We start from the raw sequence: 57671 nt of genomic DNA, 5'->3' as shown, positions 1-57671 counted from the left end.
CTTCATCGTTCCGCCACGCTGGTGCTTCCTCAAAGTCGAGACCGACGAAGGCGTGACCGGCTGGGGCGAGCCCGTGGTCGAAGGCCGCGCCCACACTGTCGCTGCAGCCGTTGAAGAATTATCCGACTACCTGATCGGCAAAGACCCACGCAACATCGAAGACATCTGGACCGTGCTGTACCGCGGTGGCTTCTACCGTGGCGGCGCGATCCACATGAGTGCCCTGGCCGGTATCGACCAGGCGTTGTGGGACATCAAGGGCAAGGCGCTGGGCGTGTCGGTCAGTGATCTGCTGGGTGGACAGGTGCGGGACAAGATCCGCGTGTATTCGTGGATCGGCGGCGACCGCCCGGCAGACACCGCGCGCGCTGCGAAAGAAGCGGTCAGCCGTGGTTTCACCGCAGTGAAAATGAATGGCACCGAAGAGCTGCAGTTCCTCGATACCTTCGACAAAGTCGACCTGGCCCTGGCCAACGTCGCCGCCGTGCGGGATGCGGTGGGGCCGAACGTCGGCATCGGCGTCGATTTCCATGGCCGGGTACACAAGCCCATGGCCAAGGTGCTGATGAAGGAACTCGATCCGTACAAACTGATGTTCATCGAAGAACCGGTGCTCAGCGAAAACTACGAAGCGCTGAAGGAACTGGCACCGCTGACCAGCACGCCGATTGCCCTGGGTGAGCGGTTGTTCTCGCGCTGGGATTTCAAGCGCGTACTCAGCGAAGGCTACGTCGACATCATCCAGCCGGATGCTTCCCACGCGGGCGGCATCACCGAAACCCGCAAGATCGCCAACATGGCCGAAGCCTACGACGTGGCGCTGGCGCTGCATTGCCCGCTGGGGCCGATCGCGCTGGCTGCCTGCCTGCAACTGGACGCGGTTTGCTACAACGCGTTCATCCAGGAACAGAGCCTGGGCATCCATTACAACGAGAGCAACGACCTGCTCGACTACGTGAAGGATCCGCGGGTGTTCGATTACGACAAGGGCTTCGTGAAAATCCCGAACGGCCCAGGCCTGGGGATCGAGATCAACGAGGAATACGTGATCGAACGCGCCGCAGTCGGCCACCGCTGGCGCAATCCGATCTGGCGCCATGCCGACGGCAGTTTTGCCGAGTGGTGAGTTCTCCCTGACCCACCCCGCCCCTGTAGGAGCACGGCTTGCCTGCGATGGCGTCAGTACTGACGCCGCTGACCATCAGCCAGAACGTGTTGGCCCAATCGCGGGCAAGCCTTGCTCCTACAGGGTTACGTTGCGCCCACTGACCTCAATAAACATAAGAAGAGGCACTCCCCATGCAACCGCAAACCCTCACCGGGCAGGCGTCGTTGGCGGCGCCCAGCCGCAAGCGGTTTTTCATCATGGTCCTGCTGTTCATCACCGTGGTGATCAACTACCTGGACCGCAGCAACCTGTCGATCGCAGCGCCAGCGCTGACCAGCGACCTGGGCATTGATCCAATCCACGTCGGCCTGATCTTCTCGGCCTTCGGCTGGACCTACGCCGCCATGCAGATTCCCGGGGGCTGGCTGGTGGACCGGGTGCCGCCGCGCATTCTCTATACCGCCGCACTCCTGTTATGGTCGATTGCCACGGTGATGCTCGGCTTCGCGGGCAGTTTCATCGCCCTGTTCGTGTTGCGCATGGCGGTCGGCGCCCTGGAAGCACCGGCGTATCCGATCAACAGCCGCGTGGTCACCACCTGGTTCCCGGAGCGTGAGCGCGCCACGGCCATCGGTTTCTACACCTCCGGGCAGTTTGTCGGCCTGGCATTCCTGACACCGGTGCTGGCCTGGCTCCAGCACGAATTCGGCTGGCACATGGTGTTTGTCGCCACTGGCGCAGTGGGCATTCTCTGGGCGGTAATCTGGTACGCGGTGTATCGCGAGCCACGGGATTTCAGAGGTGCCAACGAAGCCGAAATCGACTTGATCCGCGAAGGCGGCGGGTTGGTGGATATCCAGGCCGAACAAGCCAAGGTCAAAGCCAAGTTCAGCTGGACCGACCTGGGGATTGTCCTGACCAAGCGCAAGCTCTGGGGCATCTACCTCGGCCAGTTCTGCCTCAACTCGACACTGTGGTTTTTCCTGACGTGGTTCCCCACCTATCTGGTGAAATACCGCGGCATGGACTTCATCAAATCCGGCTTGCTGGCATCGCTGCCGTTCCTCGCGGCGTTCGTCGGTGTGCTGTGTTCCGGGTTCTTCTCGGACTTCCTGATCCGTCGAGGCTACACCGTAGGTTTCGCCCGCAAGTTGCCGATCATCAGTGGTCTGCTGATTTCCACTTCGATCATTGGCGCCAACTTCGTCGAATCGACGCCGCTGGTGATTGCCTTCCTCGCGCTGGCGTTTTTCGGCAACGGCCTGGCTTCGATCACCTGGTCGCTGGTGTCGACCCTGGCTCCGGCGCGCTTGCTCGGGCTGACCGGCGGGGTGTTCAACTTCATCGGCAACCTGTCGGCCATCGCCACGCCGATCGTGATCGGCTTCCTTGCCAGCGGTGATTCCTTTGCCCCGGCCATCACCTATATCTCGGTTCTGGCGTTGATCGGAGCACTTTCCTACATCTTGCTGGTGGGCAAGGTCGAGCGTATCAAGTTGTAGTCGTGACCTGCGGGCGACCATAATGCCGCCCGTTCACTCGCTCAACGGTAAAGGCTGGATATGCAGGAAGACGCCCCAAAAATCGCCAAGGACGCCGCACCCACCGGCACCCAGACACTGCTTCGCGGTCTGGGTGTGGTCCAGGCCGTGGCCAGTGGCGCCCGCGATCTCAAGGAAATCGCCCGTTTGATCGGCACCACGCGCAGCACCACCCATCGCCTGGCCAGTTGCCTGGTGGACGAGCGATATCTGCGGGTGGTGCCGCAAGTCGGTTATCTGTTGGGGCCCAAGCTGATCGAGCTGGGGTTTCAGGCGCGCGAAGAATTGCCGCTGGTGACCCTGGCCGGGCCGTATCTGGATGAGTTGTCGGCGCTGACCGGCGACACCATTCACCTGGCCATCCGCGAAGGCGACGAGGTGCTGTACCTGCATAAGAATCCGGGGCGCAACGGCCCGGAAATGCGTTCGCGGGTCGGCCATCGCATGCCGTTGGCGCGCACCGGGATCGGCAAGGCGCTGATGCTCGATGACTCGCCGCAAGAATGGCAGCGCTTGTACGAAGTCAGCCTGCCGGTGGGTGGGAAAAATCAATTCTGGCCGCAGCACCCGGAGCAGTCCTGGGAGCAATTCCAGCAGCGCATGATCGAGTACGTGGCCGGTGGTTACGCCTTCGATCTGGAAGACAACGAACCGTCGATCCGCTGCGTGGCGGCGCCGATCCGCGATGCCAGCAAACGCATTGTTGCCGGTATCAGTATCGCCAGCACCGTGCCGTACATGCCGCTGGAAAAAATGGCCGAGCTGATTCCCCTGATCAAAGGGGTCACGGCCCGGCTCTCGGCAGAACTCGGCGCTAAGGTTTAGAGCTTCAGCGTTGCCATGTCGATGACAAAGCGGTACTTCACGTCACCAGCAATCATGCGCGCATAGGCTTCGTTGATCTGGCGGATGTCGAGCATCTCGATGTCGCAGGTGATGTTGTGCTCGGCGCAGAAATCCAGCACTTCCTGGGTTTCGGCGATGCCGCCGATCAGCGAGCCGGCCAACACGCGACGGCTCATCACCAGTTTGCCGGCATGCACCGGCGGATCCACCGGCTCGATCAAGCCCACCAGAATGTGCACGCCGTCGAAGCGCAGCGTATCAAGGTAGGGATTGAGATCGTGCTGCACCGGAATGGTGTCCAGCAGGAAGTCGAAATGTCCCGCTGCGGCCTTCATCTGTTCGGCATCGGTGGAAACGATGACGTGGTCCGCCCCCTGGCGACGGGCTTCTTCAGCCTTGCTCGCCGAACGGGTGAACAACGTCACTTCGGCCCCCATCGCTTTGGCGAACTTGATGCCCATGTGGCCGAGTCCGCCCATGCCAAGAATCCCCACCTTGTCGCCGGCCTTGACGCCGTAGTGCTTGAGCGGCGAATAGGTGGTGATACCGGCACACAGGATCGGTGCGGCGCTGGCCAGGTCGAATTTTTCCGGGATGCGCACGACGAAGTGCTCACTGACCACGATGCTGTCGGAATAGCCGCCCATGGTGTTGCTGCCATCGACCCGGTCCGGGGTGGCGTAGGTCATGGTCGGGCCTTCGAGGCAGTATTGCTCGAGGTTGGCGTGGCAGGCATCGCAACTGCGGCAGGAGTCGACCATGCAGCCGACGCCGACCAGATCGCCGACCTTATGTTGAGTAACGTTCGCACCTATGGCGGTAACTTTTCCGACAATCTCGTGGCCAGGCATCAGCGGGTAAACGGCAATGCCCCATTCGTTGCGTGCCTGATGGATGTCGGAATGGCACACGCCGCAGTAGAGAATCTCGATTGCGACGTCGTCGGGCCGTGGGCTGCGACGTTGGAATTTCATCGGGGCGAGGGGAGTGGTGGCCGACTGGGCGGCGTATCCGATGGCGGTGTACATGGTGAGCCTCGCAAAAGCGTTAACAGGTGAGGCGGCGCATTCTGGGCGCCGGACCCCGTCGCGGCCATGGCGATTCCTCCGGGTGTCATGCCTATTCCTCCGGCATCCGGCTTTGATCGAGCGCATTGGCTTTCAGACCTGCGATGATGCTTTCATCCCTTTTTCCGTGACTTTTTTTGTGAAGAGTTCAATGTTGTTGACCCGTCATCTAGATGCCAATGCCACGCTGGTTTCGCTGATCGAGCCGCTATCGACGCGCGACGGATTCGTTCCGACCGCGTTGCCGGGTGTGCAGGTTCTGCGCGCCAGTTGCGATGTGGCCCGTGGGCCGCAGATCTACGAGCCGAGCCTGGTGATCATCGCCCAGGGCAGCAAACTGGCGTATCTGGGGCCGCGCACCCTTGAATACGGGGCAGGGCACTATCTGATTCAGGCGCTACCGGTGCCGTTCGAGTGTGAAACCTTTGCCGCGCCGGATGGGCCGATGCTCGGGGTGTCGGTAGCGATTGACCGGGTAATGCTGGGCGAATTGGTGCTGGCGATGGGCTTGGCACCGGGGCGGCAAATTCCGGCGCAAACGCCGGAGTCCATGACCTCGGCAGTGCTCGATGACGCCATGCGCGGTTGTGTCGAGCGCTTGTTGCGCTGCCTGCACGATCCGCTGGAATGCCTGATCATGGGGCAAGCGCGTTTGCGTGAATTGTTGTTCGTCGCCTTGCGCGGTCCGCAAGCCGATGTGTTGCGCGCACTGGTGGAGCAGCAGGGGCAATTCGCGCGGATCGCGGCATCCCTCAGTCATCTGCACGCGCATTACACCGAGTCGCTGAACGTCGAGACCCTGGCCAGTTGCGCGAACATGAGTGCGTCGACCTTTCATGAGCATTTCAAGCGCAGCACGTTGTTGTCGCCGGTGCAGTATCTGAAGCGATTGCGTTTGCTCAGGGCGCAGCAGTTGTTGCTGGGCGAGGGGCTGGGCGTGGCGCAGGTGGCGCATCGGGTGGGTTATCAGAGCACTTCGCAGTTCAGTCGGGAGTACAAGCGCTACTTCGAGCGCAGCCCCGGAGACGAGCGCGCAGCCTGAAGCCGCGTAGATCCCCTGTAGGAGCTGAGCTTGCTCGCGATAGCGGTGGGTCAGGCGAGAGCAATATTGGATGACCCGCCGCTATCGCGAGCAAGCTCGGCTCCTACAGGTGGGCGGTGTTGTTGCAGGAATTGCAGGCAACAAAAAGGCCCCCGTTTCGGGAGCCTTGATGTTCAGCGGTTGGGCTTACATGTTCGGGTAAGTCGGGCCGCCGGCACCTTCCGGTGCCACCCAGGTGATGTTCTGTGCAGGGTCCTTGATGTCGCAGGTCTTGCAGTGAACACAGTTCTGGGCGTTGATCTGGAAGCGCTTCTCGCCGTCTTCCTTGGTCACCACTTCATACACACCAGCCGGGCAGTAACGCTGGGCAGGTTCGTCGTACAGCGGCAGGTTCTTGCTGATCGGGATGCTCGCGTCGGCCAGTTTCAGGTGGCACGGCTGCTCTTCTTCGTGGTTGGTACCGGAGATGAACACCGAGCTCAGTTTGTCGAAGCTGATCTTGCCGTCCGGTTTCGGATAGTCGATCTTCTTGCAGTCGGCCGCCAGTTTCAGGCACGCGTAATCCGGCTTGGTGTCGTGCAGGGTGAACGGCAGTTTGCCGCCGAAGATGTTCTGGTCCAGCCAGTTGAAACCGCCGCCGACGATAGCGCCGAACTTGTGGATCGCCGGGCCGAAGTTGCGGCTGGCGAACAATTCTTCGTGGAGCCAGCTGTTCTTGAACGCGTCGACGTAGGTGGTCAGCTCTTCGGTGCCATCCTTGTCGGCGAACAGTGCGTCAGCCACCGATTCGGCGGCAAGCATGCCGGACTTCATCGCGGTGTGGCTGCCTTTGATCTTGGCGAAGTTCAGGGTGCCAAGGTCGCAGCCGATCAGCGCGCCGCCCTTGAATACCATCTTCGGCAGCGAGTTCAGGCCGCCCTTGCAGATGGCGCGGGCGCCGTAGCTGATGCGCTTGCCGCCTTCCAGGTACTGTTTGAGCACCGGGTGATGCTTGAGGCGCTGGAACTCGTCGAACGGAGACAGGTAGGTGTTGCTGTAGGACAGGTCGACGATCAGGCCGACGACCACCTGGTTGTTTTCCAAGTGGTAGAGGAACGAGCCACCGGTGTTCTCGGTGCCCATGATGTCCATCGGCCAGCCGGCGGTGTGGACCACCAGGCCTGGCTGATGCTTGGCCGGATCGACTTCCCAGATTTCCTTCAGGCCGATGCCGTAGTGCTGCACGTCGGAATCATTGTCGAGGTTGAAGCGCTTGATCAGCTGCTTGCCGATGTGGCCACGGCAACCTTCGGCGAACAGCGTGTATTTGCCACGCAGTTCCATGCCTGGGGTGTACAGGCCTTCTTTTGGGTTGCCTTCGCGGTCAACGCCCAGATCGCCGGTGATGATCCCGCGGACCACGCCGTTTTCGTCGAACAGTGCTTCCTGGGCAGCGAAGCCCGGGTAGATTTCCACGCCCAGGTTCTCGGCCTGCTGGGCGAGCCAGCGGCACAGGTTGCCCAGGGAAATGATGTAGTTGCCTTCGTTGTGCATGGTCTTGGGCACAAAGAAGTCAGGAACTTTTTGCCCGCTTTCGGCGTTTTTCAGCACGAAAATGTCATCGCGGGTGACCGGCGTGTTCAGCGGCGCGCCAAGTTCTTTCCAGTCCGGGAACAGTTCGTTCAGGGCGCGGGGTTCGAATACCGCACCGGACAAGATGTGAGCACCGACTTCGGAGCCTTTTTCGACCACGCAGACGCTGATTTCCTTACCGGCTTCGGCGGCCTTCTGCTTCAATCGGCAGGCAGCGGAAAGACCAGCGGGGCCGGCACCGACGATGACCACGTCGAATTCCATGTATTCGCGTTCCACAGGTTATCTCCTACTCAAGGCTCAACAGTTTTTTTTCTAATATGGAGGTTGGGTGTCGCATCCATGAATCCCTGCGCAACGCCGGGAGAGGACAATCGATTAACCACCTTTCTCTTTGGTGGCGCATTATATCTACACCACTCTCAGCGTCCAATACAAACGTTTGTTTGAAATGGCTCCAAGCCAGAGAAATCAAAGTCACGCGGGTTATGAACGGCCATTTTGCCGTATTGACCGGAATAGGTGTTCCGGTCAAGATACGGGCGGTTTTGCGCTCGCCGTAGGCTGACTGTTGGTTTCAAGAGCACCTCTAAAGACAGGGCGATGGCAGTAGAAGGTGATGCGCCGCGCGGGTTTGGCGCGCAGTTTACACGTCGCGATATTGAATGACCCGTTAGTCACTCCTGACGGACGGTCATCAGCATCATGAGCGATGGTCACTTGACACCTTTGCCGGCGTTTTTGGAGGTGCCCTTGCGCCCGATGAGCATTATCCGCCAGGTTCGCCTAGGCGATTTTCTTTTCACCGGAGAGTAACGAGGAATCCATGAAGGTTCTTGTAGCTGTCAAACGCGTTGTGGATTACAACGTCAAGGTCCGCGTCAAGGCGGACAATTCCGGCGTCGATCTTGCCAACGTCAAGATGTCGATGAACCCGTTCTGCGAGATCGCCGTGGAAGAAGCCGTACGCCTGAAAGAAAAAGGTGTTGCGACTGAAATCGTCGTCGTCTCCGTCGGCCCGTCCACCGCTCAAGAGCAACTGCGCACCGCGCTGGCTCTGGGTGCCGATCGCGCCATCCTCGTCGAGTCTGCCGAAGACCTGACCTCCCTGGCCGTTGCAAAACTGTTGAAAGCCGTTGTCGACAAGGAACAGCCTCAGCTGGTGATCCTTGGCAAACAAGCCATCGACAGCGACAACAACCAGACCGGCCAGATGCTGGCTGCACTGAGCGGCTACGGTCAGGGCACCTTCGCGTCCAAAGTCGAGATCAGCGGCGACAGCGTTGCTGTGACCCGCGAAGTCGACGGCGGCGCGCAGACAGTTTCCCTGAAGCTGCCGGCCATCGTCACCACCGACCTGCGTTTGAACGAGCCGCGCTACGCGTCTCTGCCAAACATCATGAAAGCCAAGAAGAAGCCTCTCGAAGTGCTGACTCCGGACGCTTTGGGCGTTTCCACCGCCTCCACCAACACAACCTTGAAAGTCGAAGCGCCTGCTGCACGCAGCGCGGGTATCAAGGTCAAGTCGGTGGCTGAACTGGTTGAAAAACTCAAGAACGAAGCGAAGGTAATCTAAATGACTATCTTGGTTATTGCTGAACACGACAACAAAGTAGTGGCCCCGGCCACACTGAACACCGTTGCTGCCGCTGCCAAGATTGGCGGCGACATCCACGTTCTGGTTGCAGGCCAAGGCGTTGGTGCCGTGGCTGAAGCCGCTGCGAAAATCGCTGGCGTGGCTAAAGTGCTGGTGGCCGACAACGCTGCCTACGCTCACCAGTTGCCGGAAAACGTTGCTCCTCTGGTTGCCGAGCTGGGCGCTGGTTACAGCCACATCCTGGCTGCTGCCACTTCCAACGGTAAAAACATCCTGCCGCGCGTTGCCGCTGCACTGGACGTTGACCAGATCTCCGAGATCATCTCGGTAGAAAGCGCTGACACCTTCAAGCGTCCGATCTATGCCGGTAACGCCATCGCTACCGTTCAGTCGAACGCTGCGGTCAAAGTGATCACCGTGCGTGCCACCGGTTTCGACCCGGTTGCCGCTGAAGGTGGTTCCGCTGCCGTTGAATCCGTTTCTGCTGCTCACGACGCTGCGATCTCCAGCTTCGTCGGCGAAGAGCTGGCCAAGTCCGATCGTCCGGAACTGACCGCTGCCAAAATCGTCGTTTCCGGCGGCCGCGGCATGCAGAACGGCGACAACTTCAAACACCTGTACGCCTTGGCCGACAAGCTGGGCGCTGCCGTCGGTGCTTCCCGCGCCGCGGTCGACGCAGGTTTCGTACCCAACGACATGCAGGTCGGTCAGACCGGCAAGATCGTTGCTCCACAGCTGTACATCGCCGTCGGTATCTCCGGCGCGATCCAGCACCTGGCCGGCATGAAAGACTCCAAAGTGATCGTTGCGATCAACAAGGACGAAGAAGCGCCGATCTTCCAGGTGGCCGATTACGGCCTGGTGGCGGACCTGTTCGAAGCCATCCCTGAGTTTGAGAAGCTGGTCTAATCCGGCTGCTTCACTTATAAAGAGCCCGACCCTTTGGTCGGGCTTTTTTTTTGTGCTTTTTCCCCTGTAGGAGCGAGCATGCTCGCGATGGTCTCAAATGCACCGCGTGCATCCAGGTTCCCCGCGTCATCGTTGACGTCCATCGCGAGCATGCTCGCTCCTACAGGGATATAAACCGTTTAAATGTGAGAGTATTGCCATGGATCTGCGCCGCGTGTGTGGCTGGTCGTTGCTGTTGGGGCTGACGGTGCCCGGACTGTCCATCGCCGCCGGCAAGTGCGAACGCCTGGTGGTGACCGGCAGCCCCGATGCGCCACCGTACCTGTGGCAAGACCCGCAAAATCCCAAGCACCTGATCGGCGCCAGTGCCGATTTGTTGCAGCAGGTAGCAGGGCAGTTGGGACTCAAGGTCGAACTGCTCTACGCCGGCAAACGCTCCCAGGCCTTGGACGAAGTGCGCAGCGGGCGCATGGACATGCTGGCCGATGCGCCACTGACGGTCGCTGAGCTCGAATCCCTGGACTACATTCATCCACCGTTGCTGGAAAACGATTATCTGGTGTGGACCCGCAAGGATTCGTCGCTGGTCTACAACGAAGTCCAGGATCTGCACGGTCATCCCGGCGCTTTGTCGGAAAAGTCTCGATTGACCTCGCAATTCGCCACTTTCGCCGAGCAGCAATTGACCCTCACCCGTACGCCAAACCTGACCCAGGCCTTTCAAAAACTACTCTTGGGGGAGGTGGAGTTTGTCTTGGCAGGGCGCTACTCCGGCATGGCAATGGCGCAGACCCTGGGCATGGCCAATGACCTGGTCGCCCGCGCGCAACCGGTCGACAAACCGGGACTGTTTCTGGCGATTTCCCACAACTCCGCCTGCAACGATCCGTGGTTGCGCGGACAGTTGGCCAAAAAGATGACAGAATTGCCCGCGTCCGGACTGACGGAGGCCGTGCTGTTGCGCAATATCGAGCGCTGGAACGCTCAACTTTCTCAACGGCAGAAACAACCTGTCAGTACCCCAAAACAGTAGGGATTTTTAGTGAGTATTCGACCTCTTTTCGCTGCCCTGGCCCTTCTGGCTCTGGCGGGTTGTGCAGCCGATCCGGCGCCGAATGAACAAATGCGCCTGACCGCACAGGCCGTCGAGCAAGCCAAGGCCGTGGGTGCCTCTGCCGACGATGTGCCGGAAATGAAACTGGCCGAAGACAAGTACAACCGGGCCAAGGGCAGCATGGCTGACCAGTCTTTCAGGAATGCGCGGATGCGCGCCGAGCAGGCCGAGCTGGACGCGCGCCTGGCCGAAGCCCGGGTCCTGACCCTCAAGAGTGAAGAACAACTGAACGTGCTCAATACCCGTATAGCCCGCCTGCACAAGCAGTTGGGAGATGCCCAATGAGCCTCAAGTCCAACGTTCTCGGCGTTTTGATCCTCGCAGGTACTGTGAGCCTTGTTGGCTGCGCCGGCCAGCACGGCGAAGTGGCGCTGCAACAGGCTGGCGCCGACTTCCAGAAGGTCAAGGAAGACTCCAACGTGCTGCGCATCGCCCCCAAGGACGTGATTCGCGCCGGTGAGTCCCTGGCCCGCGCCGACCGTTTGTCCAGCTATTGGGGCAGCGGCTCGGATGTGGTGCATTACGCTTACCTCAGCCAGCGCTACAGCGAAATCGCCAGGGAGCACACCAATCAGGTGCTCAACCAAGAGCGCGCAGCCAAGCTCGAGCTGGAACGTCAGCGCCTGCAACTGGCCTTGCGCGAATCCAAGTTGCTCAGCGTGCAGCAGCAGGGCAAATGGCTGGAAGAGCAGATCCTTGCACTGGCCACCACCCAGACCAACCGTGGTCTGGTGATGACCCTGGGCGATGTGTTGTTCGACACTGGCGAAGCAGAGCTGAAAAACTCGGCCAACCGCGTGGTGTTGAAGATTGTGCAGTTCCTGCAGCTCAACCCCAGGCGCGTGGTGCGCATCGAAGGCTACGCCGACAGTACCGGCGGCAAGCAGGAAAACCTCAAGCTGTCCCGTGACCGAGCGCAATCGGTGGCGGATGTGCTGATAGACCTGGGCATCGATGACAAGCGTATCCGGGTTGAAGGGTATGGCGATGAGTACCCGGTCGACGCGAATGCCTCCGAACGGGGCCGGGCGCAGAACCGTCGGGTGGAAATTGTGTTCTCCGACGAAAAAGGCCAGCTCGGCGCTGCCCGATAAAGGGTAGCATCGTTGGAAAGCCCGGCCTGCCAGACAGCGCCGGGCTTTTTTTTCGCCTGCCAATCAGGTCGCGTTCTGCGAAAAAACAGTACAGTTTTTGCTGACACTGCACTGTACTGTCGACTATTGTGGCAACTGTCCCAGTACACTTCTAAACTGTTCCGGTATTGTTTCACACAAGAATAAAATGCCCGTGAAATCGAGTGCTGCGTCATGACCAACCTCTTGCTCTACCAACGTATTGCCCAACAACTGGCCGAAGACATCCGCCGTGGTGTCTATCAACCGGGAGAGCGCGTGCCTTCGGTGCGCAAGATGAGTTCGCAGCTCAACGTCAGCCATGCCACGGTGTTGCAGGCATATGCCAACCTTGAAGATCAGGGGCTGATCCGCGCGCGGCCGCAGTCTGGCTACTACGTGCACCAGACCCCGGCGCTGACTGCGCCGACACCGGACATTGCCCGGGTCGAACGTCCAGGCCTGGTCACCCGCAGCAGCATCATTCAGCAGGTGTTGGTCGAATCCCGCCGCGAAGGTGTTTTTCCACTAGGCGCCGCGGTGCCCAGCGTGGACTATTTGCCGGTGCGGGCCCTGCATCAGCAATTGGCCAAAGTCACCCGGTTCCATAGCCCGCGGGCTTTCAGCTACATGTTCAGCCCCGGTTTCGAACCCTTGCGCCGACAGGTGGCGATCCGCATGCGCGATGCCGGCGTGGTGGTCGACCCTTCGGAAGTGGTGATCACCCACGGCTGCGTCGACGCCTTGCAGATGTCCTTGCGGGTGCTGACCCGGCCGGGTGACCTGATAGCGGCCGAGTCGCCGACTTACTACGGTTTGCTGCAGCTGGCCGATCTTTTGGGCCTCAAGGTCATCGAAATCCCTAGCGACCCGTCCACCGGCATGAGCCTCGAGGCCCTGCAATTGGCGGCCAACCAGTGGTCGATCAAGGCGCTGGTGCTGACCACTCGCCTGAGCAATCCGTTAGGCGGCACCATGCCTGAAGAGCGGCAGAAGCAGCTACTGCGCCTGGCGTCGGATTTTGACATCCAGATAGTCGAAGACGATATCTACGGCGAGCTGATGTTCGAGCAGGGCCGCACCAAATCGCTCAAGGCCTATGACCGGCTGGATCGGGTGATCTATTGCTCGAGCTTCTCCAAGACCCTGTCGCCGGGGGTGCGGATCGGCTGGATGATTGCTGGCAAGTACCAGCAGGAGATCCAGCGCTTACAGACCTTCAGTACCCATTCGGCCTGCAGCGTCACGCAGATGGGCATTGCCGCCTATCTGGAAAACGGTGGTTACGACCGCCATTTGCGTTACATCCGCCAGGAGTACCGCAAGAACCTCAGCGCATTCCAGCTGGCGGTGCAGCAGTATTTCCCCGAAGGCACGCAGATGACCCGGCCTACCGGCGGTTTCATTTTGTGGGTGAGTCTGCCGGGACGGGTCAACACCCAGGAACTGCATGTGCGAGCGTTGCAGCAGGGCATCAGTATCGCGCCGGGGCTGATTTTCAGTAACACCGAGCAGTTCAATCACTGCATCCGGCTCAATTGCGGGATCCCGTGGAACCGCGAAGCTGAACGTGCGTTGATGACCCTGGGCATGCTTGCCACCCAGCTCTGCCAGGAGATGACCGGCGGCTTTTGACCGGGCGGTTTCTGTCCGTGCTTGTCACGGGGCGCGCAACAGGCGAGCATATGCACCTCTGTCGTCTTTGCCGTTTGCATCGTTGGGTACATGAAGCCGATTTTTCCTGCCGTCTGGCTGTTGATCTGCCTGTTAGTGAGTGTTCAGCCGGCGTCCGTGAAGGCCGAATCCGTGCAGGAAAAACCCACCGCCAGCGATTCCCGGGCAACCCCGAAAAAAACCGCACCGGCGAATAAATCCGCACCGGCCAAAAAGGCAGCCGCGGTAAAAAAGCGCCCACCGATTGCCTCCAAGTCAAAACCGGCCAGCGAGGTGGTGAAAACCACAATACCTTCAGCCGACCTGGATTTGAGTCTGCCTAAAGACATGGTCGAAGAGCTGAAACCGGTCGGTACAGTTCCATTGCCCAAGCGCGACCCGGTATTGCCGCAAATGTTCGGTGACAAAAGCAGCCAGTTCCAGCTCAACGGCAGGCTGATCAACAACGAAATGCAGTTGCAAATGCGTAACGAAGAGCGCCGTGAAGTCGAAGGCGCAGCGCTGGAATTCGAGTTCAAGCGGTAAATCCCGCCTTTAGCTGACCTGCCAGCCAGACGCTTTGTCGGAGACTGGCCGGTCACGCCCGTTTGCAGGTAAATACCCAGGCAAGGGTAATTTAAAACAACTGTTTTAGCGGTTACTCTGTGTCCCGTCCTTTAACACATTGCTCGTCGCGAGGAGCTTTTCGTCATGAAATGCCGTGAGGGCTGTGGCGCCTGCTGCATTGCCCCTTCCATCAGTTCACCGATTCCCGGTATGCCCCATGGCAAAGCCGCCGGGGAACGTTGCCTGCAACTGTCTGCCGAAAACCTGTGCAACATTTTCGGTAAACCCGAGCGCCCGGCGGTGTGTTCGGCGTTCGAGGCCGACGTCGAGGTGTGTGGCGACAGCAGCGAAGAGGCTGTCCGGTTGATTGGCTGGTGGGAGCAAATGACAGCCGCGTGATGTGTAGGCTCGCACCTCCGATCACCTCCGAAAAAGCTGAAGGTGATCGGAGGTGCAAGCCCAACGAACGGAATTTCAACAATAAGGAATAAGATTATGGGTTCGCTGCATCGTATCGCTGTGCTGTGTGGGTTGACGGCTGTACTGGCCACTTCGGTCGCCCAGGCCGAGGACTGGAAAGTCGCCAGGAACGAAGACGGCATCAAGATCTCCCTGAGTGAAGTGGCCGGCTCCGACTACAAAGCCTATCAGGGCGTCACCCTGATGAAGACCACCGTGGCCAAACTGAGCGCGCTGCAGGAAGACGTGGTCGGCGCCTGCGCCTGGATTCACGAGTGCAAGACCCAGAAGTTGCTCAAGCACGAAGGCGATCAGAGCTGGACCTACACGCAGTTCAATACGCCATGGCCGGTTACGCCGCGTGATTCGGTGCTGCATATCACCACGATCGCAGGCGCCGATGGCAGCCTGACGCGCAAGCTCGAGGGCGTGCCGAAATATCTGCCTGAAGAAAAAGGCTTTGTCCGGGTCACGAAGGTCGATGGTTTCTGGAAGTTCGTACCCAAGGGCGATCAGGTTGAAGTGACCTATCAGGTGCATACCGAGCCGGGTGGTAGCGTGCCATCGATGGTGGCCAACAAGTTTGTGGTGGATGCGCCGTTCAACACCTTGAAAAACCTGAAGGCTTTGGCCGAGAAATAAAAGCGGGTGCCACCTATTCCCTGTTGTAGGAGCGAGCATGCTCGCGATGAACCCGAGAACGACGCGGGGCGCCAGGCTTCCCGCGTAATCGTTGACGACCATCGCGAGCAAGCGTCGCTCCTACAGAAATCTTTAATGTGTTTCCGAATATTCGTTGCACAAAATTTTCACAAAGCCTCCAAGACAATCCCCCCGCGCCGCCATCGACAAACAGTAATCAATGGCAATGCCGCGATTGATCGTGCAACATTTGCGCACCGCGCAAACCCCGGGGTCGAGTACTGGCCAACAGAGGGCAGGGCGCAGCTGTATTTTCGAAACTTCAACTTCCAATGGGTCCTAAAAACGACATGGCAATCCCGGACGTCCTGAGTCAGAAGCGAGCATCGAGTCGCTTGCTGCAACCGACCGTCAAATCGCATCTGGCCTACACACTGTTGTGCGCCCTGGTCATGATGGTGATGTTTTCCGTGCTGCGCCTCGCGCTGCTGGTCTACAACCGCGAAATGATCCTAGACACACCGGCCGCGACCTTTCTCGAAGCATTCGCCAATGGCTTGCGTTTCGACCTGCGCCTGGTGGTCTACCTGAGCGTTCCGCTCGTGCTGGCGCTGTTCAGTGCCCGGGCCATGGCGGCGCGGGGGATCTTCCGTCTCTGGCTGACGGTGACCTCCAGCATCGCGCTGTTCCTGGGCCTGATGGAGATGGACTTCTACCGTGAATTCCACCAGCGCCTCAACGGGTTGGTCTTCCAGTATGTGAAGGAAGACCCGAAAACCGTGATGAGCATGCTCTGGTACGGTTTTCCGGTGGTTCGCTACCTGCTGGCCTGGGCTGTCGGTACCTGGATCCTGAGCCTCGCGTTCAAGGGCGCCGACCGTGCTACGCGTCCTCGTGGCCCTTTCAGCGGCGGCAGCATCGGCACCCGGCAGGTTGCCCCTTGGTACTCGCGCGCCATGGTGTTCGTGGTGTGCCTGCTGATCTGCGTGGTCGCGGCCCGCGGTACCTTGCGTCAAGGCCCGCCAATGCGTTGGGGTGATGTCTACACCACCGATTCCAACTTCGCCAACCAGTTGGGCCTCAACGGTACCCTGTCCCTGGTGGCTGCGGCGAAGAGCCGGTTGTCCGAAGATCGCGATAACATCTGGAAAGCCACGTTGCCTCAACCGATGGCGCAGCAGACCGTGCGCGACCTGCTGGTGATGAAAGACGACAAACTGGTGGATGGCGAAACCGCCGCGGTACGCCGCGACTACACACCGCCGGCCGACAAGACCCTGCCGATCAAGAATGTCGTCGTGATCCTGATGGAAAGCATGGCCGGTCACTCGGTGGGTGCACTGGGCGCACCGGGCAACATCACGCCGTACCTCGACAAGCTGTCGAAGGAAGGCCTGCTGTTCGACCGCTTCTTCTCCAACGGTACCCACACCCACCAGGGCATGTTCGCCACCATGGCCTGCTTCCCGAACCTGCCGGGTTTCGAATACCTGATGCAGACCCCGGAAGGCAGCCACAAACTGTCTGGCCTGCCGCAGTTGCTCAGCGCTCGTGACTACGACGATGTGTATGTCTACAACGGCGATTTCGCCTGGGACAACCAGTCGGGTTTCTTCAGCAACCAGGGCATGATCAATTTCATCGGGCGTAACGACTTCGTTAACCCGGTGTTCTCCGACCCGACCTGGGGTGTGTCCGACCAGGACATGTTCGACCGTGGCCTGGTGGAGCTCAAAGCCCGCGATGGCAAGGACAAGAAACCCTTCTATGCCTTGCTGCAAACCTTGTCCAACCACACGCCCTATGCGTTGCCGACCCCATTGCCGGTCGAGCGCGTAACCGATCGTGGCAGCCTGAACGAACATTTGACCGCCATGCGCTACTCGGATTGGGCGCTGGGTCAGTTCTTCGAGAAGGCGCGCAAGGAGCCTTACTTCAACGAAACCCTGTTTGTCGTGGTCGGCGACCACGGTTTCGGCAACGAGCGCCAGATCACCGAAATGGACCTGGGCCGTTTCAACGTGCCGATGCTGATGATCGCACCGGGCATCCAGGAAAAGTTCGGCGCTCTCGACCACACCGTTGGCACTCAAGTCGACATCGTGCCGACCATCATGGGCCGGATCGGTGGCGAAGTGCGTCATCAGTGCTGGGGCCGCGACTTGCTCAACCTGCCGGAAGGCGATACCGGTTTTGGCGTGATTAAGCCATCGGGCAGCGAGCAGATCACCGCAATCATCACCGCGGACCAGATTCTGGTTTTGCCGAAGGACAAGGACATGGCTCCGAAGATGTACCAGTACGAACTGGGGGCTTCGCCTCGTGCCGTGGTCATTGCGGATGCACCGCGTACCGCTGAACTTAAAACCAAGCTCGAAGCGTTCCTGCAAACGGCGACCAAGAGCCTGATCGACAACACCGCCGGTGTGGTCGACAGCAAGCCTGATTAAACAGTGATGCAATAAAAAAGAGGCCCTTGAAAAAGGGCCTCTTTTTTTTACCGGTCAGAACTTCATATCTTGCCGAGCAACAACAGGATCAGTATCACCACCAACACCGCGCCGATGATACCGGACGGGCCATAACCCCAATTTCTGGAGTGCGGGAAGACCGGTAGACCACCGATCAGTAACAGGATCAGAATGATCAGAAGAATTGTGCCCATGTCTGTTTCCTTGCTGTAAGTATTAGGAATGACCTAGCCGTTATCAGTCAGCGGGAATGTCATTTATTCGAGCTGCTTAAAAAATCCGACCGCAGCGCAGGGCAGAAAATTCCAAGTTTTTTTGCTGTTTTTAGAACTATTCCCTATTCCATCTGCTGTAGCGTTAGTTGCTTGAGCCGCGTCCGGGGTTTGTTCGGGGCATTCAGCAATCTGATAGAGCGTGGGTAGGCCAATAGCCTTCGCTACACTCGACGCATCTTCCCCGGAACAACAAGGCAGTTTGCTATGCAAAATCGCATGATGATCACTGGCGCAGGCTCTGGCCTGGGTCGCGAAATCGCGCTGCGCTGGGCGCGCGAAGGCTGGCAGCTGGCCTTGTCGGATGTCAGCGAGCCCGGCCTGCAGGAAACCCTGAAGCTGGTGCGAGAAGCCGGTGGTGACGGGTTTATCCAGCGTTGTGACGTGCGTGATTACAGCCAGCTGACCGCCTTCGCACAGGCTTGCGAAGTGAAACTGGGCGGTATCGACGTCATCGTCAACAACGCGGGCGTGGCCTCGGGCGGATTCTTCAGCGAGCTGTCCCTGGAGGACTGGGACTGGCAGATCGCAATCAACCTCATGGGCGTGGTCAAGGGCTGCAAGGCCTTCCTGCCGTTGCTGGAGAAGAGCAAGGGCAAGATCATCAACATCGCGTCGATGGCGGCGTTGATGCAAGGCCCGGCCATGAGCAACTACAACGTGGCCAAGGCCGGCGTGGTGGCGTTGTCCGAAAGCCTGCTGATCGAACTCGCGCATCAGGAAGTCGGCGTACATGTGGTTTGCCCATCGTTTTTCCAGACCAATCTGCTGGACTCCTTCCGCGGGCCGACGCCGGCCATGAAAGCCCAGGTTGGCAAGTTGCTGGAAAGCTCGCCCATCAGTGCCGCCCATATTGCCGACTATATCTACCAGCAGGTCGCCGCCGGCGACTTCATGATCCTGCCCCACGAACAGGGCCGCCTGGCCTGGGCTCTGAAGCAGAAGAACCCGCAACTGCTCTACAACGAAATGACCTTGATGGCCGACAAGATGCGCGCCAAGGCCAAACAATCCGCAAGCTGAACTTGCCCGCACGGAACAGCCTCGTTAGGGTGGCCGCCATCGGCCATCCTCGCGAGACGTTCGCATGCTCAATTACCTGTGGTTTTTCCTCGCCGCGTTGTTGGAAATCGCCGGTTGCTTCGCCTTCTGGATGTGGTTGCGCCAGGGTAAAAGTGTCTGGTGGGTGGTGCCGGCGTTACTCAGCCTGACGTTGTTCGCGTTGTTGCTGACGCGAGTAGAGGCGACTTATGCAGGCCGTGCCTATGCCGCTTACGGCGGTATCTACATCATTGCTTCGATTGGCTGGCTGGCAGTGGTCGAGCGGATTCGGCCACTGGGCTCCGACTGGCTCGGCGTGGCGCTGTGCGTGATCGGGGCAAGCATTATCCTGTTCGGCCCGCGCTTCTCGGCCTCCTGACGAATCGGCCCTTGATTGAAGTGGCGTGTCAGGCATTTCCTTCAGCAAGGCAATCCTGTGGTTGTAGGTTTGGTCTGGATTGCCGTGGCTGCCTTGTAGGCCCGCCGTGCACCGGGCATCTTCAAGGTCCGGTAACCCTGAAGGACCAAAGCCATGCTTGTACTGAGTCGCGTAGTCGGCGAATTGATTTCCATCGGCGACACCATTTCGGTGCGCATTATTGCCGTCAATGGCGGCAACGTGCGCTTCGGCATCGAAGCCCCGCACCATGTCAACGTGCACCGTAGCGAGATCTACGAGCGAATCCAGCGCAAGCTGGCGCGAAACAAAAAATCAGTCGAATAGATGCTTGGGCACGTCATGCTTGAGCATCAGCTGGCATTGCTCGCTCTCCGGATCGAAGACAATCAGGGCCTGGCCCTTGGTCAATGCCTGGCGAACACGCAATACACGGGTCTCCAGCGGCGTGTCATCGCCATTGTCGGTACCGTCGCGGGTCACGAAATCTTCGATCAGGCGGGTCAGGGTATCGACTTCAAGTTGGTCGTGGGGAATCAGCATAGGTACCTCGGTCAAATCAATGGCGCGATGCTACGGCGAATGGGAGGTCGCCGCTAGCCTACGGATTTGCATTGTTTGATCCGGCCTCTTCGCGAGCAGGCTCGCTCCCACAGTTAACCGCGTACCCCCTGTGGGAGCGAGCCTGCTCGCGAAGGCGTTAGATCAATCGACGAAAATACCTGACTCAGCTATTGGACCGCTGTCCCACCAGGCTATCTACCGACGGCACCCGCGTATCGCTTTCCATCTGCGTCTCGTGTTCGATCTGGTGACTGAACCGGTCCAGCGAACCCTTGGCCGGCTGTGCGTCGCTGGCGAACACCGGCGGGCTGAGGATGTAGGCGCCGAGCAGGCGACTAAGGGCGGCGAGACTGTCGATGTGGGTGCGTTCGTAGCCGTGGGTGGCGTCGCAGCCGAAGGCGAGCAGCGCGGTGCGGATGTCATGGCCGGCGGTGACCGCCGAGTGAGCGTCGCTGAAGTAGTAGCGGAACAGGTCGCGGCGTACCGGCAACTCGTTGTCACTGGCCAGGCGCAGCAGGTGCCGCGACAAGTGATAGTCGTACGGCCCGCCGGAATCCTGCATCGCAATGCTCACCGCGTGCTCGCTGGAGTGCTGGCCAGGCGCGACGGGCGCGATATCGATGCCGACGAATTCACTGACGTCCCATGGCAACGCCGCCGCGGCGCCACTACCGGTTTCCTCGGTGATGGTGAACAGCGGATGACAATCGATCGCCAACTCCTCGCCGCTGTCGACGATCGCTTTCAACGCTGCCAGCAACGCCGCGACGCCGGCCTTGTCGTCCAGGTGACGGGCGCTGATGTGGCCGCTTTCGGTGAACTCCGGCAACGGATCGAAGGCGACGAAATCACCGACGCTGATGCCTAGCGAGTCACAATCGGCGCGGGTCGCGCAATAGGCGTCCAGGCGCAACTCGATGTGATCCCAACTGATCGGCATTTCATCCACGGCGGTGTTGAACGCGTGCCCCGAGGCCATCAAGGGCAGCACACTGCCGCGGATCACGCCGTTGTCGGTAAACAGGCTGACGCGGCTGCCCTCGGCAAAACGGCTGGACCAGCAACCCACGGGGGCGAGCGTCAGGCGCCCGTTGTCCTTGATGGCGCGCACGGCGGCGCCAATGGTGTCCAGGTGGGCGGAAACGGCACGGTCCGGGCTGTTTTTCTTGCCCTTGAGGGTGGCGCGGATGGTGCCGCGACGTGTCATCTCGAAGGGAATGCCCAGCTCTTCCAGCCGTTCGGCGACGTAACGCACGATGGTGTAGGTGAAGCCGGTGGGGCTCGGAATGGCGAGCATTTCCAGCAGGACTTTCTGCAGGTAAGTCAGGTCCGGTTCTGGGTATTGGCGGGTCATGGAAACTCCTGATGGGATCGGGGACTACACGGCCGGCTGACTATGCGGAAACAACAAATCCACAAACCGCTCGGCCGTCGGCTGTGGCTCATGGTTGGCCAGTCCGGCGCGCTCGTTGGCTTCGATAAACACGTAGTGCGGTTGATCGGCGGCAGACACCATCAGGTCGAGCCCGACCATGGGAATATCCAGCGCCCGCGCCGCGCGCACCGCAGCCTCCACCAGCGTCGGGTGCAGGATCGCGGTGACGTCTTCGAGAATCCCGCCGGTATGAAGATTCGCCGTACGCCGCACGAACAGATGCTCGCCAGCCGGCAGTATGCTGTCGTAGTCATAACCCGCTGCCTGCAAGGTGCGCTCGGTCTCCTGGTCCAGCGGGATCTTGCTTTCGCCACCTGTAGCTGACTGGCGCCGTCGACTCTGGGCTTCGATCAGCGCGCCGATGGAGTGTTGGCCATCGCCCACCACCTCGGCCGGCCGACGAATCGCCGCGGCGACCACTTCGAAGCCGATCACCAGAATCCGCAGGTCGAGGCCTTCGTGGAAGCTTTCCAGCAGCACGCGGCTGTCGAACTGGCGGGCGGATTCGATGGCTTGCTGGACGTCTTCGATGGTTTGTAAATCTACCGCCACGCCTTGTCCTTGCTCACCGTCCAGCGGTTTGACCACCACCCGATGGTGTTCGTCGAGAAACGCCAGGTTGTCATCGGCGTTACCCGCCAGTTGCTGCGCGGGCAGGTTCAGGCCAGCGGCCGTGAGCACTTTATGGGTCAGGCTTTTGTCCTGGCACAGGCTCATGCTGATGGCGCTGGTCAGGTCGCTGAGGGACTCGCGACAGCGTACCCGGCGTCCACCATGGCTGAGGGTGAACATGCCGGCTTCGGCATCATCGACCTGAACATCGATGCCGCGACGGTGCGCTTCTTCGACGATGATCCGCGCGTACGGATTGAACGCCGCTTCAGGGCCAGGGCCGAGAAACAATGACTGGTTGATGCCGTTCTTGCGCTTGATGGCGAAGGTCGAGAGGTTGCGAAAGCCGAGCTTGGCGTAAAGGTTTTTCGCCTGGCGATTGTCATGCAGTACGGACAGATCAAGGTAACTCAGCCCGCGACTCATGAAGTGTTCAATCAGATGCCGCACCAGCACTTCACCGACGCCGGGCCGCGAACAGCGCGGATCGACCGCCAGGCACCACAGGCTGCTGCCGTGTTCCGGATCGTTGAAAGCCTTGTGATGATCGAGGCCCATGACGCTGCCGATGATCGCGCCGCTGTCCTCGTCTTCCGCCAGCCAATACACCGGACCGCCCAGGTGTCTGGGGGTCAGCAAGCTGACATCGATCGGCAGCATGCCACGTGCGTGGTAAAGCTGATTGATGGCGTTCCAGTCGGCGTCGCTCTGGGCGCGGCGAATGCGAAAACCGCGGAACACCCGGGTGGCCTGTCGGTAATCGCGGAACCACAGGCGCAGGGTATCGGACGGATCGAGGAACAGTTGGGTCGGCTCCAGCCCCAGCACTTGCTGGGGCGCGGCGACGTAGAGCGCGATATCGCGTTCGCCGGGCCGCTCGTTGAGCAACTCCCGGGCCAGGCTGGCGGCATCGGCGAAGGTATGGCCGATCAAGAGCCGGCCCCAGCCGCAATGCACGACAATCGGCTCGGCGCCAAGAGTGCTGCCGTCTTCGGCCAGGCGCGCCTGCAAGCGTTCGTAGGAGGGCGTCTGGCCGCGCAACAAGCGCTGACTGATAGCCGTGGTGTGAGGTTTCATCGGTCAGATTCCTTGTTCGCTGAGCCACAGGTTCAGGGCCGCCAGTTGCCACAGCTTGGAGCCGCGCAACGGCGTCAATTGACCTTGCGGGTCAGTCAGCAGGCGGTCGAGCATGGCGGGGTTGAACAGGCCGCGATCCTGGCTCGGATCGAGCAGCAGTTCGCGCACCCAGTTCAGCGTGTCACCCTGCAAGTGCTTGAGACCGGGTACCGGAAAGTAACCCTTCTTGCGGTCGATCACTTCGCTTGGAATCACCAGGCGCGCCGCTTCCTTGAGGACTTGCTTGCCGCCATCGGGCAGTTTGAATTTGCCCGGCACCCGCGCTGACAATTCCACCAGGCGATAGTCGAGAAACGGCGTGCGCGCTTCCAGGCCCCAGGCCATGGTCATGTTGTCGACGCGCTTGACCGGGTCGTCCACCAGCATCACCGTGCTGTCCAGGCGCAGGGCTTTGTCCACCGCCGCGTCGGCACCGGGCTGTGCGAAATGTTCCTTCACGAAGTCGCCAGCAGCGTCATTGGCCGTCAGCCATTTCGGCAGCACGGTGGCGGCGTAGTCGTCGCAACTGCGGTCGAAAAACGCTTCACGATAGGCCGCGTAAGGATCGCTGGCGCCGTCGACCTGCGGATACCAGTGGTAACCGGCAAACAGTTCGTCGGCGCCCTGGCCGCTTTGCACCACTTTGCAATGCTTGGCCACCTCCCTGGACAGCAGGTAAAAGGCGATGCAGTCGTGGCTGACCATCGGCTCGCTCATGGCGCGGAAAGCGGCGGGCAGTTGTTCGATGATCTCTTTTTCGTCGATGCGCAGTTGATGGTGATGGGTGCCGTAGTGCTCGGCGATCAGGTCCGAGTACTGGAACTCGTCGCCGCGCTCGCCACCGGCATCCTGGAAACCGATGGAGAAGGTCGACAGGTTCTCCACGCCGACCTCCCGCAACAGCCCGACCAGCATGCTTGAATCGACACCGCCCGACAGCAGCACGCCGACGTCCACCGCCGCCCGTTGACGAATCGCCACCGCCTCGCGGGTACTGTCGAGTACGCGATCGCGCCAGTCTTCGAGAGTCAGGTTGATCTCGTCGGCGTGTGGGCCGTAGGGCAGGGACCACCAGGTTTTCTGCTCGGTGGTGCCGTCTGCTTCGATGCGCATCCAGGTGGCGGGCGGCAGTTTTTCGATACCGGCCAGCAATGTGCGCGGCGCCGGGACCACGGCGTGGAAATTCAGGTAATGATTGAGCGCCACCGGATCGAGGATCGGGTTGATGTCGCCGCCCTTGAGCAACGCTGGCAACGCGGAGGCAAAGCGCAGGCGCTGGCCGGTGCGCGACAGGTACAGCGGCTTCACGCCGAGACGGTCACGGGCGATGAACAGGCGCTGGGCGTCGCGCTCCCAGATAGCGAAGGCAAACATGCCGTTGAGCTTGGGCAACAGCGCTTCACCCCAGGCGTGAAAGCCCTTGAGCAGCACTTCGGTGTCGCCGCCGGAATAGAAGGCGTAACCGAGGCTTTCGAGCTCGGTGCGCAGTTCCGGGTAGTTGTAGATCGCGCCGTTGAAGGCCAGGGACAGGCCCAGTTGATTGTCGACCATCGGCTGCGCCGATCCGTCCGACAGGTCCATGATTTTCAGGCGACGATGGCCCAGGGCAATCGGCCCCTGGCTGTGAAAGCCCCAGGCGTCAGGGCCGCGAGGTGCCAGGTGATGGGTGATTCGTTCAACGGCTGCAAGGTCTGCAGGTTGATTGTCAAAACGTAACTCGCCAGCTAATCCGCACATAAATTCCTTACCGGTTTTTCCGTTGGGGAGGTCAATCGATACCCGGCCAAAACGGCGGGTACTCAGAAAATGACCCGCTGGGATACTGGGAGTTTTAGATCGATAAGTAATAAGCAGGTGTTGCTGGGGGAACAGCAGCCAAGGCAGAAATGCGCATGCTGTGGTGGTAATTATTGATGTGATGCATAGGAGTAGCTGTTTGGATGCACGCCCGTTCGACCCGGTATTCGAATTATTAAATGCCTGTCGAGCTTCATAAACTGAGGGCCTCTCAGCGCAATAAGGATATTGCTCATGCTAACCACAACAACCAAGCCCGCCTCTACGGTGGTGCCCATGACCCCCGCACAACGCCTCGAAGCGTTGTTGGAACACACAGGCGATCTGGACAAGGCGCAAGTGCTGCAAGCGTCTATTGCGCAATGGTTGGCGACGGCGGATCTGAACATGGTGCAGGCTCTGAAGGCTGCGTTCGAGCAGTCTTTTGTTGCCCAGGGCAAGGTTAAGGAGGCGCTCAAAAAGCTCAAACCGTTGGACGAATTCTGCAAAGAGCAATTGACCGGGTTTCTAAAGGGTAAATGGACGATCGATTTCGACGTCCATCGGGACACGCTGGACGTCACCCAAAAAATCTACACCTCAACAGCTCTGCTCCCGGTCCTCGGTGCCAAGGATAAAGAAATTACCACCTCACGCAGCCTGCTCCAGACGGCCATGGAAAACTTTACCTCCGGGGAAGCGAGCAGCGGCGGCTTTCCAGCAGACTCGGTAATACGCATCAATGAACAGGCCCAATCAGGCGCCGAAACAACCCCTGAAAAATTCGCCGCACTCTGTCGTGAACTTGACCTGGGTGCCCGCTATCAGCGCCATATCGACGAGGCCTTGGCATTGCCGGCCAAACCCGCAAGTGATGCGCCTGTCGATGATCGGGCCAGCGTCGCGGACATCAGGCGGTTGAAGGTGCTGGACATGCGAGTCGCCCTCCACATGGCCTCCCTGAAAAAAAACATCACTCCCGCTGCTTACACAATGCTGCTGAGTGTGCTCGATCAGGATCTCCCTGCGGCTCAAACCAGGGACGCACTGTTTGATGGCGGGCCGGTGCACTGGCAGGGCTTGATGATTCATGACACCTGCATCTGTGGGGCACTGGTATTTACCAAAGTCTCCATTGATACCGAGCCGAAGGCGCGGTGTGTGGTTTACATGCCGAACGAACCCCGGCGACCGCTGTATGAATACGCCTCGCTGGATGAATTCAAGGTCTACCTGAGCCTCCATTTGCAAAGCAAAAGCTACAGAAAAACTTTCGCCGAGCAGTACCTGCACGGCCACGATAAAACCGGGTTTTTTACCTCGTTTGACAAGGGCAAGAACTTGGGCACGCTCACTGCCACGCCCGCCGACACCTGCCTTGGCGATTTTCTCTTCAGTGCATTTGTCAAAAAAACTCAAGAAGACGCGCGAATCCTTGCCGTACCGACCGAAGACGTCGATGAGCAGCAACGGGAAAAAACCCTTCAGACATTGCTCGATGGCGGTCTTCTTCTATTGAACGCAGCCGCTTTTTTCGTACCCGTGATTGGCCAATTGATGCTGGTGACGGCGGTCGTCGATATCGTCAGTGAGGTATATGAAGGTGTGATTGACTGGACGCATGACGAGCGGGCCGAGGCGTTGTCCCATTTGCTGAGTGTTGTGGAAAACGTCGCGCAGTTGGCAGCGTTTGCCGTCGGCGGAAAAATCATCGCGACGGCTATCGGTAAAGGCGCAAAGGAGCAGGCGGCATTCTTCGACGGTTTCGAGGCCGTCACTCGCACTGATGGTCAGGCAAGATTATGGAAACCCGACCTCGAGCCTTATAAACAGACCACGACGCTGCCAATCGACGCGCAACCTGATTCGCAAGGGCTTTACCGGCATGCCGGCCAGACGTCGATCGTCATCGAAGGTGCTCCCTATCGAGCCATCCGCAACGCAGCGGGATCGGCATGGACAATCAATCATCCTGTGCGCACTGACGCATTTGCGCCTGCCGTCGAGCGAAATGTGGAAGGTGGCTGGCGGCATGCCTATGAGCATGCGCACGAGTGGCGCGACGGTGCTTATGCGTTGGGGCGCACGGATCCTCGCCTGAGCGAGCTCGGCAATGATCTGGAAGCGATTGCCGACATCACCGACATGACGCTTGACAAGTTGCACCAGTTGCATGAAAGCAACCTCAAGTTCCCGCAGCGGCTGAATGATTGTGTCGAACGCTTCAAGATTGACCGGCGCATCACCGCGATGATCGCGGCAATGGAACGGGGAGAGACCGCAAACAAGGACTTCATTCAGGAGCAACTGCATACACTGCCGAAGCTGCCCGGCTGGCCGGCGGATCGCTTCATTGAAGTGCGCGACGAGGAGGACCTGGTCGTGTCCCGCTTCCCAGAGACAGCGCCACAGGATGATGACGTCAACAGCGTGCACGTTCATCAGTCGGATCTGGATTCGGGGAAACTGCTCGATACCGTCATCAGTGGCCTCTATCCGACAGAAGTGGAGGGCATCCTCGGTCGCACGACCACTGAATCGAAATCGCAGCTGTTGGCAAAGAAAATCGCGACAAGCCTCAAGAGTAATCGCCAACCGCTGTTTCAGTGGCTCTATAAGACCTGGGACGGCACCGCCACCGGTGACGTGGCGATATTGCGCGAACACGCCGCTGACCTTCCCACGCAGGTGTGTCAGGAATTGCTGGATAACGCCTCTGGCACGGATCGTAGCTTTCTGCGTGACCGCAAGATCCTCGGAATGGATCTCGCCGGGCAGGTCAGCGAGGCACAAGCGGTGATCAGGCAGGACCGTGCGCTCATCGGGTTGCACCTCCCGCAATTGGCCAATGCCGACACTGACAGACTGACGCTCGGGCTGATGGATAGGGTGCAAGGCTGGGATGACAGCTGTCGGCTTGAAGTGCGACAGGGTTCAGCGACCAACACCTTGCTGGACAGCGTAGGCGAAGCGAATGCGCAGTCGCGCGGGATCATTGTCAAGACGCCCATCGGCTACCAGGTCACCCAAACCAATGGCAATGTGTCTTCCACGTTGAGGAGCGACACGCTGCTTGAGTCGATACTTGACGCATTGCCAGCCACCCAACGCACCGGCATGAGTCTCACTGGCGACGATACGCTGGATGTGCCGACGTTACGATCACGACTGTTGAGGGCCGCCGCTGACGATCCGGCGCGTACCGGGCAAGTGTTACGGGGAGAGCGCAGTGATACACCCAAACACCTTTCTGCCTGTGTCCTGGCGGATCCCCCCGCTGCGGGCTCCTATGCAAGGGGATTGATTCGTAAAGTCAAAAAGCTCTATCCGCTGTTCACAAATGCCCAGGCTTCGTCGTTTCTCGACAACGCCGGCACTACCCCGATGCAGCGGGTGAATCACATCAAGGCGCTGGAGCAGCAACTGAAGAAACTGCTTGGGGTGCTGCACACCTGGCGTGACGATGAAGTGGAAATGAAGAAGCTGCCGGGGCAGCTCAACGATATCCGTGTCAGCCGTCGTCAGGTGGCCAATGCCATCGAAAAATGCTGGCGCCGGATAGCCTGGCCAAATCAGCCATCTACAACGCTCGCGCTGGAGCGCAACCCTGTAGGTCCGTTGCCAACGCTGACCAAACAGGATGTCGCCCATGTGCGCAGCCTTTCCATCAAGGACATGCAGGCTGGCGACGAGCTGGCGTATTTCCTCACACCGTTCAAAGGGCTTGTCACTCTGAAACTGGGCCGCAATAAACTCACACGATTGCCTGAAGTGTTGTCGCACATGCCCGATCTTGAGCATTTGAGCCTGGAGGGTAATCAGATACAACTGACCGAACACACCTTGCGCAAACTGACCGACATGCGCAATTTGCGCACGCTGGGGCTGAGCGGCAATCGTTTGGGGGCCACGATTGATGTCAGCAAAATGCTCGATCTGAAAGAACTGTTGCTGCGTGATACCCACGCGACGGAACTGCCTGTCGGGCTTTCCCGCTTGCCGTATCTGGACTTCGTGGACCTTCGAGGAAACCAGATTCGCGAGTTACCGCAATGGCTGTTCCAACTCCCTCAGCGATTCGCTCAAGCGATCAACCTGCGTCATAACCCCTTAACCGCGGCAAGCCGTACAAGACTGGAGACCTACCGTAACAGTACGGGCATCGGGATGGGGCTACTGCAAAATGATACCGCGGTGCTCAATGATCAAAGGGCTCGAGACCTGTGGATGCCCAAACCGGCTGAAGAGACCTATGCCAGTCGTAATCGTGCATGGCTGGCGCTGAAGAACGAACCCGGATCGAAAGAATTCTTTGAATTGCTGGCAGAAGTCGGGAGCTCGGCGGATAGCCGCTTTGTGAACGAAGACATGACCCGGCGCGTCTGGAGTGTCATTGAGGCGGCTCAGACTGATTCGGCGTTACGCACTCAATTGCTGTCGATGGCTGTGAAAGCCCATTGCGCTGATGACGCGGCGACGATCTTCAGTAATCTCGAGGTCGCCGTCGAGATCGACAGGGTGGTTCGACTGTCCGCTAATGCCCACGATCAGGCCGCTCGGCTATTGAGACTCGGGCGAAGCCTGTTCCGTCTGGATTATCTTTCCAGAATTGCTCGGGAAAAGGCCCAGGCCAATCCTGCACTCGATGCAGTGGAAGTAGAGCTGGCTTATCGCACCGGTCTGGCCGACAGGCTCGAACTGGTCGGCCAGCCCCGGCACATGCGTTATGCATCGCTGAGTGGCGTAAAGGCAAGTGATCTGGAGGCTGCCTACAACAAAGTCCTTGCCGCAGAAATCTCACCTGAACTATCGACTTACATCAGTGGCCGCACGTTCTGGAGCGATTTTTTGCGACAGCATCATGGCAAACAGTTCACCGACCTGGCTGCCCCCTTTCACGTGCGCATGGAGACGGCCTTTGAAAGCGAGGCGACGCTTGGCGCGGACTATCGCCCGGAGGTCGACGGCATCGCGGATGAGTTGAAGAAAGCCGAGACCGCTTTGTTGAAGAGTCTGACGGAGGCGGCCCTGAAGGCTGATGAGTCAAGGACTTGCTTTGCGCTGGATTGAACGCCTCAGGCCTTGCCCCGGATCAGTCGCCGCAAGGCAAAGCGATTTGGATGACACGCCTCGGCCACGGCTCGGGGCAATGGCAGCGGTTCATTGTCGAGCCAGGCTGCCAGCAACTCTCCTGACAACGGGGCAGTGATCAGTCCTCGCGAACCATGGCCGCTATTGACGTACAAGCCATCCAGCCAGGGGCAAGGGATGTCCGGGGTTTGCCGGGCATCCTTGCTCAATATGTTGTAGGCGTCGGCGAATGCCTGGCTGTCGGCCAATGGCCCGACAATCGGCAAGTAATCCGGGCTGGTACAGCGAAAGGCTGCGCGACCTTCAAGTTCATCTGCTTGCAAGGTGTGCGCGCCGAGACGAGCGACCAGATCCAGCGAGATTTCTTCGAGCATCTGCAAGTTACCGAGATGTTCGGCCGTGGTCGGGGTCAGGTCGTCGCTGTTGAAATCGAAACTCGCCCCCAGGGTGTGTTCGCCCAGGCGTGCCGGCGCGACATAGCCTTCGGCGCACACCACCGTACTCAGCGTCCGGCTTGAAGGTGTTTGGCGCAAGCGGGTGATTTGTCCGCGAATGCGCTTGAGCGGCAACTCGCTACTGTAGGTGAATCGCTTGATCTCGGCAGCGCCGGCCAGCACCACGGCGGGTGCGTCGGCCAGCAATCTGTCGCCATCCCACGCTTGCCAACCTCCGTCCACACGGCGCAGCTCCAGCACATCGTGATGTGTCAACAGCTCAATGTTCGATTGCCCAGCCTGCCATTGGCACAGCGCAGGCGGATGTACCCAACCGCCTTCGGGGTAAAACAGGCCCCCCGATGGCAGCGCAATACCGGCGCGAGCCTCGGCGTGCGCTTGATCGAGTACGTGCAGCAAGTCATCGGGAAACGCCGCCGCCAATTGCGCCTGACGCTCGGCTTCTTTGGTATTGAAGGCCAGTTGCAAGACCCCGCAATCGTCCCAGTCAACGCCCCGTTGCAAATGCTCAAGCAAGCGCCGGGTGTAACCGAATCCACTGACAATCAATTGCGACAACGCCGTGCCATGGGCGGACAGCTTAAGGTACAGCACGCCCTGAGGATTGCCCGAGGCTTCCTGCGCCAGCGCATCATGACGCTCCAGCAGACTCACCTGCCAACCGCGTGCAGCCAGGCTGGCGGCCGTGGCACAACCGGCCAGCCCGGCACCGATCACCAGCGCGCGACGCTCAAAGGTTAGCGAGGTCGGGCGGGCAAACCACGGTTTCGCCACAGCGGGCGTCGGGATTTCTGTAGGCCAGCCGAGGAAGGTGCCGCGCAGGATTTCCCATTTGTGGCCGATGCCTGGCGTACGTTTCATCTTGAAGCCCGCGGCATTGAGCAGCCGGCGCACCCAACCTGTGCTGGTGAAGGTACTGATGGTCGAACCGGGTGCCGCCAGGCGGGCGAGTTCGGCGAACAATTGGGCAGTCCACATGTCGGGGTTTTTCGCCGGAGCGAAGCCGTCGAGAAACCAGGCGTCGATCTGCGCGTCCAGTTGCGGTAGTTGCTCCAGTGCATCGCCGATCAGCAAGGTGAGCGTGACGCGGCCGTTATCCAGGACCAGCCGCTGGAAACCCTGATGGATCGCCCTGTATTGCGCCAGCAGTTGATCAGCGAACGGCTTGAGTTCCGGCCACAACGCCAGCGCTCGTTGCAGGTCGGACAGACTCAGCGGGTATTTTTCGACACTGACAAAATGCAGTCGCGCACCGGCCAGCGCGTGCTGCTCGAACAACTGCCAGGCGCACAAGAAATTCAATCCGGTACCGAATCCGGTTTCGCCGATTACCAATCGCCCGCCCGCCGGTAACGCAGCGAAACGTTCACGCAAGGCATTCTGTTCCAGGAACACATAACGGGTTTCGTCCAGCCCTGACAGGTCGGAAAAATACACATCATCGAACACCCGCGAGCGCGGGAGCCCTTGATCGTCCCAGTCGATCTGGGCGTGGGGCATTACAGGTTTCATGGCAGGCTCGGTAACGGCAAGGCCGCCATTCTATCCGATCGCGGGTGGGGTGCTTGATCCATGGCAAGGCCTGCATCGGCCAAAGCGATGAAAATGGGATTTCTCCCCCGCAGGAGAGGTCAATCCACTAATCTTGCTCACATCTGCCAGGGAGCCGTCCATGTTCGAATCCGCTGAAATCGATCACGCCATCGACAAAGAAACCTACGAAGCCGAGGTGCCGGCCCTGCGCGAAGCCTTGCTTGAGGCACAATTCGAACTGCGCCAGCAGAGCCGGTTTCCGGTGATTATCCTGATCAACGGCATCGAAGGCGCCGGCAAGGGCGAGACGGTCAAGTTGCTCAATGAATGGATGGACCCGCGCTTGATCGAGGTCCGCACCTTCGATCAGCAAACCGACGAAGAACTGGCGCGGCCACCGGCCTGGCGCTATTGGCGGATGCTTCCGGCCAAGGGCCGCATGGGCATATTCTTCGGCAACTGGTACAGCCAGATGCTGCAGGCCCGGGTCCACGGCGTGATCAAGGACCCAAGGCTCGATCAAAGCATCAACGCCGCCGAACGCCTGGAAAAAATGCTTTGCGACGAAGGCGCACTGATCTTCAAGTTCTGGTTCCACCTCTCCAAGAAACAAATGAAGGCACGCCTCAAGGCCTTGGCCGACGACCCGCTGCACAGCTGGCGCATCAGTCCGCTGGACTGGCAGCAGTCCGAAACCTACGACCGCTTTGTGAAATACGGTGAGCGCATCTTGCGGCGCACCAGCCGCGACTATGCGCCGTGGCATGTGATCGCCGGAAAGGATGCGCATTATCGCAGCCTGGTGGTGGGAAAAATTTTGCTCGAAGGCCTGCAGGGTGCCCTGAAACGACCGAAAATCCACCCGGAAAAAGTCAATGCCGCGCCCGTGTTCCCCAGCGTTGATCAATTGAACCTGCTGGACAGTCTCGACCTGAGCGTACATCTGGCCAAGGGCGATTATGAAGAGCAACTGATCACCGAGCAGGCAAGGTTCTCCGGGTTGATGCGCGACAAACGCATGCGCCGACACGCGTTGATGGCGGTGTTCGAAGGCAATGACGCGGCGGGCAAGGGCGGCGCGATTCGCCGGGTTGCCGCGGCGCTGGACCCGCGCCAATACAACATCGTGCCGATTGCCGCGCCCACCGAAGAGGAACGGGCGCAGCCGTATCTCTGGCGATTTTGGCGGCATGTTCCAGCACGGGGGAATTTCACCGTGTTCGACCGCTCCTGGTATGGCCGGGTGCTGGTGGAACGTATCGAAGGATTCTGCACCCCGGCGGACTGGCTGCGCGCCTACAGTGAAATCAACGACTTTGAGGAACAGATCGCCGATGCCGGGGTGATTGTGGTCAAGTTCTGGCTGGCCATCGACAAGCAGACGCAACTGGAACGCTTCCAGGAGCGCGAAGAGATCCCGTTCAAACGCTTCAAGATTACCGAGGACGATTGGCGCAACCGCGACAAGTGGGACGACTATCGCGCCGCCGTCGGCGACATGGTTGACCGCACCAGCACGGAGATCTCGCCCTGGACCCTGGTGGAGGCCAATGACAAGCGCTGGGCGCGGGTCAAGGTGTTGCGCACCATCAACCGCGCACTGGAAGAGGCGTTCGAAAAGGCGGTCAAGCATTCGCGCAAGGGCAAGTAGTCAGGCGATGGTTACGCATACGCGGGGTGAATGATTGTCGCAGTCGGTAATTGGGTGGGCTTATGCTCGGTCCACTCTCAACCGACAACAACAATGAGGTATGCCATGCGTGAAGTAGTGATCGTCGACAGCGTGCGGACCGGCCTGGCCAAATCCTTTCGTGGCAAGTTCAACATGACCCGTCCCGACGACATGGCGGCGCATTGTGTCGACGCCTTGCTGGCGCGCACCGGCATCGACCCGGCCAGTGTCGAGGACTGCATCGTCGGTGCCGGTTCCAATGAAGGCTCCCAGGGCTATAACATCGGGCGCAACGTCGCGGTATTGTCGCGCCTGGGCATCGGCGTCGCCGGCATGACCCTCAACCGCTTCTGCTCGTCGGGCTTGCAGGCGATCGCCATTGCCGCCAACCAGATCGCATCCGGTTGCAGTGACATCATCGTTGCCGGTGGCGTCGAATCCATCAGCCTGACGATGAAAAGCATCAACACCGATCACCTGATCAATCCGCTGCTCAAGGAGCAGGTGCCGGGGATCTACTTCCCGATGGGCCAGACCGCCGAAATCGTCGCTCGACGTTACAACGTCAGCCGCGAAGAACAGGACCTGTATGCCCTGCAAAGCCAGCAGCGCACTGCTCAGGCACAAGCGGCGGGGTTATTCGACGATGAAATCGTGCCGATGGCGGTGAAGTACCGGGTTGAAGACAAGGCCAGCGGGCAGGTGCAGATTCTCGAAGGTGTCGTGGATCACGATGACTGCAACCGTCCTGATACCACCCTGCAAAGCCTGGCCGGTTTGAACCCGGTGTTCGTCGAAGATGGCTCGGTCACCGCCGGTAACTCGTCGCAACTGTCCGACGGCGCCTCCATGACCCTGGTGATGAGCCTGGAAAAAGCCCTGGCGCTGGGCTTGAAGCCCAAAGCGTTCTTCCGCGGATTCACCGTGGCGGGCTGCGAACCGGACGAGATGGGCATCGGCCCGGTGTTCTCGGTGCCGAAACTGCTCAAGGCCAAGGGCTTGCACATGGGCGATATCGATTTGTGGGAACTCAACGAAGCATTCGCCTCGCAGTGCCTGTACGCGCGTAATCGGCTGGAGATCGACAACGACAGGTACAACGTCAATGGCGGCTCGATCTCCATTGGCCACCCGTTCGGCATGACCGGTTCGCGTCAGGTAGGGCATATCGTTCGCGAGTTGCAGCGGCGCAATCTGCGTTACGGCATCGTCACCATGTGCGTGGGCGGTGGGATGGGGGCTACCGGGTTGTTCGAGGCGGTGCGTTGAACATCTTGGCATTTTGTGGTGATTGTTAAATAGCTATCGCGGGCAAGCCCGCTCCCACAGTGATCTACTGTGGGAGCGGGCTTGCCCGCAATGCAGGCGTCTCGGTACCGGCTCAACTTAAAAACCTGCACCCGCACGATCCAAATTAATGTTGCGACCTGCACAGTTTCATTCGCGGCCAAGCGTCAACTGTCCCTGTGTGCCACGCGGCTCAACGCCTAGAATGGCGCTACTTGTTTTCCGGATCGGGGTCCGCATGCACATTTCATCGGGTCGCTGGGTTTATGGGCTGTTCCTGGCCTTGCTGACCGCGCTGTTGTGGGGAATCCTGCCGATCAAACTCAAGCAGGTGCTGCTGGTGATGGACCCGGTCACCGTGACCTGGTTTCGCCTGATGGTGTCCGGTGGATGCCTGTTCATTTACCTGGCGGCAACCAGGCGCCTGCCGAGCCGCAAAGTGCTCGGGCCGCGGGGTGGCTGGCTGGTGCTGATGGCGGTGCTTGGCCTGGTGGGCAACTACGTGCTGTACCTGATGGGGTTGAATCTGCTCAGCCCCGGCACCGCGCAACTGGTGGTGCAGATGGGCCCGATCATGTTGCTGATCGCCAGCGTGTTCGTGTTCAAGGAGCGGTTCAGCCTGGGGCAGGGGATTGGCTTGTTGGTGTTGTTGATCGGCTTTGCGCTGTTTTTCAACCAGCGCCTGAGTGAGCTGCTGACCTCGTTGAGCGATTACACCGCCGGAGTGCTGCTGGTGTTGCTGGCTTCCACGGTCTGGACGTTTTATGCGCTGGGGCAGAAGCAGTTGCTGACCGTGTGGAATTCGTTGCAGGTGATGATGGTGATCTACCTGTTCTGCGGGTTGTTGCTGACGCCGTGGGTACATCCGCTGCAAGCGCTGCAATTGAATCCCTTGCAAGGCTGGTTGTTGCTGGCGTGCTGCATGAACACCCTGATTGCCTATGGCGCATTTGCCGAGGCACTGGCGCATTGGGAGGCGTCGCGGGTCAGTGCGACGCTGGCGATCACGCCGCTGGTGACCCTTGCCGCCGTTGCCGTGGCCGCCTGGTGGTGGCCGGAGTATGTGCACGCCGAAACCATCAATGGTTTGGGTTATGGCGGGGCGGTGTTGGTGGTATTGGGGTCGGCGTTGGTGGCGTTGGGGCCGTCGTTGATTGCCGGGCTTCGGGCCCGGAAGGTTCGGATGGCGGCCAGTTAGACCGCGTTATCGTTCATCGCGAGCAAGCTTTGCTCCTACAGGCTTTGTGTCGTTCACAAAAATCGCGATCGACGCAAGGTTTGTAGAGAGTGTCAGATTTTTTGTGTGCGGGCCGGTAACAGCCTGCCGTAAGGCAGGCCTTCATTTCACCAAGTTGGCCTGATGAATCGATCTCCGTACAAAACCGCGAACTGATTCATTGCGTTCTTCCAGTCATGGGCCGGACTGCCCCAATTGGCGGTGATATTTTGCAGTGCCAGCCAGATCAGCTTTGTCGCCGCATCATCGGTTGGAAAATGTCCTCTTGTCTTGATGATCTTGCGCAACTGAGCATTGATGCTCTCGATGGCGTTGGTGGTGTAGATCACTTTTCGTATGGCTGGCGGGAAGATGAAAAACGGGATGACTCGGTCCCAGGCACGCCTCCAGGCAGCAGCCACCGTTGGATATTGTTTACCCCAAGGTCCAGATTCGAAGGCATCTAAAGCCTGCTCGGCAACTTCAGCGTTGAGTGCTTGATAAATCGGCTTCAGGGCTTTGGCCAGTTCGCGACGTTTATCCCAGGCCGCGTAATCAAGGCTGTTACGGATCAAGTGGACGATGCAGGTCTGCAGCGTCGTCTGAGGGAACACCGCACTCAAGGCTTCTGGCATGCCTTTGAGTCCGTCAGTGACAGCGATCAAAACGTCTTCGACGCCTCGAGTCTTGAGGTCATTGAAAACCTTCATCCAGAACTTGGCACCCTCGGTCGTTTCAATCCAGATGCCCAGAATATCTCGTGTACCGTCCGGCAATACGCCCAGGGCTAAGTAAATGGCCTTGTTGCGAACCACCCCCTCGTCACGGATTTTGACCCGCAGAGCATCGAAGAAAATGACTGGGTACATGGGTTCAAGTGGTCGCTGCTGCCAAGCACTGACCTCTTCCAGAACTGCATCGGTGACTGAGCTGATGAAGTCATGGGAGACATCTGTGCCGTATTGCTCCGATAGAAATGCACGAATCTCGCGCACGCTCATGCCGCGTGCATACATGGCAATAATCTTGTCATCGAAGCCGGTAAAGCGGCGCTCGTGCTTGGGGATCAGAATCGGAGCAAAGCTGCCATCGCGGTCTCTGGGGATGTCCAGGCGAAGCGGGCCGTCATCGGTCAGCACGGTCTTGCCGCTCTTACCATTACGCTGGTTGCTCGACTCCTCAGGGCGCTGCGCGCCCTGAGGGTAGCCAAGGTGGTGGCCGAGTTCGGCTCCCAAGGCTCGTTCAATCAGCGCCTTTTTGAACGCCATCGAAGCGTCCTGAATGGCTTCGGCACTCATCGGACCGTTCACGAACTGGTCGATCAGCTCTTTTGGAATGGATGGAAGGTCACGCTGGGCCTCGCGGGCCGGTTTCTTTTTGGTCGGCATACATGCACCTCTTCAACATGTTATGCCCGAACACAAAATTTATGACAGTCCCGGTTTGTAGGAGCAAAGCTTGCTCGCGAAGACTGACTACCAGACGCTACAAATCTCAGCCCTTGGCACCAGCCTCCAGCATATTCTCCGGCCTCACCCACGCATCGAACTGCTCATCGGTCAGATACCCCAGCTGCAACGCCGATTGCCGCAACGTCAGCCCCTCTGCATAGGCTTTCTTGGCGATCTCGGCCGATTTGTCATAACCAATGTGCGGGTTCAGCGCTGTCACCAGCATCAACCCTTGTTCCAGGTGTTCAGCCATTTTTCCGGCGTCCGGTTCCAGGCCGGCGATGCAATGCTGCTGGAAGTTGCTGCAGCCATCGGCCAGCAGGCGGATCGATTGCAGCAGGTTGTGGATGATCACCGGTTTGAACACATTCAGCTGCAGGTGACCCTGGCTCGCCGCGAAGCCGATGGTCACGTCGTTGCCCAAGACCTGGCAGGCCAGCATCGACAGCGCTTCGCACTGGGTCGGGTTGACCTTGCCCGGCATGATCGAACTGCCCGGTTCGTTGGCCGGCAGTTTCACTTCGGCGAAGCCGGCGCGCGGGCCGGAGCCCAGCAAGCGCAAGTCATTGGCAATTTTCATCAGCGTCACGGCGAGGGTTTTCAGCGCGCCGGACAATGTGGTCAGCGGCTCGTGGCCGGCCAGGGCCGCAAATTTGTTCGGCGCGGTGATAAACGGCAAGCCGGAAAGAGCGGCAAGTTCCGCGGCAATGGCTTCACCGAAGCCGTGGGGCGAGTTCAGCCCTGTGCCGACCGCCGTACCGCCCTGGGCCAGTTCACAGACCGCCGGCAGCGCGCTGCGGATCGCCCGTTCCGCGTAATCGAGCTGGGCGATGAACGCCGAGACTTCCTGGCCAAAGGTGATCGGCGTGGCGTCCATCATGTGGGTGCGGCCGGTCTTGACCAGTTTCATGTGGCGGGCCGATAGCTCGGCCAGACCACCGGACAGTTCGCTGATCGCCGGCAGCAAGTGCTGTTGCACCGCCTGTGCGGCAGCGATGTGCATGGCCGTGGGGAAGGAGTCGTTGGAGCTCTGGGAGCGGTTGACGTGATCGTTGGGGTGCACCGGGGACTTGCCGCCACGCGGGTTGCCGGCCAGTTCGTTGGCGCGTCCGGCGATCACTTCGTTGACGTTCATGTTGCTCTGGGTGCCGCTGCCGGTCTGCCAGACCACCAGCGGGAACTGATCGTCATGCTCGCCGTCGAGCACTTCATCGGCCGCCTGCTCGATCAGCCTGGCGATATCTGCGGGCAAATCGCCATTACGGTCGTTGACCCGTGCCGCCGCTTTCTTGATCAGCGTCAAAGCGTGCAGTACCGCCAGCGGCATGCGTTCGTCGCCGATGGCAAAGTTGACCAGCGAGCGTTGCGTCTGAGCACCCCAATAGGCCTCATCCGGGACTTCAACCTGGCCCAGGCTGTCGGTTTCGATTCGGCTCATCATGCACACTCCTGTAGGTCTGATTGCGCAGTTTAGGCCGTGATCGGCGGCCGTGGTTCCATCAGTCTGGATTCTGCTCATTCAACCCCTCTAAATCAGGCGCGACAAGGCTTGGGGTTGAGCGACAGAGTTTTTTAGGCGCAGAATGGTCGTCCTTGGGGTTTTACCTCGCCTGCTAGAAAAGGAAACTCGATGACTCGTCTTCGTGCCATCTGTACCGCGGTTGCACTGGTCTGCGCCAGCGGCCCTGTTTTTGCCGATACCGCCAGCCACAACGCCAGTGCCGAGGCTTTCCTGACCCTGGCGCATGCCGACAAACTGGGTACTCCGGTGTACATGCAAGTACAGCAGATGTTCGCCCAGCGCTTTCAGCAAACCAAAGCCCCCGAGTCGAAAAAAGCCGTACTGGAAACCTACCAGGCCAAGGCCAACGCCGCTCTGGACCAAGCCATTGGCTGGAACAAGCTGAAGCCGGACATGGTCAAGCTCTACACCACCAACTTCACCGAGTCGGAACTCAAGGACCTGGTCGCGTTCTACCAGTCGCCACTGGGCAAGAAAGTCCTGGAGAAAATGCCGCAGCTGACCCAGCAATCGGCCCAGATGACCCAGGCCAAGCTGGAAAGCGCGGTGCCTGTGGTCAACAAACTGCTGGCTGACATGACCGCCGAGCTGGATCCGAAAGGCGCCGCCGCTCCAGCCAAGAAAAAGCCTTGAGCCGGAGTTGGGCATGAGCATGCAACAACGCATTGAATCGACACTGGGCCTGCTACAGCCCGAGCATTTGCAGGTGCTGGATGAAAGCCACATGCATAGCCGTGGCTTACAGACCCATTTCAAGGCCGTGGTGGTCAGTGCGCAGTTCGAAGGCCTGAACCGGGTCAAGCGCCACCAGAAGGTCTACGGCACGCTTGGCGAGCTGATGGGCGAGTTCCATGCCTTGGCGCTGCATACCTACACGCCTGAGGAATGGGCGCAAATCGACGCGGCCCCGGCCTCGCCGACCTGTGCCGGTGGTAGCAAACACTAGCTTGAAGGGCAGTTGTGGCGAGGGGATTTAGCGAATCGTCGCACCGCCCCGTTCGCCTGCGAAGCAGGCGCAAGATCACTGAAGGCGGTCTACCTGCACTGTGGCAGTCACCGGATGCAGGGCTGCTTCGCAACCCAACGGGGATAAATCCCCTCGCCACAAAGGCATCTTGCAGTCCTAAAATTGCAGGTTTTTTGCTAGAATCCGCAACGCGCCGCTCACTCGGCGCGTTTTTTTTCGCATCCGGTTCACCCCTTACGAGGGTAGCCACCTGGAGATTTACCCATGACACAACAGATTGTCGTGGCGGCACTGTATAAGTTCGTCACCCTGCAAGATTACGTCGCTCTGCGCGAGCCCCTGCTCAAGGCGATGGTCGACAACGGCATCAAAGGCACGCTGCTGATCGCCGAAGAAGGCATCAACGGCACCGTGTCCGGCAGCCGCGAAGGCATCGACGGGCTGATGGCCTGGCTCAAGAACGACCCGCGCATGGACGACATCGACCATAAAGAGTCGTACTGCGACGAACAGCCGTTCTATCGCACCAAGGTCAAGCTCAAGAAAGAGATCGTGACCCTGGGCGTCGAAGGCGTGGACCCAAACACCAAGGTCGGCACCTACGTCGATCCACAGGACTGGAACGCGCTGATCAGCGATCCGGAAGTCTTGTTGATCGATACCCGCAACGACTACGAAGTCTCGATCGGCACCTTTGAGGGTGCTATCGACCCGAAAACCACCAGTTTTCGCGAATTTCCCGACTACATCAAAGCCAACTTCGACCCGGCCGTGCACAAGAAGGTGGCGATGTTCTGCACCGGCGGCATTCGCTGTGAAAAGGCCTCGAGCTACATGCTCAGCGAGGGCTTCGATGAGGTCTATCACCTCAAGGGCGGCATCCTGAAATACCTCGAAGAGGTGCCTCAGGAAGAAACCAAGTGGCAAGGCGACTGCTTCGTGTTCGACAACCGCGTGACAGTTCGCCACGACCTGAGCGAAGGCGACTACGATCAATGTCATGCCTGCCGCACACCGGTCAGCATTGCAGACCGCACGTCCGAGCACTATGTGGCCGGGATCAGTTGTCCGCATTGCTGGGATACGCTGAGCGAGAAGACCCGTCGCAGCGCCATCGACCGGCAAAAGCAGATCGAACTGGCCAAGGCACGCAACATGCCGCACCCGATCGGCTACAACTATAAGCAAGCATCCACCGAGGCCTGAACCATGTCTGCACGCCTGCTCTATGTGATGGATCCGATGTGTTCCTGGTGCTGGGGCTTCGCGCCGGTTGCCAACGTGTTGGTCGAGCAGGCGCAAGCCGCAGGCGTGGACGTGCACCTGGTGGTGGGTGGTTTGCGCACCGGCAGCGGTGCGGCGCTGGAGCCGACTACCCGCCGCTACATACTTGAGCACTGGCAGGCGGTCACCGAGGCCACGGGTCAACCCTTCAAGCTCGATGGTGCGTTGCCCGACGGCTTCGTCTATGACACCGAGCCGGCCTGTCGGGCGCTGGTGACTGCACGCGGCCTGGCGCCGGATTGCGCGTGGAAGCTGCTCGGGTTGATCCAACATGCGTTTTACGCCGAAGGTCGAGATGTCACCCACGCCAGTGTCCTGGTCGAGTTGGCGGAACAGGCCGGAGTGCCGCGCATCGAGTTCGCCGCCGCTTTCGACCGTGCCGATACGCACGCCGCGACGGCTGCCGATTTCACCTGGGTCCAGGACTTGGGCATTGCCGGTTTCCCGACGTTGCTGGCTGAACGCAATGGTCAATTGGCGTTGCTGACCAATGGCTATCAGTCCCTCAGTGTCCTTTCCCCCTTGCTCGGCCGCTGGCTGGAGCGCGCTGCCTGTGCATGATCTGGCCGACGACACCCCAACCGTTAAACGTGTCGACCGGCTGAGCTGGGCAGAAATCCGTCGCCTGGCCCTTCATCACAAGAAATCCCTGTGGATCGCCAACGGTGTTGCCGTGTTGGCGACCCTGTGCAGCGTACCGATTCCCTTGCTCCTGCCATTGCTGGTGGACGAAGTGTTGCTGGGGCACGGCGACGCCGCGCTGAAAATCATGAACCTCGCGCTGCCTGAGGTCTGGCAAAAAGCCGCGGGCTACATCGGCCTGATGCTGGTGGTGACCTTGGCCCTGCGTTGCGCGGCATTGCTGTTCAACGTGGTGCAGGCGCGCTTGTTCGCCGCCTTGGCCAAGGACATCGTCTACCGCATTCGCATCCGCCTGATCGATCGACTCAAGCGCATCTCGCTGGGGGAATACGAAAGCCTGGGCAGCGGCACGGTGACCACACACCTGGTGACCGATCTCGACACCCTGGACAAATTCGTCGGCGAAACCCTCAGCCGGTTCCTGGTGGCCATGCTGACGCTGGTGGGCACCGCGGGCATTCTGGTGTGGATGCACTGGCAACTGGCGCTACTGATCCTGTTGTTCAATCCCCTGGTGATATACGCCACGGTGCAGTTGGGCAAGCGGGTCAAGCACCTGAAGAAACTCGAGAACGACAGCACCTCGCGCTTCACTCAGGCATTGACCGAAACCCTGGACGCGATCCAGGAAGTGCGTGCCGGTAACCGCCAGGGCTTTTTCCTCGGTCGTTTGGGGCAACGCGCCCGGGACGTTCGTGATTACGCGGTGAACTCACAATGGAAAACCGATGCTTCGAATCGGGCCAGCGGTTTGCTGTTCCAGTTCGGCATCGATATTTTTCGTGCCGCAGCCATGCTTACCGTGCTGTTTTCCGACCTGTCCATCGGCCAGATGCTCGCGGTATTCAGCTACCTGTGGTTCATGATCGGTCCGGTCGAGCAACTGCTGAATTTGCAGTACGCGTATTACGCTGCCGGCGGCGCATTATCGCGGATAAACGAGTTGCTTGCCCGGGCCGATGAGCCGCAATACCCGGGCGGTGTCGACCCGTTCAAAGGTCGCGAAACCGTTGGCATCGAAGTCCAGGGATTGAGTTTCGGTTATGGCGACGAACTGGTCTTGAACCAGATGGATCTGTCTATTGCTCCCGGCGAAAAAGTCGCGATTGTCGGTGCCAGCGGTGGCGGCAAAAGCACGCTGGTGCAGTTACTGCTGGGCTTGTACACGCCGCTGGCCGGGACCATCCGTTTCGGCGGTTCGACCCAGCAGGAGATCGGCCTGGAAACCGTGCGGGAAAATGTCGCTGTGGTCCTGCAACATCCGGCGCTGTTCAACGACACGGTGCGCGCCAACCTGACCTTGGGCCGCGAGCGCAGCGACGAAGCCTGCTGGCAAGCGCTGGAAATCGCTCAACTGCACACCACGGTCCGCGAGTTACCCAACGGCCTGGACAGTATCGTCGGGCGCTCCGGCGTGCGTTTGTCCGGTGGCCAGCGTCAACGCCTGGCGATTGCGCGGATGGTGCTAGCCGACCCCAAAGTGGTAATCCTCGACGAGGCCACCTCAGCGCTGGATGCCGCCACCGAATACAACCTGCACCAGGCGCTGGCGCGGTTCTTGAGCCACCGCACCACCTTGATCATTGCGCACCGGTTGTCGGCGGTGAAGCAGGCCGACCGGGTGCTGGTGTTCGACGGTGGGCAGATTGCCGAAGATGGCGACCATCAGCAGCTGATTGCCGATGGTGGTTTGTATGCCAAGCTTTATGGGCATTTGCAGCAGCACTGAGTCAATGCCACAGGACATTGAGTGCGTTTTCCCCACCGTCGTAACCGAACTGTTTGATCACCACCGAGCATGAGTCGCAAGGTGGCATGGTGGTGGCGACGTTGACCGATTTGATTGATCGGGGATCGGGGTATTTTTCGCGGATCAACCTGATCAGTTTGCTTTCGCTGTCCAGGGATGTAGGCCTCCTTGTCAGTTCGGCTGTGTAAGTGTCGATATCTTTAATGGTATGCGGCACGGCTAGCAACTTGCCCTCCGGAGTCACGTCGAGGGCGGTGCGAGTGAATTGCTCATTGGAATCGATGTTGAAATAGCTCGTTTCGCCGACTTTCACCTCATCCGCCCCAAAATAAGCCTTGAACAACGGCAACTCTCCGGTCGTTCCTTGGGATCCCGAAACGCTGACGTAGATCTCGCGTTTTCCGGCGGCGGTGCTCACTTCGGCGTAGGCGATGTTTCTCATGGGGGAGGACCTCTGGCGGCGCGAGTCCAGTTGATGAAGTTTTTTCATCGCACTGTCTATTCTCAAGGCGCTATCCGGTTTCTTCAGATGGATAGTCGGTTCACGGAATAATGCATCGAAGATTTCTATCGTTTTCAGGCGAAATGCTTCCGGTGCTTCCTTACTGCGCGACCAGCTTGTTGCGCCCTCTGGCAGCCGGGTGACAATCATCCGAGTCGAATGATCAAACAAGACCGCCTCCCCAGGGTTGGTATCCACCTTGAGCAGTTTGAGCGTATCGGGTGGGTTTACATGTCCGCCAATCGGAATGGCAATTTCGTCCATTGTTTTCAACGCACGCTCCACCGCTTCCGTACCGTAAATCCTTGCCACATTGTTGGCATTCAACGATCCGGTGTAGACAGTCAGCAATTCTGCTTTGAGATCTTCTGGCAATGTGGACGCTTTCTTGAAATTCAGCGTGTCTCTTATGCTTTGACCTTGTGCCAGCTCGGCGACGTAAAAAGCTCCGGCATCCAGTCGGGTGAATACATAGCGCTTCGAATCGTCAATCGCCGGGATGATGGTGGCTCCGGCCTCGAAGGTATCAAATTGATTCTTTTTCCCGTAGGGAATACTCACCTTGATCCGCCCATAAATCCCTTTTTGGAACTCCACAGTCGCCGCGAGCCGGCTTTTTTTCTTCAGGGTTTTAAGCAGCATCGCCCGATCCGCAGTGGCCGGCGTGTACATACTGTCTCCGAACCACGGCGCCCAGCCTTTGTTTTCGTCGAAACTGCCAGTGGCCGGCGTTGGTGCAGGATCACGAGTGACAAATCTTGTTTTGCATACTTCGTTACTCTGTGCGCGTTGCACCCGACAAGGCAGGGATTTGAACATTGACTGATCGTCGATCAGGTCGGCGCGGCGCAGTTGATTGCCGTCCAGACGATAGGGAATGTCATCAACGAACAGTGTGGTTCGACCATCTACCTCAAGTACTTCACGGATATGGGCGTATTCCGGGAGTTCTACCGGGACGTGGGATTCGGTAGGAGGTAACGTTTTGAAGGTTGATCGGCCCTGGATGAGGTTTTCGCTGTGATTGTGCAGGCGGTGGCCATAGGGCAAGGACGTCACCGGATCGACGGGGTGGAATCGTGTCAGGTCCGACGGGCTGGTATTGCGCACAAGTACATCATCGACACCGTTCACCGTTGCCAGTCGATCATTGTTTGTCAGCGGCTTCCAGCGCCCCGGATCGGTTATCTGGGGCAGGTTGTGCACCAGTCGGTAGTCGTCGGCGTGTCCTGACAGTTTCTTGAACCCGCTAACACCCATGCGTCCCGCCGTATGCAGTCCTTTCCATGCACCGCTTCCCATTGTCTTGAGAAGTGTTGGAATTCCGTCCAGGGGATTGAGGTTGCTCAGCGAAGCGGTCAGGAGTTTTCGGGTTAACGTTGAAAAGGAAGGCAGACTTGCTTTGACGGTCATGCGCGAGGCTGCGGCCCCGGCCCGGATCAACCGCACCGAACCCGACATGAATTTCCCGATAGGGGTGATGAATGAAGCCAGGTCCAGCACGAGTCCGGCTGCGCCAATGAGTATCTTGTCAATTTTGCCCGACAAAATGTCTTCAATACTGCCCCAGAAGGGCACAAACCCTTTGGCTACTTCTATGGCCGTACTGATCCGTTGTTCGCTTCTGGCCCTGATGGTGTCGAATGCCGTCATGCCGCGGGCCTGGGTAAGCAACCGCTGTTCATCGACGTACAGAAAATTCGTTGCAATGTACTGGGCCACTGCATTCAAACGGGAGGATGCCAGCGCTGTTACTTCGCTATCGCTAACGGCTGCGATTGGCGATACAGCTGCGGGCACGTCACCTACCATACCGAGGATCGCTATGCAGTACGCCCTGTCAGCAGGCTGTGTGCCATCTAAGTGAGCGGCCCAATCGAGAAGCAGCGTAGTGCTGATTTCAGCAGTGTATGTTTGTCCGGGGATCGAGGCGTACAACGCAAACGTGGTGCGAACCCCGTTGACTGTTGAAACTCTCAGGTGGGGTCGACAACGAATGACGCCAGCACTTGGGATCAGTTCGTAGTAGGTAATTTCATGATTGTGAGTCACCTGTAGAACGAAACCTTTTCTCGGCCGGATGTCTCCCCTTACCTTGATGAGTTTTTCGTCCAGGTGCAGGCTCAGCAAGCGGATGTCACCCCATTCAAGGGCCTGGCGGTCGGCCAGTGGCAGTGAGGTCAGCAGGCTCGTGATCAGCGTCTGATAGGCCGACCTGATTTTCGAGAGGTAGTGTGTGAAGTCTGTTTCAAACTGTGTATTGATATCAGGCAACATCTTGCCTTCGTATTCGGTAAACACACGCCTTTCAATCCCCTCAAGAGTCTTGCGAAATAATTCCTCATGACGCAGGGTTCGTTTATCGTCAATCTTGATCCAGTGACTGGTTCGTGTTTTCCCGTCGGACCGGGTTACAAACCATTTTCTCTTGTCATCGAATTGGCCGTCGGCATAGACATCGAGGAATGCATAGCCTGGCAGTTTCAATGAGGGCGTGTCTCTGGGGCCGCCGCTCGGTGGGTCATCTCTCAGCAACTTGCATCCGTCCGATTCGAACATTGCATCGCCAAACAGCTCATCCTTTACCCGTTTGGCCATCTTCAGTCTTTCAGGGGGCGGCAAATCCAGTGTCATAACGGCGTTGTTCAGGCTCTCGCTGTGGCTTTCCAGCGCCGCGATAGCTTGTTTCATATCATCCTCGTCGTAATCGGATTTTGTTCGCGATTGAACGACGCCACAGCAGACCGCCCATTCCAGTGCCGGCCCCATCCTCAGTCGAGTAATCTGCTCAAGTTGTTCGGACGAGGCGTCGGCGCTCCGAGTCAGGGGCAAGTCGACGAGTTGTTGGAAGGACAGCGCTTGTAATCGATCAAGGCCAAGTTCATCTGCCAGCAGCACGCCGTGCATGAAGTTCACCCACACCACCGAACTTTTGTAAGGAAGGTCGAACGGGACATCGGGCACGGCGAAGTCTTTCGAGAGGCGGGTCTCGAATACCCGCGCGAGCATGATGGCCTCTTTAGCATCAGTGGCCCGTTTGGTGCGCAGCAAGTGCTGTTCAAAATCGCTTCGCAGGGTCTGGTAACTTTTGCCCCAATGAGCTGAATCTTGCCACCGGAAACCGGCGAGGTCCTGTGACTCGGGGGCTGACGGAGCGTGCAAGTAAAGGCATATGGCTTTGCAAACCAGTTTATGGCGTATGGACGTCGGCGTCAGTTCGCCAGGTTTTCCACCGAACCACTTTAGTTTCTTCAGTAGTCGGTCTGCCAGATACTGTGTTTCGGTCGCGTTCAGTATCCGCAGGAGGAATACCGAGGGCTTCGCGCGTAGTTCCTCTATGGAAGCGGGACGCAGTACATCGGCGCCCAGATGGCGGATCAACGAGGACTTGCCCGCCATGAAGTCTCTTACGGTGTCGAAGATTTGCGCATTGATGTGTTTTGCGATGTGCATGTCGATGGTCATGGATTGCGCGAGGGAGGGTAAGGCGCGCACCGCGGCCGCGTATCGTTTTCGACCCTCGGCGGTAGGGTGGGAAATCAAAGCTTCGATATTCGGGGCGTCATCAAGTCCCAGAGCCTGCCTGGCGCGAAATTCTTCGATGGTCGATGTTTCAGTTGAAACTGAAGAGGTTGATGTCACGTTGCACTCCTTGGAAAAACGTTCCCGCAACAGGGGGGCATGGAGTGCTCAGTAGATCGATTTCGAAACTTGCTGTGGCTGTACATATATATGCATACCTCGTGCTCTTGGGGCACTGAGGCTGATCCGGCGCTTGCCGGGATCGATAACCCACCCTAGTCTAGCTATAGCGATCACGTGGATGATGATCTGGCAGTGCTAAATAAGGGACCTCATGAATCAAGCGCGGACTCTCGGAACGCCACGGTTGCTGGGCATCGTCTGGCCATTTATCGCCGTTGTGTTATTTCAGGCCCTGTTGGGGGGCGTCAGCCTTTATGTGTTGTCGGCGGTCCGCGGTTATGTTGCCGGTGAAAGCCTGTGGTCCAAGGGCCAGAAGGACGCGATCTATTACCTCAATCTGTATGCCGACAGTCGCGACGAGCGCAAATTCCTCAAGTATCAGGAGGCCATTGCCGTCCCTCAGGGAGGGCACGAGCTGCGACTGGCGCTGGATCAGCAGCCACCCGATATCGAGGCGGCCAGGCTGGGGATTCTCAAGGGTGGCAACCATCCTGATGACGTCCCCAGCCTGATCTGGCTGTACCTCAATTTTCGCCATTTCAAATACCTCGAAAAAGCCATCGATCGCTGGACTCTGGGTGATGCGTACCTGGTTCAACTCGATGACGTCGCCAGGGACATGCATCAGCACATCAGCGTCAAGCAGGCCAACCCTGCCGACATCCAACGCTGGAAGGAACAGATATTCGAAATCAACAACGGGGTGACGCCGGCGGCAAAGGCCTTCAGCGATGCGCTGGGCGAAGGCTCGCGGATGATCCTGCGACTGCTGCTGGCGACGAACCTGGCCACCGCCCTCGGCCTGATCGCCCTGGCGCTGCTGCGCACGCATAAACTGCTCAAGCAGCGGCATGCTTTTGCCGACGCCCTGCAACTGGAGAAAGAGCGAGCGCAAATCACCTTGCAATCGATTGGCGACGCGGTGATCACCACGAATGTCGAGGGCGCGATCGCCTACATGAATCCGGCCGCCGAAGCCTTGACCCACTGGAAAGCCGAACAGGCCACCGGGTTGCCGCTGGCGGCGCTGTTCAATCTGCTGGACGACAATGCCCAGGCCGACGGCTTTACCTTGATCGAGCACATCCTGAGCGGTCAGCTCAGTGGCGGCAGCGAACACTCCAAGCTCATTCAGCGCCTCGATGGCAGCACGGTGTCGGTCACCTTGGTCGGGGCGCCGATCCGCAATGCCGGGAAGGTCAGCGGAGCCGTGTTGGTGCTGCACGACATGACTCAGGAGCGGCAATACATTGCCAATCTGTCCTGGCAGGCGACCCATGATGCGCTGACCGGGCTCGCCAACCGCCGCGAGTTCGAATTTCGCCTGGAACAGGCGCTGCAGGTCCTGACGCGACAGCCGGGGCGCCATGCCTTGATGTTCCTCGATCTGGATCAGTTCAAGTTGGTCAACGATACCTGTGGACACGCGGCGGGAGACGAGTTACTGCGGCATATCTGTGCGCTGTTGCAGTCCGGATTGCGCGAGGGCGACACCCTGGCCCGGTTGGGCGGTGACGAGTTCGGCATCCTGCTGGCGAACTGTGGGCCCGAGGCGGCCGAGAAAATTGCCGAGGGGTTGCGTCAGACCGTGCAGAACTTGCACTTCGTCTGGAAGGGTCGGCCGTTCGTGACCACCGTGAGCATCGGGCTGGTGCATGTCACTCAGCAGCCGACCACCCTCGAAGTCTCGCTGCGCGCTGCTGACATGGCCTGCTACATGGCCAAGGAAAAGGGACGCAACCGGGTTCAGGTGTATCACCCCGACGACTCGGAGCTGTCCCTGCGCTTTGGCGAAATGGCCTGGGTGCAGCGCTTGCACATGGCCCTGGAAGAAGACCGGTTTTGTCTGTACGCCCAGGAAATTGCACCGCTCGGTCATGTCGAACAGGGCGGCGGGCATATCGAAATTTTGCTGCGTCTGCATGACGAAGCCGGGCGCATGATTTTGCCCGACAGTTTTATTCCGGCAGCAGAACGTTATGGCCTGATGACTTCCCTGGATCGTTGGGTTGTACAGAACGTGTTCAAGATCATTGCCCAATGTATAGCCGAAAAGCACAAAGGGCCTTTAGCGATGTGTGCGATTAATCTGTCAGGCACAACTATAGGAGATGAGGCGTTCCTGGACTTCCTGCGTCAACAGTTCATTACTTACGCAATACCACCTGAAATAATTTGTTTTGAAATCACTGAAACCAGCGCCATTTCCAATCTTGCAAGTGCAATTAGATTCATCAATGAACTCAAAGGCTTAGGATGTCTGTTTTCTCTGGACGACTTTTGCGCCGGAATGTCCTCGTTCGCCTACTTGAAACATTTGCCTGTAGACTTCCTGAAGATCGACGGGAGTTTCGTAAAGGATATGCTGGACGACCCGATTAACCGCGCTATGGTCGAAGTGATTAATCACATCGGTCATGTCATGGGTAAGCGTACGATTGCCGAGTTTGTTGAAACGCCCCAGATCGAGCAGGCATTGCTGGAAATCGGGGTTGATTACGCTCAAGGGTATGTCATTGAACGCCCGCATCCGTTTACATGCGACAGCTTGCAAAGTCGTCCAGCCAGGCCGCAGCCCTTATTGTTCAAGGCGCCCGGCACGTTCCGTTGAAGTCTCTCGTTGATCAGAACAATCACAATCTAAAGGAACCCGACAGTGATCGAGACATTCAACCGAACCGGACCACTCATGGAAGCTGCAAGTTATCCCGCCTGGGCCCAACGCCTGATTCAGGATTGCAGCGAGAGTAAGCGCCGGGTAGTAGAGCACGAACTGTATCAGCGCATGCGAGATAACAAACTCAGTACAAAGACGATGCGCCAGTACCTGATCGGTGGCTGGCCCGTGGTCGAGCAGTTCGCGTTATACATGGCACAGAACCTGACCAAGACCCGTTTTGCCCGCCACTCAGGCGAGGACATGGCGCGTCGCTGGTTGATGCGCAACATTCGTGTCGAACTGAACCATGCCGACTACTGGGTGAACTGGAGCCGTGCTCACGGCGTCAGTCTGGAAGATCTGCAGGCGCAGCAGGTAGCCCCTGAGCTTCACGCGTTGAGCCATTGGTGCTGGCACACAAGCTCTGCCGATTCGCTGATCGTTGCCATTGCCGCCACCAATTACGCCATTGAGGGCGCGACCGGTGAGTGGTCGGCGCTGGTCTGTTCCAATGGTGTCTACGCTGCAGCCTTCCCTGAGGAGGATCGCAAGCGGGCCATGAAATGGTTGAAGATGCATGCCCAGTATGACGATGCCCACCCATGGGAAGCGCTGGAAATCATCTGCACGCTGGCCGGCATGAACCCGAGCAAGTCATTGCAAGTGGAATTGCGCCAGGCCGTGTGCAAGAGCTACGACTATATGTTCCTGTTCCTGGAACGTTGCATGCAGCTGGAACACTCGGAAAAGGCCCCGGTGATGCGTGAGCGCCTGGCGCTGGCCGAAACCTGATCGGTAGACGCCCATGAAAAAGCCCGCCCCCCTGGCGACAGGGGGCGGGCTTTTTGCAGATGACCTGAACAGTCAGGCGCTGACTTTAAGCCCGACCAACCCGGCGATGATCAATGCCACACTGGCCAGTCGGAACAGCGCCATGGATTCGCCAAACAGGATGATTCCGGCAATCACTGTCCCGACAGCACCCACCCCCGTCCAGATCGCATAGGCCGTGCCCAGCGGCAATTCCTTCATGGCAAGGCCCAGCAAGCCAAGGCTGATTGCCATGGCCGTTACAGTGAGCGCAGTGGGCAGCGGACGGCTGAAGCCATCGGTGTACTTGAGGCCAACGGCCCAGCCCACTTCGAACAGGCCCGCGAAAAACAGAATGATCCAGGACATGGAAGACCTCCATCGATTGACGGGGTCGTCCCCAGGCTAATGACTCGATCGAGCCGCGAGGTCGTCCTCGCGTTGCGCAATATAGTGCCCAACATTAACCGGGGGATCAAGTTTTCGGATCAGTCAGCCGCCTCCTGAGCCGCGGGTGGCGGGCGACCTCGGCGAAGTCTTCGAGCTTGAGGGTCAGGCTCATGCCGAACATCGCAAAAAAAGATCGCAGCCTGCGGCAGCTCCTACAGGGAAACGCATTCCAATGTAGGAGCTGCCGCAGGCTGCGATCTTTTTACTGGCGCCGCCGATCCAGACTATCAGATGCCTTGAGGTGTCTCTTCCCCACCCAACGCCTCGACCAGCGCCGGCAGGAAATCACCGAAGGTCAGCATCATCAGGGTGAAGCTGGCATCCAGTTGGCCGAGGGCTTCATCGCCACCGTCCTGTTCCGCCTGGTCTTGCAGCAGGTCTTCGAACTTCAGGCGCTTGACCACCATCTTGTCGTCGAGGACGAAAGACAGTTTGTCCTGCCAGGCCAGCGACAGTTGGGTAACCACTTTGCCGGTGCTCAGGTGCAGCTGGATTTCTTCGCTGGTCAGGTCCTGGCGTTTGCAACGCACGATGCCGCCGTCTTCGTGGGTGTCGCGCAGTTCGCACTCGTCCAGCACAAAGAAGTCATCCGCGGCTTTCTGGGTGGTGACCCACTCGGTCATGGTCGCGGTCGGGGACATTTTCACGGTCAGTGGGCGTACCGGCAGTGTGCCGATCACTTCGCGCAGGGTGGACAACAGGTCCTCGGCGCGTTTCGGGCTGGCCGAGTTGACCAGGATCAGGCCCTGTTTCGGCGCAATGGCGGCGAAAGTCGAGGAGCGACGGATAAAGGCGCGCGGCAGGAAGGCCTGGATAATTTCATCCTTGATCTGGTCGCGCTCCTTTTTATAGACCTTGCGCATTTGCTCGGCCTCGATCTCTTCGACCTTCTCCTTCACCGCGTCACGCACGACGCTGCCCGGCAGAATGCGTTCTTCCTTGCGCGCGCTGATCAGCAGGAAATCACCGCTGACGTGCACCAGCGGGGCATCTTCGCCCTTGCCGAACGGCGCGACGAAACCGTAGGTGGTCAACTCCTGGCTTGCACATGGACGCGCCAGCTTGGTGGCCAGTGCAGTCTCCAACGCCTCGGCATTAACAGGCAGATCTTGGGTCAGGCGATAGATAAGCAGGTTTTTGAACCACATGGGGTGAGTCTCTCCTTTATACAAAGGGGGGCATTATTGTCTTCCGTGTGCCATAGGCCAACCCTTCTCTAAGCCTTTGGAAGGCATCAGAAAATTAATTAAAAAAGTGCTTGCCAGAGGTGGGAGCGCTCCGTAGAATGCGCGCCACACCGAAGCGAAGGGTGATTAGCTCAGCTGGGAGAGCGTCTGCCTTACAAGCAGAATGTCGGCGGTTCGATCCCGTCATCACCCACCATTCGTTTTCAGTGTTACGCGCAGCGGTAGTTCAGTCGGTTAGAATACCGGCCTGTCACGCCGGGGGTCGCGGGTTCGAGTCCCGTCCGCTGCGCCATATTCGGTTACCTGGAACGCTGAACGCCAGGTCACCACGGAAAAGCCCGCTAATGCGGGCTTTTTTCTGTCCGTCGTTTGTCCGTTGTACCCGTGGGATGCATCGTTTTACCGGTTTTCAGATTTTTTTGAAAAATTTATCAATTAAATCAACACTTTATGAAAACATGTGGCATAATGTGCCCCGCAACGAAGGAAAAGGGTGATTAGCTCAGCTGGGAGAGCGTCTGCCTTACAAGCAGAATGTCGGCGGTTCGATCCCGTCATCACCCACCACTTTCAACGCTACGCGCAGCGGTAGTTCAGTCGGTTAGAATACCGGCCTGTCACGCCGGGGGTCGCGGGTTCGAGTCCCGTCCGCTGCGCCATATTCGGTAACCTGGAACACTGAACGCCAGGTCACCACAGAAAGCCCGCTCAATGCGGGCTTTTTGCTGTCTGGGTTTTGGTTTTCCTTCCCTTTGTATCCCTATTGCCCGGCATTACGAGTGTGGCGGTAATCGCTGACGGCTTCGTAAACGGCTCTGCGCAAGCGATTGATCCCGCCGATGGGGCGGTGCGCATCAAGCCCGAACCATGGGTTGAAAGACAGGTTGTCGCATTGCAGGTTCAGTGCCGGGGTGTCGAAATCCTGGGCGGGCATGGTGATCCGCGCCACCGTCTCGAAGGGTGCATCGCTTTCCTGCCATTGGATGCTGGTGTCCTCGATGGGCATGTACTTGCCCGTGTCCTGCCGCTGTATCTGCAAGACGAAACACGCCGGCATCCGATCGGTCGATAACTGCTGGTACAGCGCATTGCGCAGGAAATTCGGCAACTTCTGATTCTGCGCGGGCAGGGTGTAGGCCGGGCAGCTGTCAGGATCCGGCATGACCCGAAACTTTGCATTGGCCTCTCCGAACTTGTAGGGCGAAACCGAAAAGTAAGTCGTGCGCGTCGGACTATCCGGGGCGGGGGAGAGTGTCGCCAGGGCGATGAACAGATGGCGGACCTGCCAGGTGCGCGGGTCCCAACCCGGAAAGAACGCCAGCGCCTTTTTGCCATCCGCCTGGGCGGCCACATTCTGACGATACTCGGCGACATCGCTGACAAAGAAGTTCGGATGACTGAACATCACGAAGTCCTGTTCACCTCGACCCGGTTGATCGCTGAGCAGCTGTTTGCCGGACACATCGTGCAGCTTGATCGCCATGCCCCGTGCATCGCGGATGCTGTCGAATTGAGGGTATGCGTTGCCGTTGGAAAGGCGCAGAGTCGCCTGCCAGGTTTTGCCCGGTTCGCTGAATACCCCTTGGCGCAGGTCGTTCACCAGGTCCGGCAGCACTTGAACCTCGGCCTTCACGCAGCCGTGGGCCTTGGCGTGGGCATCGCGCAGGTAGCGGGTGCTTTCACGGTGCTGGTCGACGATACGCACCGCCGTCTGAATGATGTCTTGGGTCATCGCGGCTTCGCCGTCGGGGATCAGCTCTTGCTTTGATACCGGTCCACGGTGCTGCCAGGCGAACCACGCCGTGGCCAATGCCCAGCCGAGTAACCCCAGGCCGAGCAAACAGAGCAGGGTCTTGCCGAAAAAGGCGCCCAGGCGCGTCCACAGAAGATTCATGGCAGTTGCGCCTCCAGGGGGCCGCCCAGCACTTTCAAATACTCCAGCAACGCCCAGCGCTCTTCGGGTTGCAGCAAGCGGCCGATCACGCCGTTGCCACGCTTGCCGGCGCGGAATTCGTGGCCGCTGTTGTGATTACCGGTAATGCGTGTGTCGAACAGGAAACCATTGGTTCTTGCTGTCCGGCCTCGTAGTCAGGGCCCAGGACCCGGCGGGCGAATCGTTCGAACTTCCATGGGTTGTAGTAAGTGGAAGCCAGGGTCGCCACCAGTGCCTGACCAAAACTGCCGCCCTGCAGGGTGGGCACACTGGAGGGCAACACATGCTGCGCAGAGCCGCCGTCGATGCGCACGGCTTGACCGTTCAAGCGAGTTCACCGGTGTGACAGGCGGCGCAGGTAATATCCAGAAATGTATCCGCACTTCCGGGATTCTGATGCCGGGCGAAGCCCACGGGCAGGTTGCCGGGGTTGTCCGGTGTGGGTTTCTGCTCGGGGTCGATCAGGAAACCGAAGCGCGCGAGGTATTCCGGGGCGGCGAATCGTTGTTGCGAAAACGGCAGTTCCAGAGCGGTGAACCAGTCGTAGTGCAAGCCCTTGACCTGAGTACCCTGAGGCGTGAAATAGTAACGCTGGCGGTCTTCGGCGCTCCATTGGTCCAGGTAACGCACCTGTTGTGCGGCCCCGTGGCGCGGCAGTTTCGGGTTGGCGACGTAGTACAGGACCACGGCCAGGGCGAGGGCCATCAGGGCAACAATCAGACCCAGCAAACGGAGCAAGAGGCGCACGTTGGCCATCCTTGTCGATTTTTTCTTCCGTTATGCCTCAGCGCCAGATATGCGGCAAGAGGCCATTACGCCAGATGTTCAGCCTCCCTGAGCGCAAGATGACAGAAGTTTCATCATCAACATGGCGAAATGCGTTTAAACACCTGAACTTATCGCCAGTTTGCGGCTCTCATGCCGGTAGCCATTGGTCGTGGCCGCCTGATAAGCTCGCGACTTTACTCGATTGCCCTTTAGGCGCATGAACAAGGAAATAGCATGAAACAGCATCGGTTGGCGGCGGCGGTGGCCCTGGTTAGCCTGGTACTTGCGGGTTGCGACTCGCAAACCAGCGTAGAGCTGAAAACCCCGGCGCAAAAAGCTTCCTACGGGATTGGCCTGAACATGGGCAAGAGCCTGGCTCAGGAAGGCATGGATGATCTGGACTCCAAAGCCGTTGCCCAAGGCATCGAAGATGCGGTTGGCAAGAAAGAACAGAAGCTCAAGGATGAAGAATTGGTAGAAGCCTTCGCCGCGCTGCAAAAGCGTGCCGAAGAGCGTATGGCCAAGATGAGCGAAGAGTCGGCAGCCGCCGGCAAGAAATTCCTCGAAGATAACGCCAAGAAAGCTGGCGTCGTGACCACCGCTTCGGGCCTGCAATATGAAGTGGAAAAGAAAGCCGATGGGGCCCAGCCCAAGCCGACTGACGTAGTGACCGTTCACTACACCGGCAAGCTGACCAATGGCACCGTTTTCGACAGCTCCGTCGAGCGCGGCAGCCCGATCGATCTGCCGGTCAGCGGTGTGATCCCGGGTTGGGTCGAAGGCCTGCAACTGATGCACGTCGGCGAGAAGTACAAGCTGTATATTCCTAGCGAACTGGCTTACGGCGCGCAAAGCCCAAGCCCAGCGATCCCGGCCAACTCGGTACTGGTGTTCGACCTGGAACTGTTAGCAATCAAGGATCCAGCAAAAGAAGACGCCGCCAAGTAATCCGCGTCTGCCTTGAGACAACGCCTCGCTCATGCGGGGCGTTGTTGCATCTGGCGTTGATTGCACAAACCCGTGTGCACAGGTAAACAAAGCGAACAGTTGCGGTAAGCTGAAGTCATAGTCAGTGTGGGGGCCGTGCCTAACCCTCGGCAGACCTCCAAGTCAATGAAATATTAGGATTTTTTAGATGGGCAAAAAACGCCCGATCTGAGTTCAGCCCTTATGCAGCGGGGCTTTCAGCCATGAAAAGTGGCTCTGTTCACAAGGTTATCCACAATTTGTGTGGATAACATTCTTGTCGGAGGCGTCATGAAAGCACCCTGGAATTTTGCTCGTTTCCTGCCCTTGGCCGGACGCCTGCTCGCCCGTGGGCGCTTGCCGACCTTGCTGTTTGCAGTGGCCAGCAAAGGTGCCAGCCAGGGTAATCGGTTGGGCAAGCTCAAGGATGATCTTCGCCTGTTGCAGGCGCTGTGCCTGGCGTATTGGCGGGGTGAATACCGGGCCATCAGTCCCAAGGCGCTGATATCGGTCGTTGCCGGCCTGATGTATTTCCTCAGTCCGATCGATGCCATTCCGGATTTTCTGCCGCTGTTCGGCATGATCGATGACATCGCCGTGCTGGCCTGGCTGATGAAAGTCCTCGACGATGAACTCAACGCCTTCCGCGCCTGGCGCAAACGCCAGGTGCCGGAAAAGCTCGCCGTGGTCGAGCGCCTGCCCGATACCCCTGAACAACTCAAGCTTCAAGGACCAAAAAAAACCTGATTCGATCCAGTCTGTGCTTCAGATAGATCGCCCCCGCGACCTTGGCCGCTGTTAGGATTACACTTCTAGGGAAAAGTGCCGACTCGCTAAGTGTTGTTGTCCTACGGGGTAGTCATGGATATTCAGATAATTACACGCGAAGGCGAGCCCGAATATGCGGT

At 58.9% G+C, this 57671-nt stretch carries 46 protein-coding genes, 4 tRNA genes and 1 pseudogene (2 of these 51 cut by a window edge); 35 read left to right on the top strand and 16 right to left on the bottom strand.

All coding sequences use genetic code 11. From position 1 onward, the window contains the following. From dgoD to ACA058_RS23220, 3 genes are all read left to right on the top strand, one after another. A protein-coding gene (dgoD, locus tag ACA058_RS23230) for a galactonate dehydratase (protein ID WP_046815968.1) crosses the window boundary here: on the top strand, window positions 1-1126 show its 3' portion. Its footprint begins 23 nt before the window's first position; only the last 1126 of its 1149 coding nucleotides appear in the window; the start codon falls outside the window, past its left edge; it ends in the stop codon at window positions 1124-1126. 173 nt (window positions 1127-1299) lie between these two features. After that, the gene (locus tag ACA058_RS23225) at window positions 1300-2610 is read left to right on the top strand and encodes an MFS transporter (protein WP_497636075.1); all 1311 of its coding nucleotides are present in this window, start codon (window positions 1300-1302) and stop codon (window positions 2608-2610) included. Between the two features lie 60 nt (window positions 2611-2670). Then, window positions 2671-3474, top strand: a complete 804-nt coding sequence (locus ACA058_RS23220; protein WP_497636074.1) for an IclR family transcriptional regulator — start codon at window positions 2671-2673, stop codon at window positions 3472-3474. Here ACA058_RS23220 and ACA058_RS23215 read toward each other — a convergent pair. Further along, complete coding sequence (locus tag ACA058_RS23215; RefSeq protein ID WP_497636073.1) at window positions 3471-4523, bottom strand: NAD(P)-dependent alcohol dehydrogenase; 1053 nt, start codon at window positions 4521-4523, stop codon at window positions 3471-3473. The two genes, ACA058_RS23220 and ACA058_RS23215, sit on opposite strands and share 4 nt — an antisense overlap. A gap of 190 nt (window positions 4524-4713) precedes the next feature. Here ACA058_RS23215 and ACA058_RS23210 point away from each other — a divergent pair, with 190 nt between their 5' ends. Next, entirely contained in the window at window positions 4714-5604 is an 891-nt protein-coding gene (locus ACA058_RS23210; RefSeq protein ID WP_497636072.1) for an AraC family transcriptional regulator, read from the top strand. A gap of 186 nt (window positions 5605-5790) precedes the next feature. On the opposite strand, the gene ACA058_RS23205 is transcribed toward ACA058_RS23210, so the two are convergent. Next, window positions 5791-7455 (bottom strand): electron transfer flavoprotein-ubiquinone oxidoreductase, encoded by a 1665-nt coding sequence (locus ACA058_RS23205; protein ID WP_497636071.1) that lies wholly within the window; start codon window positions 7453-7455, stop codon window positions 5791-5793. A gap of 547 nt (window positions 7456-8002) precedes the next feature. Between ACA058_RS23205 and ACA058_RS23200 the strand changes: the two genes are divergently transcribed. Both ACA058_RS23200 and ACA058_RS23195 read left to right on the top strand, forming a co-directional pair. Next, window positions 8003-8752, top strand: coding sequence for an electron transfer flavoprotein subunit beta/FixA family protein (locus tag ACA058_RS23200; RefSeq protein WP_108215380.1), 750 nt, complete (start codon window positions 8003-8005; stop codon window positions 8750-8752). Beyond that, window positions 8753-9682, top strand: a complete 930-nt coding sequence (locus ACA058_RS23195) for an electron transfer flavoprotein subunit alpha/FixB family protein (RefSeq protein ID WP_497636070.1) — start codon at window positions 8753-8755, stop codon at window positions 9680-9682. Window positions 9683-9696: 14 nt separating this feature from the next. On the opposite strand, the gene ACA058_RS23190 is transcribed toward ACA058_RS23195, so the two are convergent. Continuing rightward, complete coding sequence (locus ACA058_RS23190) at window positions 9697-9834, bottom strand: hypothetical protein (protein ID WP_497636069.1); 138 nt, start codon at window positions 9832-9834, stop codon at window positions 9697-9699. Window positions 9835-9881: 47 nt separating this feature from the next. On the opposite strand from ACA058_RS23190, the gene ACA058_RS23185 reads away from it, so the two are divergent. From ACA058_RS23185 to ACA058_RS23150, 8 genes are all read left to right on the top strand, one after another. Continuing rightward, window positions 9882-10715 carry a substrate-binding periplasmic protein gene (locus tag ACA058_RS23185; RefSeq protein ID WP_497636068.1) on the top strand — a complete coding sequence of 278 codons (834 nt, stop codon included), beginning with the start codon at window positions 9882-9884 and terminating at the stop codon, window positions 10713-10715. A 9-nt stretch (window positions 10716-10724) separates the two neighbouring features. Beyond that, on the top strand, window positions 10725-11081 hold the full coding sequence (locus tag ACA058_RS23180) for a DUF4398 domain-containing protein (protein ID WP_497636067.1): 357 nt from the start codon (window positions 10725-10727) through the stop codon (window positions 11079-11081). After that, window positions 11078-11890, top strand: a complete 813-nt coding sequence (locus tag ACA058_RS23175; RefSeq protein WP_497636066.1) for an OmpA family protein — start codon at window positions 11078-11080, stop codon at window positions 11888-11890. The genes ACA058_RS23180 and ACA058_RS23175 overlap by 4 nt, the downstream gene beginning before the upstream one ends. A 213-nt stretch (window positions 11891-12103) precedes the next feature. Beyond that, a complete protein-coding gene (locus tag ACA058_RS23170) occupies window positions 12104-13543 on the top strand; it encodes an aminotransferase-like domain-containing protein (RefSeq protein ID WP_432668509.1) in 1440 nt (479 codons plus the stop codon). Between the two features lie 90 nt (window positions 13544-13633). Then, a complete protein-coding gene (locus tag ACA058_RS23165) occupies window positions 13634-14107 on the top strand; it encodes a translation initiation factor 2 (protein ID WP_497636065.1) in 474 nt (157 codons plus the stop codon). A 165-nt stretch (window positions 14108-14272) separates the two neighbouring features. Then, a complete protein-coding gene (locus ACA058_RS23160; protein ID WP_497636064.1) occupies window positions 14273-14527 on the top strand; it encodes a YkgJ family cysteine cluster protein in 255 nt (84 codons plus the stop codon). 96 nt (window positions 14528-14623) lie between these two features. After that, window positions 14624-15229, top strand: a complete 606-nt coding sequence (locus ACA058_RS23155; RefSeq protein WP_497636063.1) for an START domain-containing protein — start codon at window positions 14624-14626, stop codon at window positions 15227-15229. Window positions 15230-15579: 350 nt separating this feature from the next. Further along, window positions 15580-17679 (top strand): LTA synthase family protein, encoded by a 2100-nt coding sequence (locus ACA058_RS23150; RefSeq protein ID WP_497639989.1) that lies wholly within the window; start codon window positions 15580-15582, stop codon window positions 17677-17679. A 62-nt stretch (window positions 17680-17741) separates the two neighbouring features. Here the strand turns inward: ACA058_RS23150 and ACA058_RS23145 are convergent, their stop codons facing one another. Then, the gene (locus ACA058_RS23145) at window positions 17742-17894 is read right to left on the bottom strand and encodes a DUF3309 family protein (protein ID WP_497636062.1); all 153 of its coding nucleotides are present in this window, start codon (window positions 17892-17894) and stop codon (window positions 17742-17744) included. Between the two features lie 285 nt (window positions 17895-18179). Here ACA058_RS23145 and ACA058_RS23140 point away from each other — a divergent pair, with 285 nt between their 5' ends. The 3 genes from ACA058_RS23140 (at window position 18180) to csrA (ending at window position 19737) form a co-directional block, all read left to right on the top strand. Further along, a complete protein-coding gene (locus ACA058_RS23140) occupies window positions 18180-18995 on the top strand; it encodes an SDR family oxidoreductase (protein ID WP_497636061.1) in 816 nt (271 codons plus the stop codon). A 64-nt stretch (window positions 18996-19059) separates the two neighbouring features. After that, window positions 19060-19392 (top strand): YnfA family protein, encoded by a 333-nt coding sequence (locus tag ACA058_RS23135; RefSeq protein WP_497636060.1) that lies wholly within the window; start codon window positions 19060-19062, stop codon window positions 19390-19392. A gap of 153 nt (window positions 19393-19545) precedes the next feature. Beyond that, complete coding sequence (gene csrA / locus ACA058_RS23130) at window positions 19546-19737, top strand: carbon storage regulator CsrA (protein ID WP_497636059.1); 192 nt, start codon at window positions 19546-19548, stop codon at window positions 19735-19737. On the opposite strand, the gene ACA058_RS23125 is transcribed toward csrA, so the two are convergent. From ACA058_RS23125 to ACA058_RS23110, 4 genes are all read right to left on the bottom strand, one after another. Beyond that, a complete protein-coding gene (locus ACA058_RS23125) occupies window positions 19726-19953 on the bottom strand; it encodes a YheU family protein (protein ID WP_003199186.1) in 228 nt (75 codons plus the stop codon). The genes csrA and ACA058_RS23125 overlap by 12 nt on opposite strands. 184 nt (window positions 19954-20137) lie before the next feature. After that, complete coding sequence (locus ACA058_RS23120; RefSeq protein ID WP_497636058.1) at window positions 20138-21328, bottom strand: osmoprotectant NAGGN system M42 family peptidase; 1191 nt, start codon at window positions 21326-21328, stop codon at window positions 20138-20140. Between the two features lie 24 nt (window positions 21329-21352). Next, window positions 21353-23098 (bottom strand): N-acetylglutaminylglutamine synthetase, encoded by a 1746-nt coding sequence (ngg, locus tag ACA058_RS23115; protein WP_497636057.1) that lies wholly within the window; start codon window positions 23096-23098, stop codon window positions 21353-21355. Window positions 23099-23101: 3 nt separating this feature from the next. Further along, complete coding sequence (locus ACA058_RS23110) at window positions 23102-24874, bottom strand: N-acetylglutaminylglutamine amidotransferase (protein ID WP_497636056.1); 1773 nt, start codon at window positions 24872-24874, stop codon at window positions 23102-23104. A 336-nt stretch (window positions 24875-25210) separates the two neighbouring features. On the opposite strand from ACA058_RS23110, the gene ACA058_RS23105 reads away from it, so the two are divergent. Further along, complete coding sequence (locus ACA058_RS23105; protein WP_497636055.1) at window positions 25211-29983, top strand: NEL-type E3 ubiquitin ligase domain-containing protein; 4773 nt, start codon at window positions 25211-25213, stop codon at window positions 29981-29983. A 5-nt stretch (window positions 29984-29988) separates the two neighbouring features. On the opposite strand, the gene mnmC is transcribed toward ACA058_RS23105, so the two are convergent. Beyond that, on the bottom strand, window positions 29989-31971 hold the full coding sequence (gene mnmC / locus ACA058_RS23100; RefSeq protein ID WP_497636054.1) for a bifunctional tRNA (5-methylaminomethyl-2-thiouridine)(34)-methyltransferase MnmC2/FAD-dependent 5-carboxymethylaminomethyl-2-thiouridine(34) oxidoreductase MnmC1: 1983 nt from the start codon (window positions 31969-31971) through the stop codon (window positions 29989-29991). 160 nt (window positions 31972-32131) lie between these two features. Between mnmC and pap the strand changes: the two genes are divergently transcribed. From pap to ACA058_RS23085, 3 genes are all read left to right on the top strand, one after another. Continuing rightward, the gene (gene pap / locus ACA058_RS23095; protein ID WP_497636053.1) at window positions 32132-33643 is read left to right on the top strand and encodes a polyphosphate:AMP phosphotransferase; all 1512 of its coding nucleotides are present in this window, start codon (window positions 32132-32134) and stop codon (window positions 33641-33643) included. Window positions 33644-33748: 105 nt separating this feature from the next. Beyond that, on the top strand, window positions 33749-34933 hold the full coding sequence (locus ACA058_RS23090) for a thiolase family protein (RefSeq protein WP_497636052.1): 1185 nt from the start codon (window positions 33749-33751) through the stop codon (window positions 34931-34933). A 256-nt stretch (window positions 34934-35189) separates the two neighbouring features. Then, window positions 35190-36149, top strand: a complete 960-nt coding sequence (locus ACA058_RS23085) for a DMT family transporter (protein WP_497636051.1) — start codon at window positions 35190-35192, stop codon at window positions 36147-36149. Between the two features lie 146 nt (window positions 36150-36295). Here ACA058_RS23085 and ACA058_RS23080 read toward each other — a convergent pair whose 3' ends face one another. Both ACA058_RS23080 and ACA058_RS23075 read right to left on the bottom strand, forming a co-directional pair. Continuing rightward, complete coding sequence (locus ACA058_RS23080; protein ID WP_497635083.1) at window positions 36296-37555, bottom strand: IS256 family transposase; 1260 nt, start codon at window positions 37553-37555, stop codon at window positions 36296-36298. Window positions 37556-37661: 106 nt separating this feature from the next. Then, entirely contained in the window at window positions 37662-39056 is a 1395-nt protein-coding gene (locus ACA058_RS23075) for a class II fumarate hydratase (protein WP_497636050.1), read from the bottom strand. Between the two features lie 192 nt (window positions 39057-39248). Between ACA058_RS23075 and ACA058_RS23070 the strand changes: the two genes are divergently transcribed. The 5 genes from ACA058_RS23070 (at window position 39249) to ACA058_RS23050 (ending at window position 43762) form a co-directional block, all read left to right on the top strand. After that, a complete protein-coding gene (locus ACA058_RS23070; RefSeq protein WP_274073013.1) occupies window positions 39249-39773 on the top strand; it encodes a DUF2059 domain-containing protein in 525 nt (174 codons plus the stop codon). Between the two features lie 13 nt (window positions 39774-39786). Beyond that, window positions 39787-40086, top strand: a complete 300-nt coding sequence (locus ACA058_RS23065; RefSeq protein ID WP_497636049.1) for a BolA family protein — start codon at window positions 39787-39789, stop codon at window positions 40084-40086. 285 nt (window positions 40087-40371) lie between these two features. Next, window positions 40372-41313, top strand: a complete 942-nt coding sequence (gene trhO, locus ACA058_RS23060) for an oxygen-dependent tRNA uridine(34) hydroxylase TrhO (protein ID WP_497636048.1) — start codon at window positions 40372-40374, stop codon at window positions 41311-41313. Between the two features lie 3 nt (window positions 41314-41316). Continuing rightward, on the top strand, window positions 41317-41952 hold the full coding sequence (locus ACA058_RS23055) for a DsbA family protein (protein ID WP_497636047.1): 636 nt from the start codon (window positions 41317-41319) through the stop codon (window positions 41950-41952). Then, window positions 41945-43762 (top strand): ABC transporter ATP-binding protein, encoded by a 1818-nt coding sequence (locus ACA058_RS23050; protein ID WP_497636046.1) that lies wholly within the window; start codon window positions 41945-41947, stop codon window positions 43760-43762. Before ACA058_RS23055 ends, ACA058_RS23050 begins: the two co-directional genes overlap by 8 nt. A 1-nt stretch (window position 43763) precedes the next feature. On the opposite strand, the gene ACA058_RS23045 is transcribed toward ACA058_RS23050, so the two are convergent. Further along, complete coding sequence (locus ACA058_RS23045) at window positions 43764-47927, bottom strand: hypothetical protein (RefSeq protein WP_497636045.1); 4164 nt, start codon at window positions 47925-47927, stop codon at window positions 43764-43766. Between the two features lie 214 nt (window positions 47928-48141). On the opposite strand from ACA058_RS23045, the gene ACA058_RS23040 reads away from it, so the two are divergent. Both ACA058_RS23040 and ACA058_RS23035 read left to right on the top strand, forming a co-directional pair. Then, the gene (locus ACA058_RS23040; protein ID WP_497636044.1) at window positions 48142-50601 is read left to right on the top strand and encodes an EAL domain-containing protein; all 2460 of its coding nucleotides are present in this window, start codon (window positions 48142-48144) and stop codon (window positions 50599-50601) included. A 45-nt stretch (window positions 50602-50646) separates the two neighbouring features. After that, a complete protein-coding gene (locus ACA058_RS23035) occupies window positions 50647-51441 on the top strand; it encodes an iron-containing redox enzyme family protein (RefSeq protein WP_497636043.1) in 795 nt (264 codons plus the stop codon). Between the two features lie 72 nt (window positions 51442-51513). Here ACA058_RS23035 and sugE read toward each other — a convergent pair whose 3' ends face one another. Further along, entirely contained in the window at window positions 51514-51828 is a 315-nt protein-coding gene (gene sugE, locus ACA058_RS23030; protein ID WP_059401924.1) for a quaternary ammonium compound efflux SMR transporter SugE, read from the bottom strand. A gap of 308 nt (window positions 51829-52136) precedes the next feature. Beyond that, a complete protein-coding gene (gene rdgC, locus ACA058_RS23025; RefSeq protein ID WP_497636042.1) occupies window positions 52137-53057 on the bottom strand; it encodes a recombination-associated protein RdgC in 921 nt (306 codons plus the stop codon). 159 nt (window positions 53058-53216) lie between these two features. Between rdgC and ACA058_RS23020 the strand changes: the two genes are divergently transcribed. The 4 genes from ACA058_RS23020 to ACA058_RS23005 all read left to right on the top strand — a co-directional run bounded on the left by ACA058_RS23020 (window position 53217) and on the right by ACA058_RS23005 (window position 53755). Beyond that, window positions 53217-53292 (top strand) — tRNA-Val (locus ACA058_RS23020). A gap of 19 nt (window positions 53293-53311) precedes the next feature. Continuing rightward, a tRNA-Asp gene (locus ACA058_RS23015) sits at window positions 53312-53388 on the top strand. A gap of 199 nt (window positions 53389-53587) precedes the next feature. Next, window positions 53588-53663, top strand: a tRNA-Val gene (locus ACA058_RS23010). 15 nt (window positions 53664-53678) lie between these two features. Further along, window positions 53679-53755, top strand: a tRNA-Asp gene (locus ACA058_RS23005). A gap of 101 nt (window positions 53756-53856) precedes the next feature. Here the strand turns inward: ACA058_RS23005 and ACA058_RS23000 are convergent. Together ACA058_RS23000 and ACA058_RS22995 are read right to left on the bottom strand one after the other, a co-directional pair. Continuing rightward, window positions 53857-54990 (bottom strand): catalase family protein, encoded by a 1134-nt coding sequence (locus ACA058_RS23000; protein WP_497636041.1) that lies wholly within the window; start codon window positions 54988-54990, stop codon window positions 53857-53859. 172 nt (window positions 54991-55162) lie between these two features. Then, window positions 55163-55776: pseudogene (locus tag ACA058_RS22995) on the bottom strand (hypothetical protein); the annotation flags it as partial. A gap of 255 nt (window positions 55777-56031) precedes the next feature. Here ACA058_RS22995 and bamJ point away from each other — a divergent pair. From bamJ to ACA058_RS22980, 3 genes are all read left to right on the top strand, one after another. After that, window positions 56032-56745, top strand: a complete 714-nt coding sequence (gene bamJ, locus ACA058_RS22990; RefSeq protein WP_497636040.1) for a BamJ family beta-barrel-assembly machinery protein — start codon at window positions 56032-56034, stop codon at window positions 56743-56745. A gap of 309 nt (window positions 56746-57054) precedes the next feature. After that, window positions 57055-57510, top strand: a complete 456-nt coding sequence (locus ACA058_RS22985; RefSeq protein ID WP_497636039.1) for a YkvA family protein — start codon at window positions 57055-57057, stop codon at window positions 57508-57510. 114 nt (window positions 57511-57624) lie between these two features. Then, window positions 57625-57671: the 5' portion of a helix-turn-helix domain-containing protein gene (locus ACA058_RS22980; protein WP_497636038.1), read on the top strand. It continues 295 nt past the right edge of the window; 47 of the gene's 342 nt are visible here — the first part of the coding sequence; its start codon is at window positions 57625-57627; its stop codon lies off the right edge, out of view.

It is taken from the genome of Pseudomonas sp. LBUM1649, assembly GCF_059716155.1.
This window is presented reverse-complemented; position numbering and strand designations above follow the sequence as displayed.

What these genes read in the sequence shown, in the direction of transcription:
- ACA058_RS23140 (WP_497636061.1), top strand. Translation starts at nt 18,180, where the DNA reads ATGCAAAATCGCATGATGATCACTGGCGCAGGCTCTGGCCTGGGTCGC.
- ACA058_RS23190 (WP_497636069.1), bottom strand. Translation starts at nt 9,834, where the DNA reads ATGCTCGCGATGGACGTCAACGATGACGCGGGGAACCTGGATGCACGC.
- ACA058_RS22985 (WP_497636039.1), top strand. Translation starts at nt 57,055, where the DNA reads ATGAAAGCACCCTGGAATTTTGCTCGTTTCCTGCCCTTGGCCGGACGC.
- ACA058_RS23175 (WP_497636066.1), top strand. Translation starts at nt 11,078, where the DNA reads ATGAGCCTCAAGTCCAACGTTCTCGGCGTTTTGATCCTCGCAGGTACT.
- rdgC (WP_497636042.1), bottom strand. Translation starts at nt 53,057, where the DNA reads ATGTGGTTCAAAAACCTGCTTATCTATCGCCTGACCCAAGATCTGCCT.
- ACA058_RS23200 (WP_108215380.1), top strand. Translation starts at nt 8,003, where the DNA reads ATGAAGGTTCTTGTAGCTGTCAAACGCGTTGTGGATTACAACGTCAAG.
- ACA058_RS23090 (WP_497636052.1), top strand. Translation starts at nt 33,749, where the DNA reads ATGCGTGAAGTAGTGATCGTCGACAGCGTGCGGACCGGCCTGGCCAAA.
- trhO (WP_497636048.1), top strand. Translation starts at nt 40,372, where the DNA reads ATGACACAACAGATTGTCGTGGCGGCACTGTATAAGTTCGTCACCCTG.
- ACA058_RS23215 (WP_497636073.1), bottom strand. Translation starts at nt 4,523, where the DNA reads ATGTACACCGCCATCGGATACGCCGCCCAGTCGGCCACCACTCCCCTC.
- ACA058_RS23155 (WP_497636063.1), top strand. Translation starts at nt 14,624, where the DNA reads ATGGGTTCGCTGCATCGTATCGCTGTGCTGTGTGGGTTGACGGCTGTA.
- ACA058_RS23040 (WP_497636044.1), top strand. Translation starts at nt 48,142, where the DNA reads ATGAATCAAGCGCGGACTCTCGGAACGCCACGGTTGCTGGGCATCGTC.
- ACA058_RS23210 (WP_497636072.1), top strand. Translation starts at nt 4,714, where the DNA reads ATGTTGTTGACCCGTCATCTAGATGCCAATGCCACGCTGGTTTCGCTG.
- pap (WP_497636053.1), top strand. Translation starts at nt 32,132, where the DNA reads ATGTTCGAATCCGCTGAAATCGATCACGCCATCGACAAAGAAACCTAC.
- csrA (WP_497636059.1), top strand. Translation starts at nt 19,546, where the DNA reads ATGCTTGTACTGAGTCGCGTAGTCGGCGAATTGATTTCCATCGGCGAC.
- ACA058_RS23085 (WP_497636051.1), top strand. Translation starts at nt 35,190, where the DNA reads ATGCACATTTCATCGGGTCGCTGGGTTTATGGGCTGTTCCTGGCCTTG.
- ACA058_RS23160 (WP_497636064.1), top strand. Translation starts at nt 14,273, where the DNA reads ATGAAATGCCGTGAGGGCTGTGGCGCCTGCTGCATTGCCCCTTCCATC.
- ACA058_RS23075 (WP_497636050.1), bottom strand. Translation starts at nt 39,056, where the DNA reads ATGAGCCGAATCGAAACCGACAGCCTGGGCCAGGTTGAAGTCCCGGAT.
- ACA058_RS23070 (WP_274073013.1), top strand. Translation starts at nt 39,249, where the DNA reads ATGACTCGTCTTCGTGCCATCTGTACCGCGGTTGCACTGGTCTGCGCC.
- ACA058_RS23195 (WP_497636070.1), top strand. Translation starts at nt 8,753, where the DNA reads ATGACTATCTTGGTTATTGCTGAACACGACAACAAAGTAGTGGCCCCG.
- ACA058_RS23125 (WP_003199186.1), bottom strand. Translation starts at nt 19,953, where the DNA reads ATGCTGATTCCCCACGACCAACTTGAAGTCGATACCCTGACCCGCCTG.
- ACA058_RS23065 (WP_497636049.1), top strand. Translation starts at nt 39,787, where the DNA reads ATGAGCATGCAACAACGCATTGAATCGACACTGGGCCTGCTACAGCCC.
- mnmC (WP_497636054.1), bottom strand. Translation starts at nt 31,971, where the DNA reads ATGAAACCTGTAATGCCCCACGCCCAGATCGACTGGGACGATCAAGGG.
- ACA058_RS23055 (WP_497636047.1), top strand. Translation starts at nt 41,317, where the DNA reads ATGTCTGCACGCCTGCTCTATGTGATGGATCCGATGTGTTCCTGGTGC.
- ACA058_RS23110 (WP_497636056.1), bottom strand. Translation starts at nt 24,874, where the DNA reads ATGTGCGGATTAGCTGGCGAGTTACGTTTTGACAATCAACCTGCAGAC.
- ACA058_RS23080 (WP_497635083.1), bottom strand. Translation starts at nt 37,555, where the DNA reads ATGCCGACCAAAAAGAAACCGGCCCGCGAGGCCCAGCGTGACCTTCCA.
- ACA058_RS23185 (WP_497636068.1), top strand. Translation starts at nt 9,882, where the DNA reads ATGGATCTGCGCCGCGTGTGTGGCTGGTCGTTGCTGTTGGGGCTGACG.
- ACA058_RS23135 (WP_497636060.1), top strand. Translation starts at nt 19,060, where the DNA reads ATGCTCAATTACCTGTGGTTTTTCCTCGCCGCGTTGTTGGAAATCGCC.
- ACA058_RS23145 (WP_497636062.1), bottom strand. Translation starts at nt 17,894, where the DNA reads ATGGGCACAATTCTTCTGATCATTCTGATCCTGTTACTGATCGGTGGT.
- bamJ (WP_497636040.1), top strand. Translation starts at nt 56,032, where the DNA reads ATGAAACAGCATCGGTTGGCGGCGGCGGTGGCCCTGGTTAGCCTGGTA.
- ACA058_RS23170 (WP_432668509.1), top strand. Translation starts at nt 12,104, where the DNA reads ATGACCAACCTCTTGCTCTACCAACGTATTGCCCAACAACTGGCCGAA.
- ngg (WP_497636057.1), bottom strand. Translation starts at nt 23,098, where the DNA reads ATGAAACCTCACACCACGGCTATCAGTCAGCGCTTGTTGCGCGGCCAG.
- ACA058_RS23120 (WP_497636058.1), bottom strand. Translation starts at nt 21,328, where the DNA reads ATGACCCGCCAATACCCAGAACCGGACCTGACTTACCTGCAGAAAGTC.
- ACA058_RS23000 (WP_497636041.1), bottom strand. Translation starts at nt 54,990, where the DNA reads ATGAATCTTCTGTGGACGCGCCTGGGCGCCTTTTTCGGCAAGACCCTG.
- ACA058_RS23165 (WP_497636065.1), top strand. Translation starts at nt 13,634, where the DNA reads ATGAAGCCGATTTTTCCTGCCGTCTGGCTGTTGATCTGCCTGTTAGTG.
- ACA058_RS23225 (WP_497636075.1), top strand. Translation starts at nt 1,300, where the DNA reads ATGCAACCGCAAACCCTCACCGGGCAGGCGTCGTTGGCGGCGCCCAGC.
- ACA058_RS23105 (WP_497636055.1), top strand. Translation starts at nt 25,211, where the DNA reads ATGACCCCCGCACAACGCCTCGAAGCGTTGTTGGAACACACAGGCGAT.
- sugE (WP_059401924.1), bottom strand. Translation starts at nt 51,828, where the DNA reads ATGTCCTGGATCATTCTGTTTTTCGCGGGCCTGTTCGAAGTGGGCTGG.
- ACA058_RS23220 (WP_497636074.1), top strand. Translation starts at nt 2,671, where the DNA reads ATGCAGGAAGACGCCCCAAAAATCGCCAAGGACGCCGCACCCACCGGC.
- ACA058_RS23150 (WP_497639989.1), top strand. Translation starts at nt 15,580, where the DNA reads ATGGCAATCCCGGACGTCCTGAGTCAGAAGCGAGCATCGAGTCGCTTG.